Genomic DNA, 57,671 nt, shown 5'->3' with positions numbered 1-57,671 from the left:
GACATCGAGTCGCTGCCGTTCCTGGAGACCGTCCGCCAGGTCCGCCACGAGGTCGGCCGGGACAACGTCTTCGTCGTCCACATCTCGCTGCTCCCGTACATCGGCCCCTCCGGCGAGCTGAAGACCAAGCCGACCCAGCACTCCGTCGCGGCGCTGCGCAACATCGGCATCCAGCCCGACGCGATCGTGCTGCGCGCCGACCGCGAGGTCCCCACCGCCATCAAGCGCAAGATCTCGCTGATGTGCGACGTGGACGACGCCGCCGTGGTCGCCGCGATCGACGCCCCGTCGATCTACGACATCCCCAAGGTGCTGCACACCGAGGGCCTGGACGCCTACGTCGTGCGCAAGCTCGACCTGCCGTTCCGCGACGTGGACTGGACCCAGTGGGAGGACCTGCTGGACCGCGTCCACAACCCCGACCACGAGGTCAAGGTCGCGCTGGTCGGCAAGTACATCGACCTGCCCGACGCCTACCTCTCGGTCTCCGAGGCGATGCGCGCCGGCGGCTTCGCCAACCGCGCCCGCGTGAAGATCAAGTGGGTCACCTCCGACGACTGCCGCACCGCGGCCGGCGCCAAGAAGCAGCTCGGCGACTGCGACGCGATCCTCATCCCGGGCGGCTTCGGCGAGCGCGGCGTGGAGGGCAAGCTCGAGGCGATCACCTACGCCCGCGAGAACAAGATCCCGCTGCTGGGCATCTGCCTGGGCCTGCAGTGCGTCGTCATCGAGGCGGCCCGCAGCCTGGCCGGCGTGGCGGGCGCGAACTCCACCGAGTTCGACCCGGCGGCCGCCGACCCGGTCATCTCCACCATGGCCGAGCAGCTCGACATCGTCGCCGGTGAGGGCGACATGGGCGGCACGATGCGGCTCGGCATGTACCCGGCGAAGCTCGCCGAGGGCTCCATCGTCCGCGAGGTCTACGGCGGCAAGGAGTACGTCGAGGAGCGCCACCGCCACCGCTACGAGGTCAACAACTCCTACCGCGCCGAGCTGGAGAAGAAGGCCGGCCTGCAGTTCTCCGGCACCTCCCCGGACAACAAGCTGGTGGAGTACGTCGAGTACCCGCGCGAGGTGCACCCCTACCTGGTCGCCACCCAGGCGCACCCGGAGCTGCGCTCCCGCCCGACCCGGCCGCACCCGCTCTTCGCGGGCCTGGTGAAGGCCGCTGTCGAGCGCAAGACCGGCAAGGCCGCCGGTAAGTAAGCGACCTGCCGGGGGATACGGTTACCGGGGTGCGGACTTTGCGGTCCGTACCCCGGTTTCTGCTTGTTTGGGAGGACGCGCATGGCCATCAAGGACACCCCCGAGGAGTGGCGGATCACCGCGACGGCGACCCCGTTCACCGGTAACAAGACCAGCGTCCGCACGGACGAGGTCGTCATGCCGGACGGCGCCACCGTGAAGCGGGACTACCAGGTCCACCCGGGCTCGGTGGCCGTACTGGCCCTGGACGACGAGGGCCGGGTGCTGGTGCTGCGCCAGTACCGCCACCCCGTACGCCACAAGCTCTGGGAGATCCCGGCCGGGCTGCTGGACGTGCCCGGCGAGAACCCGCTGCACGCCGCCCAGCGCGAGCTGTACGAGGAGGCGCACGTCAAGGCCGAGGATTGGCGGGTGCTGACCGACGTCTACACCACCCCCGGTGGCTGCGACGAGGCCGTACGGATCTTCCTGGCCCGTGATCTCTCCGAGGCGGAGGGCGAGCGCTTCGAGGTCGAGGAGGAAGAGGCCGACATGGAGCTGGCGCGGGTGCCGGTCGCCGACCTCGCGCGCGGCGTGCTGGCCGGCGAGCTGCACAACAACTGCCTGGTCGTCGGCGTGCTGTCGCTGCTGGCCGCGCAGTCGGGCGACGGCCTGGAGGCGCTGCGTCCGGCCGAGGCCCCGTGGCCGGCCCGGCCGTTCGAGGCATAAGGAGGCGGGGCCGGACGCCTTGCGGGGCGGAGCCGGTCCACTCACGAGGCGGCGCCGGACTTCTTCCGGAACACTCGCTTCCATTTTTGTCTGATTTACACGGTATGTCCGCCGTGATCCATGGCACCCGTGAACTACGCTCGACGCATCCCGGCCGCAGCGGCGGCCGGCTCGTACGCGCAAGTGAACGGGAGCGTGGCCCGTGGCGGAGCAGGCGGTGGACACCGGCCGGACGGTGACGGCGTCGGGGGCCGGACGAAGAGGAGCGGGCCGGGCCGGCGTACCGGCGGCGGCCGCCCCGCCGGCCCCCGCCGCCTTCGCCGGCCGCCGCCGCGAACTGGCCGCCCTGCGCAGCGACATCGAGCGCGCGGGGCTGGACACCCTCTCCGGCCGCAAGGGTGCCCGCAGCCGGGTGCTGCTGATCGCCGGGCGGCCCGGCTCGGGCCGCAGCGCGCTCGCCGAAGAACTGGCCCGGCAGCTGGCCGGCGACTATCCGGACGGCGTACTGCGGTCCTGGCTGAGCACCGCCGACGGCCGGCCCGTGCCCACCGCCGACGTCGCCCGCGACCTGCTCACCCGGCTCGGCGAGCGGGTGCCGGCCGGCGCGGACGAGGACGAGCTGACCGAGGCGCTGCGCGCCGCGCTGGCCGACCGCCGCGCCCTCCTCCTGCTGGACGACGCGACCGGCCCCGAGCAGGTCGAGCCGCTGCTCCCGGACGCCCCGGACTGCCTGGTCCTCGCCGTCTCCGAGGGGCCGCTCACCGGCATCACGGACGTCCGGCCCTGCACGCTCGGCGGCCTGGACACCGCGGCCGGCGTGGAGATCCTGACCCGGTACGCGGGTCCCACCCGCATCACCGTCGACCCGCGCACCGCCGAACAGGTCGTCCAGGACTGCGGCGGCCAGCCCGCCGCGCTCGTGCTGGCCGGCGGCTGGCTGGCCGCGCATCCCAAGTCCTCGGTGTCCGACCTGCTGCGGACGCTGTTCCTGCTGCCGCCCGGCGAGGAGGAGGCCGCGCCCGTCCCGCGCCCGCTGACCCGCGCTTTCCGGCTGGCGTACGAGTCGCTGCCGCCGCCCGCCGCCCGGATCCTGCGGCTCCTCTCGCTCGCCCCGGCCGGCCTCGTCGACGCGCACACCGCGTCCGCGCTGGCCGGCTGCTCGGTGGTGGCCGCCGAAGCCGCCCTGCGCGACTTCGCGGCCAGGGGGCTGCTGCGGCCGGTGGAGCCGACGGGGGAGCCGGTGTCCGGCGGCCCCGACCCGCTGGCCGGGCTGCCGGCGCAGTACCGCGTACCGAACTGCCTGGTGCCGCTCCTGCGCGAGCAGCTCCGCAGCCATGAGCGCCCGGCGGAGATCCAGCTCTCCCGGGCCCGGATGCTGGAGCGGACCGTACGGCAGCTCCAGTCCTGCCGGGCGATGGGGGAGCCCGCCGGGTCCCCGGCCCGCGAGCGGACCTCCGGGCTGCCGCGGTCGCTGCGCTTCGGGTCCGTGCCCGAGGCGGCGGCCTGGCTGCGCAGCCGCCGCCCGGCCCTGCTGGACTGCGCCCGGATCGCCGTCGCGGACGGCGAGCTGGACACCCTGGACCGGCGGCTGATGGCCGCGCTGGTGCGGGCGCTGCTCGCCCATGAGGCGCCCGAGGCGGCGGCGCCCGACCTGTACGGGCTGCACGGGCTGGTCCTGGAGGTCGCGGAGCGGCGCGGCCTGGCCCGCGAGCGGGCCGCCGCGCTGCTGAACCTGGGCGATCTGGACGCCGAGGCGGGCCGGGCCGAGAACGCGCTGGCCCGGTACCGGGGCGCGCTGGAGTCGGCGCGCGCGGTCAAGGACCCGGTCGCGACCGGGCGGGCGCTGGAGTCGCTGGGCGGCACGTACGCCGAGCTGGGCGACTGGCAGCGGGCGGCGGACTGGTACGGGCGGGCGCTGGAGCTGCGGCTCTCCCGCGGTGACGCGGCAGAGGCGGCCCGGCTGCACGGGCGGCTGGGCGCGGTGCACACGTACGCGGGGCGCTGGCCCGAGGCGCTGCGGGAGTGGCGGGCCGCGTACGGGGCGTACCGAAGGGCCGGCGACACAGTCGGGCCGGCGCGGGCGATGGGGGAGATCGCGCGGGTCCAGGAGTACGCGGGACGGCCCGAGCAGGCGCTGCATACCTGCTTCGAAGCCCTGGAGCTGGCCAGGAAGGCGGCCGACGGGCGGCTGGAGGCGGCCCTCCAGCTGCGGATTGCGGACACCTTCGAACGGCTCGGCGACCCTGCGGCAGCAAGGCTGCACCGGGGCCTGGGGGAGCGTCTCCTGGCAGATCACCCGGCCTGACCTACGAAATCGGTGGCGGTTCCCGCGAAAGTAATTGCTTTGCAAGGCTAGACAACAAGAGCTCCTTCAATAGACTGGCAGAGCCGCGGTTCTCGCGGTCACATCCGTCATGCGTCTGTATGTGCGGATATTTCTCTGCAAGCACTCATTCAAGGACCGTGATCGACGTGAAGGTCGGCATCCCCCGCGAGGTCAAGAACAACGAGTTCCGGGTGGCGATCACGCCCGCCGGTGTCCACGAGCTCGTCCGCAACGGCCACCAGGTCTACATCGAGAAGGACGCCGGCCTCGGCTCCTCCATCACGAACGAGGAGTACGTCGGCGCCGGCGCGAACATCCTCGACACCGCCGACGAGGTGTGGGCCACCGCCGACCTGCTGCTGAAGGTCAAGGAGCCCATCGCCGAGGAGTACCACCGCCTCCGCAAGGACCAGACGCTCTTCACGTACCTGCACCTCGCCGCCTCCCGCGAGTGCACGGACGCGCTGATCGAGTCCGGCACCACCGCGATCGCGTACGAGACCGTCGAGACCGCGAACCGCCAGCTTCCGCTGCTCGCCCCGATGTCCGAGGTCGCGGGCCGCATCGCCCCGCAGGTCGGCGCGTACCACCTGATGCGCCAGGCCGGCGGCCGCGGCGTGCTGCCCGGCGGCGTCCCCGGCGTCCACGCGGGCAGGGCCGTCGTCATCGGTGGCGGCGTCTCCGGCTGGAACGCCGTGCAGATCGCCGTGGGCCTGGGCTTCCACGTCACGCTGCTCGACAAGGACATCAACAAGCTGCGCGAGGCCGACAAGATCTTCGGCACCAAGGTGCAGACCGTCGTCTCCAACGCCTACGAGCTGGAGAAGGCCGTCGTCGAGGCCGACCTCGTCGTCGGCGCGGTCCTCATCCCGGGCGCCAAGGCCCCGAAGCTGGTCACCAACGAGCTCGTCGCCAAGATGAAGCCCGGAAGTGTCCTTGTCGACATCGCGATCGACCAGGGCGGCTGCTTCGAGGACTCGAAGCCGACCACCCACGCCGAGCCGACCTTCCAGGTCCACAACTCGGTCTTCTACTGCGTCGCCAACATGCCGGGCGCGGTGCCGAACACCTCCACCTACGCGCTGACCAACGCGACGCTGCCCTACATCGTCTCGCTGGCCAACAATGGCTGGGTCGAGGCGCTGCGCCGCGACGCCGCGCTGGCCAAGGGCCTCAACACCCATGACGGCAAGGTCGTCTACGCCGAGGTCGCCGAGGCGCACGGTCTGGAGTCCGTCGAGCTGAGCACCCTGCTGGGCTGATTCGTCAACACGGCGCGTCAACACCGCGCGCACGGCCGGGCCTTGAGACTTTCAGGCCCGGCCGGTCGCGTTTGCGACAGATTTCCGATGCCGTCCGCGACGGGCCCCCGACGAGCCCTCAGCAACTCGTAACGAACGTCGCTCTTCGACCCTTTCGCACACCCCCGAAACCTCACGGATGTGCGCCGCGCGCCCTTGACATCGGGGTGTTCCATTGCCGACACATCGTGCCGGGTCCGGTGGATTGTGTTGCTGCGGACGCCCGACACGCCATAGAGTCGCCAACCGTCGGCATGGTGTCACGCTGACCTATCGATAAGTTTCCTGGTCACATCCAAGGAGGTAAGACGACTTGTGAATGAGTCGACATTTACTCCCGGAGGTGGTCGACCAGGAGCGGTTGCACGGGGCCAGGGTCCCTCGGGGCACGAGGCTGTCGGCTCCGTCGCTGTCCACACCTTCGCAGCCCAGAAGAGCATGACGACGACAGCCCACCAGAGCATGGACGGCCATCAAGTGAACGCCACGGCCGGCGACCAGGGCGGCACAGACCAGGCCCGTTTCGCCGACTACGACGACCTGCCCGAGGGGCACTTCTACGATCCGGACGCGGAGTACGAGCCGGATCCGGAGTACGCGGCGACGCTCGCGCCGGACGCCGCGCGCCAGCGCCGCGAGCGCATCGGCCCGACCGGCCGCCCCCTTCCCTACTTCCCGATCCCCGGGCCGCTCTCCGAGCACGGCCCGGCGAAGATCATCGCGATGTGCAACCAGAAGGGCGGGGTCGGCAAGACGACCTCGACCATCAACCTGGGTGCCGCGCTCGCCGAGTACGGCCGCCGCGTGCTGCTGGTCGACTTCGACCCGCAGGGCGCCCTCTCGGTCGGCCTCGGAGTCAATCCGATGGAGCTCGACCTGACGGTCTACAACCTGCTCATGGAGCGGGGCATGGCCGCCGACGAGGTCCTGCTGAAGACGGCGGTCCCGAACATGGACCTGCTGCCCAGCAATATCGATTTGTCAGCCGCCGAGGTGCAGCTCGTCAGCGAGGTCGCCCGCGAGTCGACACTGCAGCGCGCCCTGAAGCCGCTGATGTCGGACTACGACTACATCGTGATCGACTGTCAGCCCTCGCTCGGCCTGCTCACGGTCAACGCGCTGACGGCGGCTCACAAGGTCATCGTCCCGCTGGAGTGCGAGTTCTTCGCGCTGCGCGGTGTGGCGCTGCTGACCGAGACGATCGAGAAGGTCCAGGAGCGGCTCAACCCCGACCTGGAGCTGGACGGCATCCTCGCCACGATGTACGACTCGCGCACCGTGCACAGCCGCGAGGTGCTCGCGCGCGTCGTGGAGGCGTTCGACGATCACGTCTACCACACCGTGATCGGCCGTACGGTGCGCTTCCCCGAGACCACGGTCGCGGGCGAGCCGATCACCACCTACGCCTCCAACTCCGTGGGTGCCGCCGCCTACCGACAGCTCGCCAGGGAGGTGCTCGCCCGGTGTCACGCCGAGTGAGTCTGCCCGGCGCCGACGAACTGTTCCGCACCACCGGGGGGACGGCGCTGCAGTCCTCCTCGCCCCGCAGGCCGGCGAACGGCACCCCCGCGAACGGCGAGACGGCACCCCGGGTGCCCGCGCCGGGCGGCGAGGCCGACCCCGCCGCGCCGCAGCAGGGCAACGCCGCGCAGCGCCGGCCGGAGGGCGAGTCCGCCCCGGCGGCGTCCGGGGCGGTGGCGCCCGCGGAGCACAGCGGACGCGACACGGCCGAGGAGGCCGGCAAGGAGCGCCGCCGGCAGGAGGCCGCGGCCGCCGCGGGCCCCGGGGCGCAGGCCACCGGTGGCTCGGCGCGACGGCGCGGCCGGGGCGCGAACCGCCGCCCCAGCGGCCGCGAGCGGCACGACGAGAAGATCACCGTGTACGTCTCCGCCGAGGAGCTGATGGACCTGGAGCACGCGCGCCTGGTCCTGCGCGGCGAGCACGGCCTGGCGGTGGACCGCGGCCGGATCGTCCGTGAGGCCGTCGCCGTCGTCCTGGCGGACCTGGAGTCCCGGGGGGACGCCAGCATCCTCGTGAGGCGCCTGAGGGGGCGCTGAGCGCCTTCTGGGGGCCAGGCTGTGGAACTCCGGCCGGCCAGGGCGGCCGGGTACCCGCCGGGCGGGCCCCGGCGGGTTAGCCTTCCGGCACCGGTGGGCGCCTCCCGCCGGTGACCAGCCCGGCGCCGCGCGCGGCACGGGACCGCAGCGTATGGACCACGATGCCGACGACCCACGACGACCCCGCAGCAGCGCCCGCCCCGCGCCGTTCCCTGGGCCACGGCCCGGGCACGGCCCCGGAGCCCGGTCCGGAGGCCGCCGCGCCGCCTCCGGAGCCGGTCGCGGCCGTACCGGAGTCAGAACCGGAAGCCGTACCGGAGCCCGCTGAACCCGAGGCGGCGGCCCCCGAGGCGGCCGAGCCCGCTGGGCCCGGGCCCGTCGAGCCCGCGGACGCCACCGTTACCGGTGACGGGAAGTTCACCCTCCACCTGGAGAACTTCGAGGGCCCCTTCGACCTCCTCCTGCAGCTCATCTCCAAGCACAAGCTGGACGTCACCGAGATCGCGCTCTCGCAGGTCACCGACGAGTTCATGGCGCACATCCGGGCCATGGGCCCGGACTGGGACCTGGACCAGACGACGGAGTTCCTGGTCGTCGCGGCGACCCTGCTGGACTTGAAGGCCGCGCGGCTGCTGCCCGCCGCCGAGGTCGAGGACGAGGCGGACCTCGCTCTCCTGGAGGCGCGCGACCTGCTCTTCGCGCGGCTGCTCCAGTACCGCGCGTACAAGGAGATCGCCGACATCTTCAGCCGCCGCCTGGCGGACGAGGCGCGCCGGTACCCGCGTACCGTCGGGCTCGAACCGCACCACGCCGAGCTGCTGCCCGAGGTGGTGATCAGCATCGGCGCCGAGGGGTTCGCGAAGCTCGCCGTGAAGGCGATGCAGCCCAAGGCCAAGCCGCAGGTGTACGTCGACCACATCCACGCGCCGCTGGTCAGCGTCCGGGAACAGGCCGAGGTGATGGTGGCGCGGCTGCGCGCGGCGGGCGAGGCGTCCTTCCAGGAGCTGACCGAGGACGCGCCGGACACGCTCACGGTCGTCGCCCGCTTCCTGGCGCTGCTGGAGCTGTACCGGGAGCGCGCGGTCGCCCTCGACCAGCCCGAGGCGCTGGGGGAGCTGACCGTCCGCTGGGCCGGTACGGAGGACGGCGCGGAGCCGGTCGTCACGGACGAGTTCGACCGGCCGCCGGAGCCGCGGGCCGAGGGGAAGACCGAGAAGGAGACAGCATGAGCGACGTCAGCACGGACCGGGCGGAGCCGGCCGCCGGTGCCGAGCCCGGCACCGCCGAAGAGACGTACGACCTCCCCGAGGCGCAGGCCCCCGAGAGCCCCGAAGGGCCGGCCGGTGCCCTCGGGGTCGCGGCGCTCGACCTGAAGCCCGCGCTCGAAGCCGTCCTCATGGTCGTCGACGAGCCCGCCACCGAGGAGCACCTCGCCAAGGTGCTGGAGCGCCGCCGCCGCGACGTGGCGATCGCGCTGCGCGAACTGTCGGACGACTACACCCGCCAGGGCCGCGGCTTCGACCTGCGGCTGGTCGCCGGCGGCTGGCGTTTCTACACCCGCCCGGAGTACGCGGACGCCGTGGAGAGCTTCGTCCTGGACGGCCAGCAGGCCCGGCTGACACAGGCCGCATTGGAGACTCTGGCCGTGGTCGCGTACCGTCAACCGGTCAGCCGGTCCCGGGTCTCGGCCGTGCGCGGTGTCAACTGCGACGGCGTGATGCGCACCCTCCTGCAGCGCGGTCTGGTCGAGGAGGCGGGCACGGAAGGCGAAACAGGTGCGATCCTGTACAGGACGACGAACTACTTTCTGGAGCGGATGGGCCTGCGGGGCCTGGACGAGCTCCCCGAGCTCGCCCCTTTCCTCCCCGAGGCGGACGCGGTCGAGGGCGACTCCCGGGAAGGTGTGCCGTCGTTCGACGTAGACGACAACGGCGACTCCCACACGGGTCAGACGAACTAGACGGATCATTGATGCGAAGCAGCGGCAGGAACAGCAGCGGCGGCGGTAGGGGCAACTACCGGGGCGCGGGCAATCAGCGCGACGACAAGCAGAAGCGCGCGGGGAAGCCGCGTCCCGAGGAGCGCCGCTACGACGTGGGCGGTTCCGGCTCCGGCTCGGGCGGCCCCGGTGACGGGCCCCGCAAGGGACGCGGCGCGGCGGCCCGCGGCGGCGCCAAGGGCGGCCCGAAGGTCAGCCCTCGAAGCCAGGAGGGCAAGGGCGCCAAGGGGGCCCGCGGCCGCGGCTCCGCGCCGTCCCGCCCCCGCGAGTACGACGCGAAGATCGAGGAGCGCAACCGCGCCCGGTACGACAAGCCTCAGATCAAGACCCCCAAGACCTTCGGCGACCAGGAGGGCGAGCGGCTGCAGAAGGTGCTGGCCCGCGCGGGCATGGGCTCGCGGCGCGCCTGCGAGGAGCTGATCGACGACGCCCGCGTCGAGGTGAACGGCAAGATCGTCACCGAGCAGGGCGTCCGCGTCGACCCGGAGAAGGACGAGATCAAGGTGGACGGCCTGACCGTCGCCACCCAGTCCTACCTCTTCTTCGCGCTGAACAAGCCGGCCGGCGTCGTCTCCACCATGGAGGACCCCGACGGCCGCCAGTGCCTGGGCGACTACGTCACCAACCGTGAGACCCGGCTCTTCCACGTGGGCCGTCTCGACACGGAGACCGAGGGCATCATCCTGCTCACCAACCACGGTGAGCTGGCGCACCGCCTGACCCACCCCCGGTACGGCGTGCAGAAGACCTACCTCGCCGCCATCCAGGGCCCGCTGCCGCGCGAGATCGGCAGGATGCTCAAGGACGGCATCCAGCTCGAGGACGGGTACGCGCGCGCCGACCACTTCCGGGTCGTGCAGCAGACCGGCAAGAACTACCTCGTCGAGGTGACCCTCCACGAGGGCCGCAAGCACATCGTGCGCCGGATGCTCGCCGAGGCGGGTTTCCCGGTCGAGAAGCTCGTCCGGACCTCCTTCGGGCCGATCTCGCTCGGCGACCAGAAGTCCGGCTGGCTGCGCCGGCTGACCAACACCGAGGTCGGCATGCTGATGCGCGAGGTCGAGCTCTAGGCCGCACCCGGCCGTGTGCCCGCTGCCGGCAGTTGCGGCAGCGGGGGACCACCCCTTATCGTCACGATGACGACTAAGGGGTGGTTTTCTCATGTCCGTGAAGGGTCCCGCGACCGGCTCGCTCATCGGCCTCGCACTCGGTGACGCGCTCGGGTATCCGACCGAGTTCAAGAGCGTGCCGGCGATCGAGGCCGCGTACGGACCGTGGCGCGGGCTCGACCTGCCCACGCCCGCGTACATCACCGACGACACCCAGATGACGCTCGCCCTCGCCCGCGGCCTCCGTACGGCGATGGAGCGCGGCCCCCTCGACGCGGCCGCACTCGAACCGCCCGTACGCGGCGAGTACGTCGCCTGGTGGCGCTCCCCGGACAACAACCGCGCCCCCGGCAACACCTGCCTGACCGCCTGCAGCCTGCTGAGCGACCCGAGCCGCCCCTGGGCCCAGGCCAGCCAGGTCGGTTCCAAGGGCTGCGGCGCCAACATGCGTGTCGCGCCGGTCGGCCTCGCGCCCGGCCTCACCGCGGACCAGCGCGCGGGCGCCGCCCAGCTCCAGTCCGCCCTCACCCACGGCCACCCCACCGGCCTCGCCGCCAGCGACCTCACGGCGTACGCGATCCACGTCCTGGCCCAGGGCGCCCGCCCCGCCGACCTCCCCGCCCTCCTCCGCGCGTACGCCCACGACCAGCGCACGGTCTACCGCGCCGACTGGCTCGGAGACCTCTGGGAGCACGCTCAGGACCCGTCGCCCGAATCCTTCGTCGCGCGCGGCTGGGACGACTGCCTCGGGGTCCTCGACCGCCTCGACGCGGCCCTGCGCGATCCCGACCCGGAGGCCGACCCGTGCCTCGCCACCGGCGAGGGCTGGATCGCCGAGGAGGCCCTGGCCACCGCCCTCCTCTGCTTCCTCCTCTTCCCGGAGGAGCCCGTCACGGCCCTGCGCCGCGGCGCCGTCACCGGCGGCGACTCCGACTCCATCGCCTGCCTGGCAGGCGCCTTCGCCGGTGCCCACCTCGGCGCCGACGCCTGGCCCGCGGCCTGGGTGGAGCGCATCGAGCACCGCGACGAGCTGCTCTCGTTCGGCCGGCTCTGGGACTGAGACGGCCGTCTCGCAGGGCGGGCGCGCACGGCGACTGTCAGCGGGGCTCGATACGCTGATCAGGTCGGTGGATGTACGAGTACGAGGAGCACAACGTGGCGGTACGTGCGGTCCGAGGGGCCGTTCAGCTCGAGCGGGACGAAGCGGAGCACATGCATGAGCAGGTGTCCGAGCTGCTGACCGCCATCCTGGAGCGCAACAGTCTCGTGCCGGACGACCTGATCAGCGTGTGGTTCACGGCCACGCCCGATCTGCACAGCGACTTCCCCGCCGTCGCGGCCCGCAAGCTGGGCATCACCGACGTCCCGCTGATCTGCGCCCAGGAGCTGGACATCGCCGGGGCCATGCCCCGCGTGGTGCGGATCCTGGCGCACGTGGAGAGCGACCTCCCCAAGGCGGAGATCGCGCATGTCTACCTGGGCGCGGCCGGCGCGCTGCGGAAGGACATCGCGCAGTGAGGACCGCGATCGTCATCGGCACGGGCCTGATCGGCACCTCCGCCGCGCTGGCCCTGAGCGCCCGCGGCGTGCGGGTGCACCTCGCCGACCACGACGCGGCGCAGGCCCGTACGGCGGCGGCGCTCGGCGCGGGGACCGTGGAGGAGCCCGAGGGCCCGGTCGACCTCGCGATCGTCGCGGTGCCGCCCGCGCACGTCGCGGCGGCGCTGGCGGACGCGATGCGGCGCGGCGTGGCCCGCGCGTACCTGGACGTGGCCAGCGTCAAGGCCGGACCCCGGCGCGAGCTGGAGTCGCTCGGCCTGGACCTCACGCCGTACATCGGTACGCACCCCATGGCCGGCAAGGAGCGGTCCGGGCCGCTGGCCGCGACCGCCGACCTCTTCGAGGGCCGGCCGTGGGTGCTCACGCCGACCCGTGACGGCGACACCGAGGTGCTCAACCTCGCGCTGGAGCTGGTCGCGCTGTGCCGGGCCGTCCCGGTCGTCATGGACGCCGACGCGCACGACCGCGCGGTCGCCCTGGTCAGCCACACGCCCCAGCTCGTCTCCAGCATGGTCGCGGCGCGGCTGCGGGGCGCCGACGAGACCGCCGTACGGCTGTGCGGCCAGGGCATCCGCGATGTGACCCGGATCGCCGCCTCGGACCCCGCCATGTGGATCGACATCCTCTCGGCGAATCCGGGACCGGTCGCCGACGTGCTCTCCGAGATCGCGGCCGACCTGGACGAGACCGTGCAGGCGCTGCGCGGGCTGCAGTCCGCCGACGAGGCCAAGCGCGGCGCGGGCGCCGGCGGCATCGAGGACGTGCTGCGGCGCGGCAACGCGGGCCGCGAGCGGGTGCCGGGCAAGCACGGCGCCGCTCCCGCCGCGTACGAGATCGTGGCCGTGCACATCGGCGACCAGCCGGGCGAGCTGGCGCGGATCTTCGCCGACGCCGGGCAGGCGGGCGTCAACATCGAGGACGTCCGCATCGAGCACGCGACCGGCCAGCAGGCGGGCTTCATCCAGCTCACGGTCGAGCCCACGGCGGCGCCCGCGCTCACCGCGGCGCTGCGCGAGCGCGGCTGGTCCATCCGTCAGTAGGGGCCGAGGGAAGAGCCGAGGACGCGCCGCGGCAAGCGTCACAAACCCCCCACGCCCCTGGGGGGAAAACGTGTCTGCGTGTACCCGGTAACCTTGTCCGAGGCCCATTCGGCCGCAGGATCCCCGCCCCGTGCACAAGGAAAGGTGTTCGTCACCGTGGAAACCGCCGCCCGGACCGCCCCGGCAGCAGTGATTGTCGCCATCGACGGCCCCTCCGGCACGGGCAAGTCCAGCACGTCCAAGGCGGTCGCCGCCAAGCTGGCGCTGAGCTACCTGGACACCGGTGCCCAGTACCGCGCGATCACCTGGTGGATGCTGTCCAACGGCGTCGACATCCAGGACCCGACCGCCATCGCCACGGCCGCCGCCAAGCCCGCGATCGTCTCCGGCACCGACCCGTCGGCGCCGACGATCACGGTCGACGGCCAGGACGCCGCCGGTCCGATCCGTACGAAGGAGGTCACCTCCGCGGTCAGCGCCGTCAGCGCCGTCCCCGAGGTGCGCAGCCTGATCACGGACCTGCAGCGGACCATCGCCGGCTCCGCCGAGCGCGGCATCGTCGTCGAGGGCCGGGACATCGGTACGACCGTTCTGCCCGACGCCGACCTGAAGATCTTCCTCACCGCCTCGCCCGAGGCGCGTGCCGCCCGGCGCAGCGGTGAGCTCAAGGGCAAGGAGGCCACCGACCTGGCCGCCACCCGCGAGGCGCTGATCAAGCGCGACGCCGCCGACTCCTCCCGCAAGACCTCGCCGCTGGCCAAGGCCGACGACGCGGTCGAGGTGGACACCACAGACCTGACCCTGGAGCAGGTCATCGAGTGCGTGGTCACCCTCATCGAGGCGAAGATCGCGGAGAAGAGCGCCGCGTGACCGACTCCGACCGGCTGCCGAGCGCCGGCGGTGCCGCGATCGGGCGGCGGATCGGCATCGGCCTGATGTACGGGCTGTGGCGGCCGCGGGTGCTGGGCTCCTGGCGGGTGCCGTCGGCGGGCCCGGTGATCCTCGCGGGCAACCACGCCCACAACGTCGACGGGCCCATGATCATGGGCACCGCGCCCCGGCCGGTGCACTTCCTGGTCAAGAAGGAAGCCTTCGCCGGGCCGCTGGACCCCTTCCTGCGCGGCATCGGGCAGCTCAAGGTCGACCGGACGGGCACCGACCGGACCGCGGTCACCGACGCGCTGGGCGTCCTGGAGCGCGGTGGCGTCCTCGGGATCTTCCCGGAGGGCACCCGCGGCGAGGGCGACTTCGCGTCGCTCCGCGCCGGGCTGGCGTATTTCGCCGTACGCTCGGGGGCGCCGATCGTGCCGGTCGCGGTGCTCGGCAGCGCGGAGCGGGCGAGCCGCGCGATACCGGCGCTGCCGCCGCTGCGCGGCCGCGTCGACGTTGTTTTCGGCGACGCTTTCCAGGCCGGGGACGGCAGCGGGCGGCGGACGCGGAAGGCGCTGGACGAGGCGACCGTACGCATCCAGGAGCGGCTGACCGCCCACCTGACCGAGGCCAGGCGCTTCACCGGCCGCTGAAGCCGCACCCACCGGCCGTACGAAGGCCGGTGACGCGGCCGACACGGCCCATCGACCACGCAGAACGAGGAACGGACTTCATGAACGACCAGATCCCCACCGGCGACGAGCACGTCGAGCACGGCGCGCTGGGCGACGCCGAGTACGCGGAGTTCATGGAGCTCGCCGCGCAGGAGGGCTTCGACCTGGCCGAGGTCGAGGGCGACATCGCGGCGGCCGGGCACGGCCCGCTGCCCGTCCTCGCCGTCGTCGGCCGCCCGAATGTCGGCAAGTCGACTCTCGTGAACCGCTTCATCGGCCGCCGCGAGGCCGTGGTCGAGGACAAGCCGGGCGTCACCCGTGACCGCGTCACCTACGAGGCGGACTGGAACGGCCGCCGCTTCAAGGTCGTCGACACCGGCGGCTGGGAGCAGGACGTGCTCGGCATCGACGCGTCCGTCGCGGCCCAGGCGGAGTTCGCGATCGAGGCCGCCGACGCGGTGGTCTTCGTCGTGGACGCCAAGGTCGGCGCGACCGACACCGACGAGGCCGTCGTGAAGCTGCTGCGCCGGGCCGGCAAGCCGGTCGTGCTGTGCGCCAACAAGGTCGACGGCCCCTCCGGCGAGGCGGACGCGGCCATGCTGTGGTCGCTCGGCCTCGGCGAGCCCTACCCGGTCTCGGCCCTGCACGGCCGTGGCACCGGCGACCTGCTGGACGCCGCGCTGGACGCGCTGCCCGAGGCGCCGCAGCAGACCTTCGGCTCCGCCATGGGCGGGCCACGCCGCATCGCGCTCATCGGCCGCCCGAACGTCGGCAAGTCCTCCCTGCTGAACAAGGTCGCCGGCGAGGAGCGGGTGGTCGTCAACGAGATGGCCGGCACCACCCGCGACCCGGTCGACGAGCTGATCGAGCTGGGCGGCAAGACCTGGAAGTTCGTGGACACCGCGGGCATCCGCAAGCGCGTCCACCTCCAGGAGGGCGCCGACTACTACGCCTCGCTCCGCACGGCCGCCGCCGTGGAGAAGGCCGAGGTCGCGGTCGTCCTGATCGACGCGAGCGAGTCGATCAGCGTGCAGGACCAGCGGATCATCACCATGGCCGTCGAGGCGGGCCGCGCGCTGGTCATCGCGTACAACAAGTGGGACCAGCTCGACGAGGAGCGCCGCTTCTACCTGGAGCGGGAGATCGAGCGCGACCTCGTGCAGATCCCGTGGGCGATGCGCGTGAACGTCTCGGCGCGTACCGGACGGCACATGGAGAAGCTCGTGCCGGCCATCGAGACCGCGATCGCCGGCTGGGAGACCCGGGTGCCGACCGGCCGCCTGAACGCGTTCCTCGGCGAGATCGTGGCCTCCCACCCGCACCCGGTGCGCGGCGGCAAGCAGCCGCGCATCCTCTTCGGCACGCAGGCCGGCACCAAGCCGCCCCGGTTCGTGCTCTTCGCCTCCGGCTTCCTGGAGGCCGGCTACCGCCGCTTCGTCGAGCGCCGGCTGCGTGAGGAGTTCGGCTTCGACGGGACCCCGATCCACATCTCGGTGCGGGTCCGCGAGAAGCGCGGCCGGAAGAAGTAACGCCTGCTTGGGCACAGGCCCTCAGCAGCGGCGGGACGGGCCCGCTCGCACCGGATGCGGTGCGGGCGGGCCCTTTCGCGTACTCAGTGGCGGTACGGGCGGTTGTCGCGCGGCGCCGGAGGCAGCGCGGCCGGGGCGTGGCCCCGGGAGTGCTGCGGGGGCAGCGGCACCTCGCGGCGGCCGGCCGCCGCGGGCGTGGTGCGCCGCCAGATCCGCCGCATGACCTCCGGACTCAGCTCGTCCTCGCCCGTGCGGTCCCCGGGCAGGGCCCGGAAGGAGCGGCGGTACTCGGCGTAGAGCGCGTCGTAGATCGGCGTGGCCGAACCACGCTCGGTGTGGTGCGCGGCGGGCTCGTACGACGGGCGCATGCCGGGGATGGAGTGGAACGGGGCGCGGGGGGACGGGTCGTATGGGTGCACGTCTGTGCCAACGACCCGGAGCCTCGCGGGATGCGGCCTTTGGTGGCGAATCGGTTGATCGCGGGCATACGCCCACTTCCGCGGAGTCCCGAGGCCCGCAGCCGCAGGGCCCGCGCCGCCTGCGCGTGACGCCTCGGACATCCGTACGCGGACGGGCGGCCGCCCCCCTCGTGGGGAACGGCCGCCCGTGGGCCCGCCGGACGACGGCTCAGGTGCCGGCCAGCGGCATGGACATGGCGACCAACTGTCCCTGCGCCGCGGCCTTCTCCAGCGCGTCGCGCATCAGGTCCTCGCGCGGCTGCTGGCCGATCGAGCCGTGCGGCGCCGCGTACACCACCACCGTCCGGGACTTGTTGACCGCGGCGCGCCAGCCGTCGGAGACCGGGAGCGGCTGGTGCGCCTTCCACCAGGCGTTCTGACCGCCGCTCTCGCCGCTGTCCTGGAGCACGGCGTGGAGCTGGCCCATGGCGAGCAGCACGGACCAGCCCGTCCCGCCGGCCGGCAGCACGGCCATGTCCGCGACCGGGTGGAAGCCCTGCTCCCGCAGCAGCGGCAGGAAGTCGTCGTCGAGACCGACCGAGCCGGGGCGGGCGATCGGGCCGCTCGGCTCCACCACGAGCGCGGGCCGCAGATCGCCCTCGACCAGGACCAGGCCGCAGGTCACCCCGAGGGTCGCCTGGCGCGGGGCCGGCGCCGGTCCGTCGGCGGAGCGCGGCGCGGGCGGGCCCGTCGGGGCATCGGCGGGGGCCTCGCCGATGATGGAGCGGACGGCACCCTTGAGCTGCTCCTCGGCCACCGTGACGACCTGGGAGGGGATGCACGTGGCGTGGGCGAACGCCAGGACGGCGGTCTCCTCGCCGATGAACAGGACGGTGCTGGTGGGCTCCTGTTCGCTGTCGCCCGGGGTGCGGCAGGAGGTGCAGTCGTAAGCGCCGGGGGCGTTGTCGCCGGCCAGCAGGCGGTCGGCCTCCTCGTCGCCGATCTCGGCGCGGACGTCGGCACTGACGTCGAGCATGCGGGGCACGGCTGACTCCTCGATCTGTGTGCGGCTGCCGGGCGGATCCCGGCGTGTAAAAAGACAACGGGCGATCTGTGGCAGGAGTCACGCGCGGGCGCGAACGGAATCGAACCGATCGGCGCACACCGTGAGCGCCGCGCCGGAAGCCGTCACTCCCCGCCACCGCGTGTGCGAGCCACGTTTCGGATTCGGGTGAGGTGGCTCACAGGCCGGGAGATCGTCGGGCCGACAAATCCCGATATCCCGGAATGTAGGGGGTGACCGGAACTCGTCGGTACCTTTAGTAACGCACGACTGGCCTGCCTCGACAGTGGATTGGTTGTGGCCGGGCCCCCGGGGTTCCTACATTCAGCGGCCGTGTGCACCGAGCACCGCCCGGGGACGCCCGCCGTCCATGACCGGCAGCACGGCAGTACCGCAGCACGTACCAGCGCAGCGCCGCGCCCCACGAGACGCGCGGAGCGGCGCGGCGCAGGACCCGCGGCGGGCGGGGCGGAGCGGCGAACGGGCGGGACACCCGCCCGGCGGCGCGCCGCCCGGGGGAGGACCCGGGTTCTCCGAGAGGGAAATCCATGCCTTTTCCGAAGGGCTTCATGCGTCGTGAAACCGCTGCCCTGGCCGGGGCGGCGCTGGTCGCACCGCTCGCACTGCTGGCCGCCACCGCCTCCGAGGCGCGCGCCGCGGACGGCGGGGTCTGGGACCGCATCGCCGCCTGCGAAAGCGGCGGGAACTGGCACATCAGCACCGGCAACGGCTACTACGGCGGACTGCAGTTCTCCGCCTCCACCTGGCGGGCGTTCGGCGGCCACAAGTACGCGCCGAGCGCGCACCAGGCGGGACGCGACGCGCAGATCGCGGTCGCGACCAAGGTGCAGCAGTCCCAGGGGTGGGGCGCCTGGCCGGTCTGCTCGGTCAAGGCGAACGCCTCCGGCGGCGCGCCGGCGGCCGGCGGCGGCGAGGTCTCGGCGTCCCGGCAGAGCGAGAACCGCGCGGTGCGCAGCAGCCACGCCGACCGCGGCCGCTCCCGGGGCGGCCAGGACGGCACGTACACCGTGCGCAGCGGCGACACGCTCGGCTCCATCGCCGCGGCCCGGGGCGTGTCCTGGCGGGCGCTGTACGCCGCCAACAAGTCCGCCATCGGCGGCGACCCGCACATGATCAAGCCCGGCCAGCACCTCACGGTCTGACCCCCCGGCCGCCACGGTCCGCGCGTCCCCCGTCCCCGCGGTGCCGCAGTGGCGGCGTGCCCCGCCCGGTCACCCGACCGGGTGGGGCACGGGCCTTCGGGCGCGTGCCGCGCGGCCGGTCCGGCGGACCGCCGCTAGCCTGCGGCGGTGCTCGAACTGTCGGAGTTCTTCCCGCGTCTTGGCGCGGCCCGTACGCGGCCGCCCCGTACGGAGCGCCGCGCGCGCACCGTTGTCCGTACCGCCCGCAGGCCCGCGCTCACGCTCGCGGTGCTGGCGGCCCTGCTGGCGGGGAGCGCGGGGGTGGGCGCGGCCGCCGACGCTCCGGGGGAGACCCGGTCCGCCGGCGGGCTGACGGGAGCGCTGGGCACGGTGACGCAGAGCGTCCTCGGCGCGGCGAACTGCTCCCGCGACGACTGGCCGTGGGGGTGCCTGGCCCAGTGCGAGAGCGGCGGCGACTGGCACGCCCGTACCGGCAACGGCATGTACGGCGGGCTGCAGTTCACGCAGTCGACGTGGGAGTCGGCGGGCGGCCTGTCCTTCGCGCCGCGGCCGGACCTGGCCACCCGCGAGGAGCAGATCCAGGTCGGCGAGCGGGTGCAGGACCAGCAGGGCTGGGGTGCCTGGCCGGCTTGCGCACAGCGTTACGGGCTGCGGGCCGGGGTACTCGCGGCGGGTGGTCCGGGCTCCGTGTCGGGCCCCCTTCTCACCCCCTGATGCGGTTCGGTGGCTCGGAGTTCCGGCTTCCGGCTACCGATTTGCTCACGTTTCCGGAACAAAATAGCGAAAGGACCCAACCCGAAACCTCCCACTGCGGTCTCACCGTTTGGTAGGCGGACGGCAGACCACGTTCGCGCGAAAACCATGGGATACGGGGACGGATGCATATCTCATTCCTGATTCACAACGCATACGGCATCGGCGGCACGATCCGGACGACGTACAACCTCGCCCGCACGCTGTCGGAGCAGCACGACGTCGAGATCGTGTCTGTTTTCCGCCATCGTGATGTGCCGGTCTTCGAGCCCGGAGCGCGGGTCAGGCTGCGGCATCTGGTGGACCTCCGCAAGGACAGCCCCGACTACGACGGGGAGGACCCCGCCTTCCTTCGTGAGGCCCGGGTCTTCCCGTCGGCCGAGGGCCGCTTCCGGCAGTACAGCGAGCTCACCGACCGGCGGATCGCGGCCCATCTGCGGTCCCTGGAGGCCGACGTCGTGGTGGGGACCCGCCCCGGGCTGAACGTCCACCTCGCCCGGCAGGCCCGGCGAGGCGTGGTCCGCGTCGGGCAGGAGCACCTCACCCTCGATGCGCACGGCAGGGCGCTCGTCCGGCAGTTGCGCGGGGTCTACCCGCGGCTGGACGCGCTGACCACGGTGACCGAGGCGGACGCCCGGTCCTACCGCAAGCGGCTGCGGCTGCCCGGCGTACGCATCGAAGCGGTGCCCAACAGCGTGCCCGAGCCCGGAATCCGGCCCGCCGACGGCACCGGCAAATGGGTCGTCGCCGCCGGTCGGCTGGCCAAGGGGAAACGGTACGACCTGCTGATCCGGGCCTTCGCCACGGTCGTCGAACAGCGCCCGGACTGGCGGCTGCGGATCTACGGCGGCGGTGTCGAGAAAGCGTCCCTGCGGGAGCTGATCGACGAGCTGGGGCTGTACAACCACGTCTATCTGATGGGCCCGGCACACCCGCTGGACCCGGAGTGGGCCAAGGGCTCCATCGCGGCCGTCACTTCCAGCCTGGAGTCGTTCGGGATGACGATTGTGGAGGCGATGCGATGCGGGCTGCCGGTGGTCTCCACCGACTGCCCGCACGGTCCCGGCGAGATCATCGACGACGGCGTGGACGGCCGGCTGGTACCGGTCGGCAAGAAGGACGCCGTTGCCGCAGCGCTGCTGGAGCTGATCAACGACGACGAGCGCCGGCGGCGCATGGGTCGGGCCGCCCTGGCGTCCTCCGCCCGCTTCGATCCCGGACGGATCGCGGGACGGTACGAGGCCCTCTTCGGCGACCTGACCACCGGCGGCGGGCGCGGCGCGCTGCGCGCCACGGTCCACCGCACCAGAGGAGCTCTGTTGAGCGGCGCCTACGCCACCAAGGACGCGGCGCACGCCGCACTGAGAGGAGTGCGGACGGCATGAGCGCGTCGATGCAACTGCCCGCCACCGGCGCCGGCACCCGGCAGCCGGCACGTACGGCCCTGCACGCCGACTGCATCGCGGACTCCGCGGGCGGCCTGACCTTCGACATCGCCGTTCCCGACCCGGCCGGCGAGGAGACCGGCACGGTCTGGAGCGCGGCACTGGTGCTCCGGCTGCGGGGCGGCGAGGCCCCGGCCGACGAGATCCGGCTGCCGCTCGGACCGAACGGCGCGGGCCGGCTGCGGGCCGTGCTGCCCAGTACGGTCGCGCTGCCCGAAGGCCGCTGGAATGTCTACGCGGACCTCGGCAACGCCGGTGACCCGCAGCGCCTGCTGCCCGGCGTCAACGACCTGCGGTCGCTGGTCGACCGGCGCCCGCTGGCCGCCATCGGCCGGCTCGGCGTCCGGATCCCGTACGCCACCAAGTACGGCAATCTCGCACTGCGGAGCTGGCTGCGCGGACCGCACGCGGAGTCCGGCGAGATCACCGTGGCGCCCGACGGCATCACCGTCCAGGGGCGGCTCTACGGCGCCGCGCTGGAGCCCGGTGCCGCCGCCGAGGCGCGTGCCCGGCAGGACGGGCACACGGTCACGATCCCGCTGCACGGCGACGGGCCGGACTTCGCCTTCGTCCTGCCGCACGGCCCGCTGGCCGAGCAGTGGCGGGCCGGCACCGAGCGGTGGGACCTGTGGGTGCGGACCGGCGAGGTCGCCGAGCCGGTGCGCATCTCCCGCATCCTGGACGACGTACCGGACAAGAAGCAGATCTTCACCTATCCGGCGATGCCGATCGCGGCACCGGGCGCACAGGTCCGCGTGGGCCCGTACTTCACGGTCGACAACGACCTGTCGGTCAAGGTCGTGGGGCCGCAGGAGCCGTCCTGAACCACCGGGGGACGCCCCCGCGTCCCCCGGCCTCACGCACCCCGGATTGACCCGCGACAAAAGGGGCACCCGGATGGCGGAGGTGCACATCATGGTTCCTGTCCTGTTGGTCCTGCTGCTCGCGTTGATCCTCTTCGGCGCCGGTTTCGCACTCAAGGCACTGTGGTGGATCGCGGTGGCAGTGCTCGTCGTATGGCTGCTGGGCTTCCTGTTCCGTTCGACCGGCACAGGAGGCGGCCGGGCGCGCTGGTACCGCTGGTAGCGGCGCGCGTGAATCGTTGACGGCGGCGCGGGCGGAGCCGCCGTTGCGGACCATGGCTGTCCGCAAGTGCTGCCAGACTCTGACGCATGTTGGAGACCTCGGCACGCCTGCTCCGCCTGCTCTCACTGCTGCAGGCCCACCGTGAATGGTCCGGCGCCGACCTGGCCGACCGGCTGGGCGTGACGCCGCGCACCGTACGGCGTGATATCGAACGGCTGCGGGAGCTCGGCTATCCCGTGCACTCGGCCCCCGGCACCGCCGGGGGCTATCAACTGGGTGCGGGCGCCGAGCTCCCGCCGCTGCTGCTGGACGACGAGGAGGCCGTGGCGGTCGCGATCGGGCTGCGCACCGCGGCGGCCGGCGGCGTCGCGGGCATCGAGGAGACCTCCGTCCGCGCGCTGGCCAAGCTGGAACAGGTACTTCCGGCCCGGCTGCGGCGCCGCGTCAGTACCTTGAACACCTTTACCGTCCCCCTGGTGAACGGCGCGGGGCCCCGCGTGGACGCCGCCGTGCTCACCGAACTGGCCGCCGCCTGCCGGGACAGTCAGCAGCTCCGCTTCGAGTACGCCGCGCACGACGGCACGGTCAGCCGCCGCACCGTCGAGCCGCACCGCCTGGTCAGCGCCCAGCGCCGCTGGTACCTCGTCGCCTGGGACACCGGACGCGGGGACTGGCGCACCTTCCGCGCCGACCGGATCACCCCCACCCCGCCGCACGGGCCGCGCGTGGCGCCCCGTACCCCACCCGCCGAGGACCTGGCCGCCTATGTCTCCGAAGGCGTCTCCAGAGCCGTGTACGCGGTGTCCGCGACCGTCCTGCTGCACGTGCCGCTGGCGGAGGCAGCGCAGCGCGTCTCGCCCACGGCCGGGATGCTGGAGGCGGTGGACGACCGCACCTGCCTGCTGCGGGCCGGCGCGGCGAACCCGGACGCGCTGGTCGTGTTCCTGATGATGACCGGCTTCGACTTCGAGGTCCGCGAGCCGCCCGAACTCCTGGAGCAGATACGGGAGATCAGGGATCGGTTGTCCCGGGCGTCGGCCTGAGCCGCGCGTCCTCCTCGGTCAGTTCGCTGCGCGCCGTCACCGGGTGGTGCAGGTCGAAGGCCGGGGACTCGGAGCGGATCTTCGGAATGGTGAGGAAGTTGTGCCGCGGCGGGGGCGAGGAGGTGGCCCACTCCAGGGAACGGCCATAGCCCCAGGGATCGTCCACATCGGCCTTCGGCGCGTACTTGGCCGTCTTCCAGATGTTGTAGAGGAACGGCAGGGTGGAGGCGCCCAGCAGGAAGGCGCCGATCGAGGAGAGGGTGTTGAGCGCGGTGAAGCCGTCGGCCGCGAGGTAGTCGGCGTACCGGCGCGGCATCCCCGCCACGCCCAGCCAGTGCTGGACGAGGAAGGTGGTGTGGAAGCCGACGAAGAGCGTCCAGAAGTGGATCTTCCCCAGCCGCTCGTCGAGCAGCTTGCCGGTGAACTTGGGCCACCAGAAGTAGAAGCCCGCGAACGTCGCGAAGACCACCGTGCCGAAGACGACGTAGTGGAAGTGGGCCACCACGAAGTAGCTGTCGGTGACGTGGAAGTCCAGTGGCGGCGACGCCAGGATCACCCCGGTCAGGCCGCCGAACAGGAAGCTCACCAGGAAGCCGACCGACCACAGCATCGGCGTCTCGAAGGACAGCGAGCCGTGCCACATCGTGCCGATCCAGTTGAAGAACTTCACGCCCGTCGGCACCGCGATCAGGAAGGACATGAACGAGAAGAACGGCAGCAGCACGGCCCCGGTGGCGAACATGTGGTGCGCCCAGACCATCAGCGACAGGGCGGTGATCACCATCGTCGCCGCGACCAGCATGGTGTACCCGAAGATCGGCTTGCGGGAGAAGACCGGGATGATCTCGGTGACGATGCCGAAGAACGGCAGCGCGATGATGTAGACCTCGGGGTGGCCGAAGAACCAGAAGAGGTGCTGCCACAGCAGCGGTCCGCCCCACTCCGCCTCGAAGACCACCGAGCCGAACCGCCGGTCCGCCTCCAGCACCAGCAGTGACGCGGCGAGCACGGGGAAGGCGACCAGGACGAGGATCGAGGTGAAGAGCACGTTCCAGGTGAAGATCGGCATCCGGAACATCGTCATGCCCGGCGCCCGCATCCCGATGATCGTCGTCAGGAAGTTCACCGCGCCCAGGATCGTGCCGAAGCCGGACAGCGCCAGGCCCATGATCCACATGTCGTGCCCGATGCCGGGGGAGCGGACCATGGAGTCCAGCGGCGCGTACGCGGTCCAGCCGAAGGACGCGCCGCCGGACGAGGTGAACAGCGAGCCCACCACGATCAGCCCGCCGAAGAGGAAGAACCAGTACGAGAGCATGTTCAGCCGGGGGAACGCCACGTCGGGCGCGCCGATCTGCAGCGGCATGATCTCGTTGGCGAAGCCCGCGAAGGCCGGGGTGGCGAAGAGCAGCAGCATGATCGTGCCGTGCAGCGTGAACGCCTGGTTGTACTCCTCGTTCGTGATCAACTGCAGCCCGGGCCGGGCCAGCTCGGCGCGTATCACCAGCGCCAGCACCCCGCCGAAGAGGAAGAAGCCGAACGACGTGACCAGGTAGAGATGGCCGATCTTCTTGTGGTCCGTCGTCGTCAGCCAGTCCACCACGACCTTGCCGGGGCGGCGGGCCGCGACGGGTCCCGTCCTCGCCCCCTGTGCCACTGTTCCCATCCGCGCCACCTCGTTCGTCGACAGGACGTACCAGGGCGTGACCGAGGGCGCGCCCCGACGGCAGGACGTACTGGAGCTCGCTTCATGATGCGCGCCCCAACGGCCTTCGCGCGAGGGGGCGTCGGCCGCTCCCGGCCGCCGCGGGATGTGCGGGAAATGTGAGCGGAGTGTGCGTCGTCGGCGGATTAGGGGACGCCCGATATTGCGTATCGGGTAAGGGGAATGCGAGGCCGTCGGGTGAATGATTTCCGGGCTGCGACGGGAGTTGTACGGGTGGGTTCGCGGAAACCGATCAGCGGGAAATCGGGCCGGTTTTCTCCGTTGCCGAAGTGATACCGGGGCTGCTCGTTCGGGTGACGGAAGTGGCGCTAAACCGGCCCCGGTGGGCTGTGACAGAAGTGTGACCAATGCCGGACCCCGGGAACACTCCGGTGTGTCAGGAAGGCCCTTCCGCGTGCCTGTGGAGGAGGCATACGGTGGCGTCATGGCGCCAGTACCGAACCTTCCGAAAGACCCGGACGACGACCTCGAGACCTATGTCGGTCTGGAGCAGCAGCAGGCCGAGGAACAGGCCCGCGCGCGCGGCTGGAGCACCGTCAGGTCGCTGCCGCCCGGCGCGATCATCACCATGGAGTACCTGGCGGGCCGGCTGAACTTCGAGGTGCAGGACGGCACCGTGAACAAGTCCTGGAAGGGCTGAGCGGCCCGCGCGCTTCCCCCTCCCGCGTACCCCCGTCCTCCCCGTACGACGACGGCCCCGGCGGCTCCTGAGTGGAGCCGCCGGGGCCGTGGTGTGCGGGGGGGGTGTGCGTACCGTCCCCGCACGTCCGCCGTGTCAGCTTCCCTGCGAGCGGCCGCGGACGGTCGTGGTGACCGGTGCGGTGCGCGGGGCACGGTCCGCGTGCGGCGGTCTTCGGCTGCCCGAGGGGGTGACCGGAGTGCGCTCCGACCGCGTGGTGTGCGGGCGGGCGGGGTGGTGCGGCCAGGTGTCCGGGGACCGGCCCTGCCGTCCGCCGCCGGCCACCGCCGGCTCGCGGACCAGGACGCCGTCCTCGGCGACCGCCCGCTGGCGGGAGACGCCGGCGGTGACGCCCGCCGGGCTCGCCGGTACCGGGAGGGGCTGTGCCGCGCCGCCGAGCTGGACCCGCAGCCGCCACAGGGCCGCCCTCAGCCGGGCCTCGGCCCAGGCCATGCCCGGCTCGCACCAGGGGAGCGCGAGCATGACCAGGAGGCCGGCGGCCCAGCCCAGCAGCACGTCGCTGACCCAGTGGGTACCGAGGTAGACGGTGGTCATGCCGACGCCGAGCGCGCCGAGCGCGGCGATCACCGAAAGGATCCTGCGGCGCAGCGGGGTGGTCGCCAGATAGGCCAGCACGCCCCAGGTGACCACGGCGTTCGCGGTGTGCCCGGACGGGAATATATCGCCGCCGAGCCACATCTCGTTGGTCCCGATGGCGGTCGCGTAGTGCGGCCCGAGCCGGCCCATGCCGATCTTCGCGGCACCCACGGTGACGTTGAGCATCAGCAGGGCGACGCCCAGCACCAGCAGCGGGTGGAGGTTCTTCTGCCGCCAGCAGCGCCAGACCAGCCACGCGGCCACCGCGACCGCGGTGGGGCCGCGCTGGCCCAGCACCACGAAGTAGTCGAGGAAAGCGTGGATGTCAGGCCATTGCTTGTACGGCCTGAACAGCATGACCTGCCAGTCGAGGGTGACCAGCCAGGAAGTCGTCAGCACGCCGAGCACGATCGCCGCATAGACCGCCACGGTGCCGCCGAACAGCCAGTGGCGTGTTCGCGTCATATACGGCCGGGCGCGCTCGCTCGGGTGCCCTTCCCTCTGGTCGGGCTTCTCATCGGTACGCACTCAATCGACGTTACCGCGTGTGATGTAGGCGCTTGGTCAAACCGTCCGCTTTGTAATGACGATGTGATGTGGAATGCGTCTCAAACAAGCCATTCGCCAGGGCCCTGCCAAGAGAATTCACTAAATCGCTCTTTCGCCCGCAGGGCATCCGTGTGGCCGCACGTCCAAGAGGCTGAATGCATTTCCCCGGCCGCGTTTATCGCGTATTTCCCGGCGCTTCACGGCGCGTTCGCCGGTCCGGCCGCGGTCACGCCGGAGTCGTTCGGCCCGCGGTCACGGCGGGCCCGAGCCGTTGAGCCAGATCGCGCCGTACACCGCCGAGCCCGCCGCGAGGACGCCGAGGACGGCCGCGGCGTACCGGGGGCGCCACCGGGCCAGCGCGGCGGCCGGCGGCAGCAGCAGCGGGTACGCCGGCAGCATCAGCCGCGGCTTGGACCCGAAGTAGCCCTTGGCGGTCAGCGCCAGTGCCAGCACCAGGCCGCCGTAGACCAGCAGCGGCACCGGCCGCCCCTGCCGTACGCCGAGCACGTACAGCCACAGCACCGCCGCGACCCCCGCCACCAGCGCGAGCCCGGCGGGCAGCGCAGGGCCCGTCAGCAGCCGCCAGGTGAAGGCGGCGAAGGCGAGGCCGCCGTCGAAGCCGTTGTTCCAGCCCGCCTGGATGTCGAGGTAGCCGGTGAGGCTGCCCTCGCGGGCGGCCACCCACAGGAAGAAGCCGCACCAGCCGAGCGGGGCGAGCACCGCCCCGGCGAGCAGCCGGCCGTGCTGCCGCCAGGCCACCCGGCCCTCGCGGGACCGCTCGCGCCACAGGTGGAGCGCCGCGGCGGCCCACACGGCCGCGACGACCGCGGCGCCCACCGGCCGGGTCAGCCCGGCCAGCGACGTCAGCACGCCCGCCCACAGCCACCGGCCGGTCAGCACCGCGTACAGCGCCCAGGCCGCGAGCGCGGTGAAGAGCGCCTCCGAGTACGCCATCGACTGCACGATGCCTATCGGGACCGCCGCCCACAGCGCGGCCAGCGTCACCCCGGCCCGCGGGCCGTTCAGCCGCTCGCCCGTGGCGTAGAGCGCCCACGCGGCGGCCACCGAGGCGGCCGCGCTCACCAGCAGCCCGGCGCCGGCCGCGGACAGCGGCAGCAGCGCCGAGAGGCCGCGCTCCAGCCACGGCAGCAGCGGGAAGAAGGCGAGGTTGGAGTGCACCTCGCCGCCGGGAAGCAGGACGGCGTAGCCGTAGCCCTGCTCGGCGACCCGGGTGTACCAGAGCGAGTCCCAGCGGGCGGAGAGGAGTGTCTGCCAGTCCTTGCCGGCCGCCGCCGACCAGACGGCGAGCACCACGAGGCCCAGCAGGCGGATGGCCGCGTACGCCGCCAGGGCGGGCACGGCACGGCGCAGCGCGGCCCCGGCGCCTCTGCCTGCCGCGGCCGGACCCGCGGTGGCGGAGAAAGCGAGATCGGTCATCAATCCGATTATCCAGGTGGGCGGGGGCCGCGGCGGCACGATGGCCGGATCGGGGCGGGCGCCGGGGGTGCGCCGGGTCCGTGACAGGGGGTGCGGAAGTCCTCACGAAGGGTCCGCGACAGGGGGTGCGAAGGTCCCCCGAAGGAGTCGGCGGCGAATGGTAGCCAGTGCCCTGTCCAGTGGGTATGAGAACCCCCGGCCCTTGCGATGAGCATCTCATCGTGAGGTGAGCCATGTGTCCCGCCCGGCGACTCGCGTAGGCTTTCGTCACAACTCGCCCGTGCCGCCGGTCCCCCCGGGGTGTTCGTCGTGCCGTCGTGCGCGGCTGCGAGTGCTCGACAGGAGGTGCGTACATGTCCGGGACGACCGCGTCCGGCAAGAAGCGGACGACTGGTGTCACCCGGCATCGCGGCGGCGGCGCGAACCGCTGGACCGTGCTGATCGTGCTCTGCGTCAGCCTGCTGTTCGTCGCCCTCGACACGACGATCCTCTACGTCGCGGTGCCGGCCGTCACCGAAGATCTTCGACCGGGTCCGGTCGAACTGCTCTGGATAGTCGACGTCTACCCGCTCATCGCGGCGTCCCTGCTGATCCTGTTCGGGACGCTCGGCGACAGAGTCGGCAGACGCCGGATACTGCTCTTCGGTTACGGACTCTTCGCGATCGCCTCGGCCGGCGCCGCCCTGGCGCCCAATCCGCAGATCCTCATCGTGGCCAGGGCCCTGCTGGGCGTCGGCGGCGCGATGATCATGCCGGCGACGCTGTCGATCCTGCGCCAGGTCTTCCCCGACCGGCGCGAGCGGGCCGTGGCCATCGGCGTGTGGAGCGCGGTCGCCGCGGTCGGCGCGGCCGTCGGCCCGGTGCTCGGCGGCTTCCTCGTCGAGAACTTCTGGTGGGGCTCGGTCTTCCTCATCAACATCCCGATGATGGCCGTCATGCTGCTGGTCGGCCGCTGGCTGCTGCCGGAGTCCCGGGGCGAGCGGAACGGCCCCTGGGACGTCCTCGGCGCGGTCATCGCGGCGCTCGGCGTGCTCGGCCTGGTATTCGGCGTGAAGCAGATCGGCAGCGGGGCGCACGTCGTCGGCTGGACGACGCTCTGTCCGATGCTGGTCGGGGCGCTGCTGCTGGCCCTCTTCGTGCACCGGCAGCGACGCCGTGAGCACCCCCTGATCGACATGCGGCTCTTCGCCCGCCCGGCCTTCGGCACGTCCGTCGGCTGCATCGTGCTGGCGATGCTGGCCCTGGTCGGACTGCAGCTCATAGCCGTGCAGTACCTCCAGCTCGTGCTCGGCATGACCCCCCTGGAGACCGGGCTGCGGATGCTGCCGCTGGTCTTCGCCGCGATGGCGGCCGGGCTCACCGGCTCGCGGATGCTGCAGGCGCTCGGCCCGCGCGTGATGGTCTCGGCGGGCTTCGTGCTCACCGCCGTCGCGGTGCTGTGCCTGACCGCGCTGGGCACGCAGGACCACCCCTGGCAGCTCTCCGCCGGCTTCGTCCTGCTCGGCTTCGGCTTCCAGTCCACGCTCTTCGGGGCGTACGAGTCGATGCTCAGCGAGGCGCCCGCCGAGGCGTCCGGGGGAGCGGCGGCCATCGGCGAGACCTCCTACCAGCTCGGCGCGGGCATCGGCGTGGCCGTGCTCGGCAGTGTCATGAACGCGGTCTACGCGCCCGGCCTGCACCGCATCGCCGGTGTGCCGCACCGTGCGAGCCGCGCGGCCGGGCACTCGCTCGGCGAGGCGTACCAGGTGGCCGGCGGCCTCGGCCGGCATGCGCGGCACGCGCTGCGCGAGGCGGCCCGCGCCTCCTTCGTGCACGGCCTGCACGTCACGCTCGTGGCCAGCGCGGTGCTGCTGCTGGTCGGCGCGGCGATCGCGCTGCGGCTGCCGCGGCGGGTGGCGGACGCGGCGGAGCGCACCGACGGGGAAGCGTCGGACCCGGGCCACGATGCCGAGCCGGAGCCCGCGGCCTCCGGGCGCTGAGCGCCTCTTCCCTTCTTGTGCCGGCCCGGTCGCGGGCCCTCTTGTGGCGCGCCCGCGCGCGTCGTAACGTCTGCCATGAGCAATAACTACCACTGCTAGTTTTTCGCGCAGCCGCAGGAGGCCCTCGTCATGTCCGCATCCACCCTGCCGCCCTTCGACCCGGCCGACCCGCTGGGCATCGACGACCTGCTCACCGACGAGGACCTCGCCGTACGCGACACGGTCCGCCAGTGGGCCGCCGACCGCGTGCTGCCGCACATCGCCCAGTGGTACGAGGACGGCGAGCTGCCCGGCATCCGTGAGCTGGCCCGCGAGCTCGGCTCGATCGGCGCGCTCGGCATGTCGCTGACCGGCTACGGCTGCGCCGGTGCCTCGGCCGTCCAGTACGGCCTGGCCTGCCTGGAGCTGGAGGCCGCCGACTCCGGCATCCGCTCGCTGGTCTCCGTGCAGGGCTCGCTCGCCATGTACGCCATCTGGCGCTTCGGCTCCGAGGAGCAGAAGCAGCAGTGGCTGCCGGGGATGGCCGCCGGCGAGATCATCGGCTGCTTCGGCCTGACCGAGCCCGACCACGGCTCCGACCCCGCGAACATGCGGACCCACGCCAAGCGCGACGGCTCCGACTGGGTCCTCAACGGCCGCAAGATGTGGATCACCAACGGCTCGGTGGCCGGCGTCGCGGTCGTCTGGGCCCGTACGGACGACGGCGTACGCGGCTTCGTGGTCCCCACGGACACCCCCGGCTTCTCGGCCCCCGAGATCAAGCACAAGTGGTCGCTGCGCGCCTCGGTCACCAGCGAGCTGGTCCTGGACGACGTACGGCTGCCCGCCGACGCGGTGCTCCCCGAGGTCACCGGGCTGCGCGGCCCGCTGAGCTGCCTCAGCCACGCCCGGTACGGCATCGTCTGGGGCGCGATGGGTGCGGCGCGCGCCAGCTTCGACGCGGCGCTGGAGTACGCGAAGACCCGCGAGCAGTTCGGCAAGCCGATCGGCGGCTTCCAACTCACCCAGGGCAAGCTCGCCGACATGGCCGTCGAGCTGCACAAGGGCGTCCTGCTCGCGCACCACCTGGGGCGCCGGCTGGACGCGGGGAAGCTCCGCCCGGAGCAGGTCAGTTTCGGCAAGCTCAACAACGTGCGGGAGGCGATCGAGATCTGCCGTACGTCGCGCACGATCCTCGGCGCGAACGGGATCTCGCTGGAGTACCCCGTCATGCGGCACGCGACGAACCTGGAATCGGTGCTCACCTACGAGGGCACCGTGGAAATGCATCAGCTCGTACTGGGCAAGGCGCTCACGGGGCTCGACGCCTTCCGGGGCTGAGCGGCCGGTGTCCTCTTGCGGACCGGCCTCGGCCGATCCGCAAGAGAACACTCAGCTCTGGTTGAAGAACCCGCCCTGGCGGCCGCGGCCCGTGGCCTCGCCGCCGCTCACGATCCGGTAGTCGGGCGGGGTGAGAAGGAAGACCCGGGTCGCCACGCGCTCGATGGAGCCGCGCAGCCCGAAGGTCAGCCCCGCGGCGAAGTCGACGACGCGCTTGGCGTCGGTGGACTCCATGGCCGTGAGGTTCACGATGACCGGCACACCGGACCGGAAGAGCTCGCCGATCCCGCGGGCGTCCCGGAAGCCGTCCGGCGTGATCGTGGCGATCCGGGTGCCCTGCTGCTGTGCGGTCTGGTCGGCCACCCGCACGCGGGGGTCGGTCACCCAGGAGTTGCCGCCCGTCTGTTCGGACTCGGCTCCCTCGGCGTAGTCGTCGTCGTAGTAACGCTCGTCATCGTTGTCGTCGACGAGGCCAAGCCACGCACTCGCCTTGCGCACCGATCCCATGGACGCCTCCTCTCTCCCGCGGTGTGCTGTCCGCCCCTCTATGGTCGGCCATGACGCGGATGATGTGCCAAGTGGATAGCCGCCGCATGGGGGGTTCGTGACACATCTGGTGCAATGAGGATGGCACAGCGTCAGCTTCAAGGCGACGACCGCGAACTGACTGTGCGAAGGGTGTCACACGGGGTGCGCGCCCCCTTGGCCCCCTCCGGCAGGACAGAGTGAAACATACCGGAAAGAATAGGTCCGTACGGAAGGGACCAGGGCATATGCGCGTTGACCGGTCAGCCGGTGGCCGTCATCCCTTCGCCGGCGGGTTGATCCGGGAGGCGCCGATCGCCGAACTGCTCGTGCCCCACTTCTTCAGGATGCGGTCGTACGTGCCGTCCTTCTGCAGCCGGTTCACCGCGGCCCGGAACGCGGGCGTGAGGTCGCTGCCTTTTTTGAAGGCGAAACCCACGTCGAGACGCTGATACTCGTTGAGGAAGCGCAGTCCCTCCTGCTGCCGCACCGCGTAGCGCAGCCCGTTGATGGTGCTCATGACGACATCGCTGCGGCCCTGCTGCAGGGAGATCCACAGCGCGCCCTGGTCGGCGTAGGTCTTGACCTCGTACGGCTTCTTGCCCGCCCCCGCGCACTTCGGGCGGTTCGCCTCCAGTGTCGCTTCGAAGGTCGTGCCCGCTCCGGTCGCCACCGTCCGGCCGCACAACTGCGTCAGGTCGGTGACCTTCTTCAGCGGGCTGTCGTCGCGGACCGCGAAGCCCTGCCCGTCGTTGATGTACGTGACGAAGTCGACCGTCTTCCGGCGCTCCTTGGTGACGCCGAAATTGCCGGTCCCCAGGTCGTACTTGCCGCTCCCGAGCGCGGGCAGGATCGCTTCAAAGCTCGCCTCCTCGCGCTTGAGTCGCAGCCCGAGGACCTTCGCCGCCGCGTCGGCGAAGTCGATGTCCTGGCCGGCCACGGTCTTCCCGTCCGGCAGATAGGCCGCGCCGGGCGGCGTGCCGACGCTGGTGGCGATGGTGAGCGTGCCGCGCTTGCGTACCTCCGCCGGCAGGAGCTTCGCGGCGGCCGGGTCCTTCTCGACGTCCTTGACCACATCGGTGGTGGGGATCTTCTCCTCGGCCGCGCCGGCCGTCTTCGTCGCCTCCTTCGGCGTGGCGCAGGAGGTCAGGGCGAGGGCTGCGGCGGCGAGCAGGAGGGCGGCTCTGGTGGCGTTCGGGCTCATGGGTTCGGGGTCTCCAGGTGGTGGGCGGCCGGCAGGTCCTTCTCGAACGGCAGCGGGCCGATCGTCTCCGGGTCGGCGGTCACATCGAAGAGCGGGCGGTAACCGGCCGCGAGGTAAAGGCCCTTGGCCTCGGGCTGGCGCGGGCCGGTGGTGAGGTAGAGGCGGGTGTAGCCGCGCGCGGCGGCGTCCCGCTCCAGGACGTGCAGGACGCGCCGGGCCAGTCCCCGGCGGCGGTGCGCCGAGTGCGTCCAGATCCGTTTCAGCTCGGCGGTGTGCGCGTCGTACTGCCGGTACGCGCCGCCGGCCACCGGCCGGCCGTCCTCCAGGAGCAGCAGGAACGCGCCGCCGGGCGGGGCGAATTCCTCCGGTGGGTACTCCCGGTCCAGGTCCACGGGTTTCTGGTAGCGGGTGCTGTATTCATGCGTCAGCTCGGCGAGGAGCGGGCGGGCCAGCGGGTCGGCCACGTCGGTGTGATGCACCGTCAGCGCTGCGGGAAGCGGTGCCGGGCCGGTCACGGGCGGTCCCACGGGAGCGGATCGGGCGCTTCCTTGCGGAGTGCCGGCAGCACCTGCTCGGCGGCCAGCCGCAGCACCTCGGCCTTGCGCGCGAACGGCAGCCCGGCGCTCTCCACGCCGAAGAACTGCACCGCGTGCCCGTACGCCGCGTGCTGCTGGAGGACCTTCTCGATCACCCGGTCCGGCGAGCCGACGAGGGCCGGCCCGTGGTCGGCGGCGTCCGCGAGGCTGCGGAACGGGGTGTTGTTTCCGGGCACGTCCCGGGCCGCGACCGCCGCTTCGTAGTACGGCGCGAACTCGCGGCGCGCGATGCGGTCGTCGGGCGCGACGTAGAGCGTGCCGCCCGCGCCGACCAGCGCGGCCGAGGGGTCGTGTCCGTACTCCGCCCAGCGTTCCCGGTAGTGGTCGATCAGCCGGGCGTAGTTCGCGACCGGCTGGATGACGTTGGCGGTGAACAGCGGGTCGCCCCACAGGGCCGCGAGGTCCGCCGAGCGTTCGCTGGTGGCGCTGCCGTGCCAGATGGTGGGCGGCTGCTGATAGGGGCGGGGGAGTGTCGTGGCGTTCTCAAGGGGTGGACGGAACCGGCCCGACCAGGTCACCTTCTCCTCGCTCCAGAGTCGGCGCAGCAGTTCGTAGTTCTCCTCCTGGAGGGCGTACTGGTCGGCCGGGTCGCGGCCGAACAGGTGCCATGGCTCGGGCGCGTTGCCCTTGCCGGTCATCAGCTCCAGGCGGCCGCCGGAGAGCTGGTCGACGGTGGCGTACTCCTCGGCGACCCGGACCGGGTCGAGGGTGGACAGGACGGTGACGGTGGTGAAGAGCCGGATGCGGTGGGTGCGGGCGGCGATCGCCCCCAGGACCGTGGCCGGGGAGCTGGCGAGGAACGGCGGTCCGTGCCGTTCCCCGACGCCGACCGCGTCGTAGCCCAACTCCTCGGCCAGTACGGCCAGTTCGACGACCTCGCGGAGGCGTTGATGAGGCGGGAGAAGCCGCCCGGACACCGCGTCCGGGACGTTGTCGATCAATGTCATGACGCCGAAGCGCATTGTGGTGCGCCCTTCTTCGAGCAGGCCGAAGGAACAAGGGGAGAGCAGAGGGAGAGCAGGGGGAACGGGGAAGGGTGCGCCGAGGGGAGGCGCGGAAAAGTGTGTGAAGGCGCGGCGGGATCAGGGAAGACGGATCAGAACCGCGAAACGGCCCGGCCGGAGAAGGCGGCGGGCGAGAGGCAGGGGGTCAGCTCAACAGGACGACGACCACACTCGACCGAAGTCGATGTGGTCGCGTGTGACCAGCCGCTGCCATGAGTACATGCGGCCAAGTGGAGCAGGCATCCGTTTCCGCGTCAACTGCCTCTGAGATTTGATTCTCAGAGTATGGACAGGGTTGACAGGGCGCGGTACCCACGCCATAGCCTCAAGGACCGGCCGTGCTGAGGGGCTCGACCGGTTCTTGAGCCTGTGTGAAGGCGTTTCCACTCCCGTGTTCGATCTCTGCATCCACGGAGCCTTCGCATGCCTTCCGTACAGCCGGCCTCCGGCACCCTCGACACCCCTGCCCCGGCACCGCCGCCCCTGAGAACCGGCGCCGCCGATGCGCCCCGCATCGTCCCGCGTCGCCGCACCGGCCAATGGGCCGCAGCCGCCCTCGTCCTGGCCCTCCTCGCGCTGGCCGCCACCTCCGTCGTCCGCAACGACGCGTTCCAGTGGGACGTGGTCGCCCGCTACTTCCTCACCACCGCCGTGCTGCGCGGCCTCGGCCTCACGCTCTGGCTCACCGCGCTGGTCATGGTGCTCGGCTTCGCGCTCGGCACGCTGCTCGCCGCGATGCGGCTGGCCGCCAATCCCGTGCTCAGAAGCGTCGCCTGGGGCTACGTCTGGCTGTTCCGGTCCATGCCGATCCTGGTGCAGCTCCTGTTCTGGTTCAACATCGGTGCGCTGTACCCGCACATCCTCGGCATCAAGACTGTGAACCTCTTCGGACCGCTCACCGTCGCCCTCATCGGCCTCACCCTGCACGAGGCCGCATACGCCGCCGAGGTCGTCCGCGGCGGCATCCTCTCCGTCGACCGCGGCCAGCTCGAGGCCGCGCAGTCCCTCGGCCTGAGCCGGTGGCGCCGCGGCCTGCGGATCGTGCTGCCGCAGGCGATGCGCTCGATCGTGCCGCCCGCCGGGAACATGCTGATCGGCACCCTCAAGGGCACCTCGATCGTCAGCGTCATCGCCGTCCAGGACCTGCTGTACTCCGTCCAGTTGGTCTACCACCGCACCTACCAGGTCATCCCGCTGCTGCTGGTCGCCACCCTCTGGTACGTACTGATCACCTCGCTGCTCAGCGTCGGCCAGTACTACGTCGAGCGGCACTACGCGCGTGGTGCGGAGCGCACCCGATGAGGCCGTCCCTGGTGATCGTGGGAGCCGGGCCGCGGGGGACCGGACTGCTGGAGCGGATCGCCGCGAATGCCGCGGAGCTGTACGGCGACCGGGAGCTGGACATCCATCTCGTCGACCCGCACCCGCCCGGCGGCGGTCGCATCTGGCGGCACGACCAGTCCCCGCTGCTGTGGATGAACTCCACCGCCGAGGACGTCACGATGTTCACCGACGACTCGGTGGAGATGGCCGGACCGGTCCGCCCGGGACCCACGCTCGCCGCCTGGGCGCAGCAGGTCAGAGACGGTGCCGTCGACGTGCCGCCGGGCCTCGCCGCTGAGGCCGGCGCGCTCGGGCCGCGGGACTTCGCCGGCCGCCGGCTGCAGAGCGGCTACCTGGAGTGGGTGTACGCGCGCACGGTCGCGGAGCTGCCGCCCGGCGTCGCCGTGCACGAGCACCGGCAGAGCGCCGTCCGCGTCGCGGGCCCGCGCGACGGCCGCCAGCAGGTCTGGCTGGCGGGCCGTCCCACCCCGCTCGTCGCCGACCTCGTCGTGCTCACCCTCGGCCACCTCGCCGCCGAACCGCCGCCCGAACAGCGGGCGTTGACATCATTCGCCGCCGAGCACGGACTGACGTATCTGCCACCGGACTTCACCGCCGACAGCGACCTGTCCGGTCTGCGGGCGGGCGAACCGGTACTGGTACGGGGCATGGGCCTGGCCTTCGTCGACCTGATGATCCTGCTCACCGAGGGCCGCGGCGGCCGCTACCTGACCCGGCCCGACGGGGAGCTGGCGTATCTCCCCTCGGGCGAGGAGCCGGTGCTGCACGTCGGGTCGCGGCGCGGCGTGCCGTACCACTCCAAGATCGGATACGGCTGGACGGGCGAACGGCCGCCGCTGCCGCGGTTCTTCGGACCCGCCGAGGTGGACGCCTTGCTTGCCCGCCCCGGCGGCGCCGACTTCACCCGGGACGTGTGGCCGCTGATCGCCAAGGAGCTGGGATTTGCCCACTACCACCGGCTGTTCACCGCCCACCCGGAGCGCACGGCCGTCCACTGGACCGACTTCGAGGAGAAGTACGCGGCCACCGACCCCGGCAGCGCCGCCCTCCAGGCCCTGGTCGCCGCCTCCGTGCCCGATCCCGCCGACCGCCTCGACCTCGAAGCGCTCGACCACCCGCTGGACGGCGTGCGCTTCCCGGACGAGGCGGCGCTCCAGGCCGGCCTGCGCGGGTACATCCAGGCCGACCTGGACCGCCGCCACGACCCCGCGTACAGCCCCGACCAGGCCGTCTTCCTCGCGCTGCTGTCCGTCTACGGGCAGCTCACCCGGATCGGCGACCGCGGCCCGTGGTGGCACGGCTTCTTCAGCTACCTCGCCTCGGGGCCGCCCGGGCCCCGGCTGCGGCAGTTGCTCGCGCTCTCCCGGGCCGGCGTCGTGAAGTTCCTCGGCGCCGACGTCTCGGTCACCGCCGACGCGGAGAGCGGCCGCTTCCGGGCGAGCAGCGCGAGCCTGCCAGGCGCCGAGGTCACCGCCCGCGCCCTCGTCGAGGCCCGGCTCCCCGAACCCTCCGTCGCGCACAGCCGGGACGCGCTGCTGCGCGGCCTCTACACCGACGGTGCCGCCGCCACGCCCGACGGACTGCTGCGCGTCGACGCCGCGGACGGCCGGGTCCTGGACCGCAGTGGCCGGGCCCACCCGCGCCGCTTCGCGCTCGGCCCGCACACCGACGCGCGCGCCTCCGGGGCCTTCACCCGCCCCGGTACCAACGCCCCCTCCTTCCGCCAGAACGACGCCACGGCGCGCACCCTGCTCGCCTTCCTCGCCGCCCGAGCCACCAAGGACTCCCATGCCGCTGACCAGTGACCCACCGCTGAGCAAGGCCCCCGAACGCGCCCGTACGGACGCGCCGGAGGCCGCCCTCGAGATCGTCCCTGTCCGCCACCCGGGACGCTGGATCGCGAGCGCGCTCACCGCCGTCCTCCTCGCCCAGTTCGCCCACGGGCTGGTCACCAACCCCGGCTGGGAGTGGCCGGTCTTCGCGCAGTACTTCACCGCGGAGACCATCCTGCGCGCCGTGGGCACCACCCTCCAGCTCACCGTCTATGGCACGGCACTCGGCTTCCTGCTCGGCCTGGTCCTCGCCTTCATGCGGCTGTCGGACAGCCCCTTCCTGCGCGCGGTGGCCGTCGGCTACATCTGGATCTTCCGCGCCGTCCCGCTCATCGTCCAGCTCCTGTTCTGGTTCAACCTGGCCTACCTCTACAAGCGGCTCGACATCGGCATCCCGTTCGGCCCCGGCTTCGTCTCCTTCGACACGGCGGGGCTGGTCGGCGCGATGAGCGCGGCCGTCCTCGGGCTCGCGCTGCACCAGGCCGCGTACGCCGCGGAGATCGTGCGCGGCGGCGTGCTGGCCGTGGACAGCGGCCAGACCCAGGCCGCGGCGGCGCTCGGCATCCCCCGGCTGCGGCAGCTCCGCCGGATCGTCCTGCCGCAGGCCATGCGCTCCATCCTGCCCAACGCGGCCAACGAGGTCATCTCCCTCTTCAAGGGCACCTCGATCGTCTCCGTCATGGCGATCGGCGAACTCTTCTACCAGGCCCAGGTCATCTACGGGCGCAACGGCCGGGTCGTCCCGCTCCTGATGGTCGCCACCGTCTGGTACGTGCTCCTCACCGGTGCGCTCTCCGTACTCCAGCACTACATCGAACGACACTTCGCGAAGGGGGCCACGCGATGAGCGCGGGGACCGTCACCACTCCCATGGTCGAGATCAAGTCCGTGACCAAGAGCTTCGGGCCGGTGGAGGTGCTCCGGGGCATCGACCTGACGGTCCGCACCGGCGAGGTCACCGTCGTCCTCGGCCCCTCCGGCTCCGGCAAGTCCACGCTGCTGCGCACCATCAACCACCTGGAGAAGGTGGACGGCGGCCAGGTCAGCGTCGACGGCTCGCTGGTCGGGTACCGGAGGTCCGGGGACAAGCTGTATGAGCTGCGCGAACGCGAAATCCTCAAGCAGCGCACCGGCATCGGCTTTGTCTTCCAGAACTTCCATCTCTTCCCGCACCTGACCGTGCTGGAGAACATCACCGAGGCACCGGTCTCGGCCCTCAAGCGGTCCAAGGCCGAGGCGGCGGAGACCGCCCGCCGGCTGCTGACCCGGGTCGGCCTCGCGGAGAAGGCCGGCGCCTACCCGCGGCAGCTCTCCGGCGGCCAGCAGCAGCGCGTGGCCATCGCCCGCGCGCTCGCCCTGGAGCCCAAGCTGCTGCTCTTCGACGAGCCGACCTCCGCGCTCGACCCGGAGCTGGTCGGCGAGGTCCTCGACGTCATCAAGGACCTCGCCCACCAGGGCACCACGATGATCGTCGTCACCCACGAGATCGGCTTCGCCCGCGAGGTCGCCGACACCGTCGTCTTCATGGACGAGGGCCGCATCGTCGAGCAGGGCCCGCCCTCCCAGGTGCTCGACGCGCCCCGCCACGAGCGCACCAAGTCCTTCCTGTCCAAGGTCATCTGATGCACCAGCACCGTAGAAGAGGTATCCACGTGAACCGTCACGCCCTGACCGCCGCCCTCGCCCTGACCGCCGGTTCCCTCCTGCTCACCGCCTGCGGAAACGGCAAGGCGGAGATCCCGGACGCCGGGGGCGCCGCGGGCAGCAAGGCCCTCAAGGTCAACACCAGCCCCGAGCAGCACCGCATCCGCGGAAAGAAGGCCCCGAAGATCGCGGCGCTGGTGCCAGCGCGCATACGGGAGCGCGGCACCCTCAACCTCGGCCAGAGCACCGGCAGCGCGCCCCCGCTGGCCTTCTACGCCACCGACGACCGCACCCTCATCGGCGTCGAGCGGGACCTCTCCACGCTGGTCGCCGACACCCTCGGCCTGAAGCCGCACATCGAGCCGCTGTCCTGGGAGAACCTCTTCGTCGGCCTCGACAGCGGCAAGCTCGACGGCGTCTTCTCCAACGTCACCGTCACCGAGGAGCGCAAGGCCAAGTACGACTTCGCCACGTACCGGAAGGACGAGCTGGCCCTCGAAGCCGCCAAGGGCAGCGGCTGGAAGGTACGCGGCGCGAAGGACGTGGCGGGCAAGCGCATCGCCGTCGACTCCGGCACCAACCAGGAGAAGATCCTGGTCGACTGGAGCAAGGAGAACAGGAAGGCGGGCCGCGCGCCCGTCGACATCAAGTACTACAAGAACCCCTCCGACTACTACCTCGCCCTCCAGTCGGGCCGTATCGACGCCTACTTCGGGCCCAACCCGACCTCCGCCTACCACGCGGCGACCACCGGGAGGACCGAGGTCATCGGCACCTTCTCCGGCGCGGGCCAGGGCGTCCAGGGCAAGATCGCGGCCACCACGAAGAAGGGCAGCGGCCTGGTGGACGCGTACGCCGCGGCCCTCCAGCACGTCATCGACAACGGCTCGTACCAAAAGGTCCTCAAGCGCTGGGGCCTGGAGAGCGAGGCCGTGCGGAAATCGGAGATCAACCCGCGCGGACTGCCGAGGACCGCGGAATGACCGGCGCGGAGAGCACGCAGACCACGGAGAGCACGCAGAGAAGGAGCACCCCCATGTCCGCACCCCGGCGGCCGCCGCATCTCGCCGTCGCGCTCGACAGCCCCGCAGCGCAGGGCCCGTTCGACGCTCAGCACTACGTACGCCTCGCCCGACTCGCCGAGCGCGCCACCCTCGACTTCGTCACGCTCGGCGACACCTTCGCCCGGCCGGGCCCGGACGCCCTCGCCGTACTGGCCCGGGTCGCGCCGCACACGGAACACATCGGGCTGATCCCGACGGTGACCACCACCCACACCGAGCCGTTCCACGTCGCCACCGCCGTGCAGACGCTGGACTGGGTCAGCGGCGGCCGGGCCGGCTGGCGGGCCGAGGTGTCCCGGACCCCGGCCGAGGCGGCCCTCTTCGGCCGCCGCCCCGCGGCACCCGCCGACGCGCTGTGGCGGGAGGCCGCCGATGTGGCCGACGTGGCAGGGCGGCTCTGGGACAGCTGGGAGGACGACGCGGAGATCCGGGACGCCGCCACCGGCCGGTTCGTCGACCGAGACAAGCTCCACTACGTCGACTTCCGCGGCACCTCCTCCACCGGCGAGCCGTTCTCCGTACGCGGTCCCTCCATCGTCCCCAGGCCCCCGCAGGGCCGGCCCGTCATCGTCGTCGACGCCACCGAGGACGCGGCCCGGGAGGCCGCGGCGGCCCGCGCCGACGTCGCGCTGGTCGGCGCCGAGGACCCCGACACCGCGGCGACAGTACGCGCCGAACTACGTGCGCGGGCTGGGGAGTTGGGTCGGGACCCCGACCGGCTGCGGGTGCTGGCCTCGCTGCCGGTCGAGCTGCCGGCGCCGGGGGACGCGGCCGGGCTCGCCGAGCTGCTCACCGACTGGCACACCACCGAAGCGGCCGACGGCTTCCACCTCCGGCCCGCCGACCCCGAGCGCGACCTCGCGCGCCTCGTCGAGGGCACGGTCCCCGTACTCCGCCGGCGCGGCCTGCTGCGCCGCTCCTACCCGGGCGCCAGCCTGCGCGAGCATCTCGGTCTGGAGCGCCCGGTCAGCCGTTACGCCGTCCGCACCGGAGAGGCATCCTGATGACGACCTCACGCAAGCAGCTTCACCTGGCGGCCCACTTCCCGGGTGTGAACAACACGACAGTCTGGCAGGACCCCAGGTCCCAGTCCCAGATCGACTTCTCCTCCTTCGTGCACCTGGCCCGCACCGCCGAACGCGGCCTGTTCGACTTCTTCTTCCTCGCCGAGGGGCTGCGGCTGCGCGAGCACAAGGGCCGCATCCACGACCTGGACGTGGTGGGCAGGCCCGAGTCGCTCACCGTACTGAACGCGCTGGCCGCGGTCACCGAACGGCTGGGCCTGGCCGCCACCGTCAACGCCACCTTCAACGAGCCCTACGAACTCGCCCGCAGGCTCGCCACGCTGGACCACCTCAGCGACGGCCGGGCCGCCTGGAACGTCGTCACCTCCTCCGACGCGTTCACGGGTGAGAATTTCCGGCGGGGCGGCTATCTGGACCACGCGGACCGGTACACCCGGGCCGCCGAGTTCGTCGCCACCGCACGCGAGCTGTGGGACTCCTGGTCCGAGGACGGGACGCCGCGGCCGTTCGCGCACAGCGGGCAGCACTTCGACATCCGGGGCGAGTTCACCGTTCCGCGCAGCCCGCAGGGCCACCCCGTCGTCATCCAGGCCGGGGACTCCCCGGCGGGCCGCGACTTCGCCGCCTCCGCCGCCGACGTGATCTTCACCCGGCACGGCACCCTGGAGGCGGGCCGCGCCTTCTACGCCGACGTGAAGGGCCGGCTGGCCGCACACGGCCGGACGCACGACTCGCTGAAGATCATGCCGGGCGTCACCTTCGTGCTCGGCGACACCGCGGCCGAGGCCCAGGAGAAGGCCCACCACATCCGCCGCCAGCAGGTCTCCCCGCAGAACGCGCTGCTCACCGCGGAACAGATCTGGGGCGTCGACCTCTCCCACCTCGACCCCGACGGCCCGCTCCCCGGCTTCGACCCCGAGCCCGACCCGAAGCTCACCCAGGGGCGGACCCGGCTCGGCGACCCCCAGGAGATCGCCGACCGCTGGCGCGCGCTCTCCGAGGCCAAGGGGCTGTCCCTCCGCGAGACCGTCATCGAGGCGACCGGCCGGCAGTCCTTCATCGGCACCCCGGAGACGGTCGCCGCCGAGATGGACGCCTTCGTGACCCAGGACGCGGCCGACGGCTTCATCCTCGTACCGCATCTCACCCCCGGCGGCCTGGACGACTTCGTGGACCGGGTCGTACCGCTGCTGCAGGAGCGCGGCGCGTTCCGTACGGAATACGAGGGCGGCACGCTCCGCTCCCACCTGGGGCTGCCGCGGCCCGTGGCGCGCCCGGTATGGAAGGGTTGATCACCATGAGCACGGAAGCAGAGAAGGACTGGCGGGCCTGGCACGCCGAGCGCGAGCGGACCGTCTCCGGGCCGACCGGGCCCCTGGCGCTGACCGGCACGTACTGGCTCGCCGACCGGCCCGGCGGCCGCATCGAGGGCGTACCGGGACGGTGGACCGAGGACGGTGACGCGGTACTCCTGACCGCCGGAGCCGAGGACGGGCTGTCGCTGGACGGCGTACCGCTCGACGGCGAGGCGCGGCTCGGCGTGGACGGCGGGCCGGAAACCGCCCGCGTCACGCACGGCGACCGGCGGCTGGTGGTCCTGCGGCGCGAGGGCCTGTGGGCCGTCCGCGTCTTCGACCCGCACTCCGAGGCGCTGCGCGCCTTCGCCGGGATCGACGCCTTCCCGTACGACGCGCGGTGGCGGCTGACCGGCCGGTTCCGCCCGTACGAGCAGGGGCGCACCGTGCAGGTGCCGAACGCCGACGGCCGGGAGCGGGGCCTCGGCCTCGGCGGCGAACTCGCCTTCACCGTCGACGGCGAGGAGCACACCCTGCAGGCCGCGGTGGAGGCCGACGGCTCGCTGTGGGCCGTGCTCGCGGACGCCACCAGCGGCACCGAGAGTTACCACTTCCGGTTCCTGCGGCCGCCCGCGCCCGCCGCCGACGGCACCGTGACCGTCGACCTCAACCGCACCCTGCTGCCGCCCTGCGCCTTCGCCGACCACTTCATCTGCCCCTTCCCGCCGCCGGGCAACACCCTCCCGTTCGCGCTGCGCGCCGGAGAACGGCAGCTCAGCGGCGGATGAGGCGCGCGGACCCGCCGCGCAGGAACCGGATCGGCGGGCCGCACGTCGAAGATCCGACCGAGGGGGTCGGAACGACGGCCCCGGCAGCAGGTCTCCACGCTGCCGGGGTCATCCGTCATGCCCCGGACCGGAAACAGCCTCTTGCGCACCGCGCCCGGACACTCCAGACTCCCGTCTCAGCGCTTGTCAGGGGCACGCGGAAAACGGAACCCGTGCTGCCTGACTGCGCCTCACGGGCCGCCCACAGGCGACCCCCGATTCCCCTCGGAGGAAGAAGTGAGGAACAAGCGCATCACCCCCCGCAGCGGCGTCACCAGACGCACCCGGCTGATCGCCGTGGCGTCCGGCCTGCTCGTCGCAGGAGCCGTTGCCGTACCGACCGCCAGCGCCGACGGATCGGTCACCACGTTCAGCGCCTCGCAGTTGTCCGCGGCGAGCGACTCGGTCCGTGCCGCGGATGTCGCGGGTACGGCCTGGGCAGTCGACAAGAAGACCAATGCCCTTGTCGTCACGGTCGACAAGACCGTCTCCCAGGCGGAGATAGCGAAGATAAAGAAGGAAGCCGGGGTGAACGCCGGTGCGATACGCATCGAGCGCACCGCCGGCAAGTTCCAGAAGTACATCTCCGGCGGCGACGCCATCTACGCCACCAGTTGGCGCTGCTCGCTGGGCTTCAACGTCCGCAACAGCTCGGGGACCTACTACTTCCTGACCGCCGGGCACTGCACCGACGGCAACCCGCCCTGGTACACCAACTCCTCGCGCACGACGAGCATCGGCCCGACCGCCGGCTCCAGCTTCCCCAACAATGACTACGGCATCGTGAAGTACACGAACACCTCCGTGTCGCACGCGGGAACCGTCGGCAGCCAGGACATCACCAGCGCCGGCAACCCGACCGTCGGCCAGTCCGTCACCCGCCGCGGCTCCACCACCGGCATTCACAGCGGCACCGTCACCGCGCTGAACGCCACGGTCAACTACGGCGGCGGCGACATCGTCTACGGCATGATCCAGACCACGGTCTGCGCCGAGCCCGGCGACAGCGGCGGCCCGCTGTACTCCGGCACCAAGGCGCTCGGCCTGACCTCCGGCGGCAGCGGCGACTGCACCTCCGGCGGCACCACGTTCTTCCAGCCGGTCACCGAGGCGCTGAGCGCCTACGGCGTCAGCGTGTACTGAGCAACGCGCCCGGCTCTTCCCCATGGCCGGATGAGTGTTCTCGGCACCCCGCACGTACTGAGGAATACTGCGCCCCTGGACTGCAGCCAGCAGCAGTAGGCCCCCGCTCGCCGCGGCGAGCGGGGGCCCTTTGGCGTGCGGCTGACGTGCGGCGCCCGCCCGGGACTCGACCGCCCCGGCAACCGGGCATACCGTGTAACTACGTGCGACTCGGACGGCTGGCAGCTCTGTCTAGGGGGCCGTGATGGTCGAGGAACTGGTCACGACCGGCGTGGCGCTCGCCGCGGCGGGCGCGGTGTACGCCATGGCGGCGGCCCGCGTGGTCAAGCAGTACGAACGCGGTGTGGTGCTGCGGCTCGGGCGACTGGCCTCATCCGTACGCGAACCGGGATTCACCATGATCATCCCGGGCGTCGACCGGATGCGTAAGGTCAACATGCAGATCGTCACGATGCCGGTGCCGGCCCAGGAGGGCATCACCCGCGACAACGTCACGGTCCGGGTGGACGCGGTGGTCTACTTCAAGGTCGTGGACGCCGCCGACGCGATCATCCGCGTCGAGGACTACCGCTTCGCCGTCTCCCAGGTCGCCCAGACCTCACTGCGCTCGATCATCGGCAAGAGCGACCTGGACGATCTGCTCTCCAACCGGGAGAAGCTCAACCAGGGCCTGGAAGTCATGATCGACAGCCCCGCGCTGGGCTGGGGCGTGCAGATCGACCGGGTGGAGATCAAGGACGTCTCGCTGCCGGAGACCATGAAGCGCTCGATGGCCCGGCAGGCGGAGGCGGCCCGCGACCGGCGCGCCCGGGTGATCAACGCCGACGCCGAGCTGCAGGCGTCCAAGAAGCTGGCCGAGGCGGCCCAGCAGATGTCCGACCAGCCCGCCGCGCTCCAACTGCGGCTGCTGCAGACCGTCGTCGCGGTGGCGGCGGAGAAGAACTCCACGCTCGTCCTGCCCTTCCCCGTCGAACTGCTCCGCTTCCTGGAGCGCTCCGGCCTCCAGGCCCAGGCGCAGACGGAGGCGTACGAGCGGGCGCGGGACGGGAACGGCGGCGGGAGCGGCGGCCGGGCGCCCGAGGACGCGCGCCCGGAAGAGCCGCGCAGGGAGAGCATGACCCGGGAGGACGTGAGCCGGGAGGCCGTGAGCCGCGAGGAGATCCCGCTGGACGCGGCGGAGGAGCTGCCCGGCCTCGAACTGCCGGGAGTGGAGGTCCCCGGCGTCGAGATCCCGGGGGTGGAGGTGCCCGGGGTCGAGGGGGCACCGCGGGACGACGCGCCCCGGGACGACACCGCGAAGTGACGCGCGAGAAGGGGCGGAGCAAGGGGGACAGGGGGCAGGGGGCAGGGGAGCGGCCGAGCGGAAGCGGACCGTCGATTTCCGGACTGGTGTAGTCCTTACCGAGCGCTGACCACCGGCTGCCCTTCGTGTGCGCAGAACACCGGAAAGGGGAGGGACATGCGCGGATATCGGTGTGCAGGACCCGTGGACGATCGGTGAATCGTCGTACGCAAGACCGGAACCCGGTCTTGTGCGCGCCCCTGTGCGGTGGGAATACTCGGCGGCGCGCATTGGCATGGACGCGACTGTCGGTCCGGACGCGGCTCCCGGCGGTGGACACATGTGACCCGCGTACCCGTACGGCACCCGGCCGTACGACGGACGCGGTGACCGTCCGCTGTGGGCGGTCCGTGTACGCCCGTGTCTCGATCCTCACCCCTCAGGGCCCGCTCTTCCCCCACGTCGGCGGGCCCTTCCCCCCACGGGAGGTCTTGAGTTGAAGCACCGCCGCATACCCAAGCGACGCGCCGCCCTGGCCGGAGCGGGCGCCCTCGCCCTCGCCGCCAGCGCAGGCTTCGCGCTCAGCGCCAACGCCAGCCCCGCACCCACCTCGAAGCTGCTCTCGCTGACGCCCACCGCGGCCGGCAAGCTCGCCGCGCAGCTCACCGACGGCACGGCCGGTTCGTACTACGACACCAAGGCCAAGAAGCTGGTCGTCAACGTCGTGGACGAGGCCGCGGCCGACACCGTACGGGCCAAGGGCGCCGAGCCCAGAATCGTCCAGCACACCCTCGCCCAGCTCAACGGCGCCCGGCAGACCCTGAAGTCCAAGGCCACCATCCCCGGCACCTCCTGGGGCATCGACCCCAAGAGCAACAAGGTCGTCGTCACCGCCGACCGCACGGTCAAGGGCGCCCAGCTCGCGAAGCTCACCAAGGTCGTCGACAGCCTCGGCAGCAAGGTGCAGCTCAACCGCAGCAAGGGGGAGTTCAAGCCCTTCATCGCCGGCGGCGACGCGATCTGGGGGAGCGGCTCCCGCTGCTCGCTCGGCTTCAACGTCGTCAAGGACGGCCAGCCGTACTTCCTCACCGCCGGCCACTGCGGCAACGCGGTCAAGAGCTGGTCGGACTCCCAGGGCGGCGGCGAGATCGGCGCCACCGAGGACTCCAGCTTCCCCGGCAACGACTACGCGCTGGTGAAGTACACCGCCGACACCGACCACCCCAGCGCCGTCGACCTCTACAACGGCAGCAGCCAGGAGATCACCGGTGCGGCCGAGGCCACCGTCGGCGAGAACGTCCAGCGCAGCGGCTCCACCACCCAGGTCCACGACGGCACCGTCAAGGCCCTGAACGCCAGCGTCAACTACCAGGAAGGCACGGTCGACGGTCTGATCCAGACCGACGTCTGCGCCGAGCCGGGCGACAGCGGCGGCGCGCTGTTCGACGGCGACAAGGCCATCGGCCTGACCTCGGGCGGCAGCGGCGACTGCTCCGCGGGCGGCGAGACCTTCTTCCAGCCGGTCACCGAGGCCCTGCAGGCTTACGGGGCGCAGATCGGCTGACGCGCGCACTCCGGCCCTGGAGGCCCGGCTCCCGTACTACGGGGGCCGGGCCTCCTGCCGTCACCGTCCGTCCAGCGGCCCGAAGGCGGCCAGCGCTTCCTCGGCGGTGTGGACGTGCCGGACGTACATCTCCGCCCACCGGGCGGCGCCCGGAAAGCCGGACTCCCGCGCGATGCGTGCGCACGCCGCGTCCCGGTCGTAGTCCGTCCTGCGCAGCGCGACCGCGCCACCGCCGGGGCCGAGCAGCGCCCAGTGCGCGCCCGGCCGCCCGTACGGCATTCCGACGCTTCCCGGGTTGACCACCAGCCGCCCGTGCGCGATCCGGACGAACGGCATATGGGTGTGGCCGCAGACCACCGTCCGTACGCCGTCCGCCACCCCGGCCAGCACCTCGGCGAAGCGCTCGGGCCGGGAGTCGGCGAGTACCACCTCCGCGTCGTCGCGCGGGGTGGCGTGGCAGAAGAGCACCGGGCCGAGGCCCGGCACGTCCAGGGTCACGGTCGCCGGGAGCGCGCCGAGGTGTGCGATGTCGGCGGGGGAGAGCTGCCCGGCCGCCCAGGGGGTGATCGCGTCGGGGGCCGGGGCGCGGTGGTCGCGGTGGCAGGCGATCAGCTCGCGTTCGCCGTTGCCGGCCAGCCACACGGCGCGGTCGCCGAGGCCGTGCAGCAGCGCGAGGGTCTCGCGGGGGAGCGGCCCTGACAGCAGGTCGCCGGTGAGGACGACGGTGCGCGCCGCGCGCACGTCGGGCTCGGCCAGTACGGCTTCCAGCGCGGGCGCGACTCCGTGGATGTCGGACAGAACGGCTACCGCGGCGGTGTCGGTCATGGGGAGAGGGTGGCAGGGGACGGGGCCCGCGGGAGGCGGTTCGGCTGTGAGCTGAGAGGCGGGGTGCGGGGGCGCGGCGGCGGGGCGCGGCGCCGGCTTCCGGGCCGCGGGCGGCGCGGGGCCCCGGACGGCTCAGAGGCGCTCCACCAGGCGGGCCGCGGCCGACTTCGCCGTGGCCAGGGCCGTGGCCCGGTCCGCGCCGTGCTGGCCCAGCACCACCCGCGTACTGAGCCCGTCCAGCAGCGCGAGCAGTTCGGAGGCGCGGCCCGTGCAGTCCCCGGCGGCGAAGCGGCCCTGCGCGACGCCCTTCGCCAGCAGCGCGGCCAGATCGTCGCGCCAGCCCCGGTCGAGCTCCTCCTGCGTCTCGCGCAGCGGTTCGTTGGCGACCGTACGGGCCCACAGCTCGATCCACAGCATCCAGCGCGGGTCGCGCGGCCCGCGCGGCAGGTAGAGGCCGACGAAGGCGTCCAGCATCCGCACGGCGCCGAGCCGGCGGGCGAGCAGTGCCCGGCGCTCCTCGGCGAGCTTCGCCTCGCTGAACCGCAGCGCCTCCAGCAGCAGCCGGTCCTTGCTGCCGAAGTAGTACAGGATGTGGCCGCCGCTCGTGCCGAGCCGCCGGGCCAGCGCCGACATGGTGAGCGCCGCGAGGCCGCCCTCGGCGATGGCCTCCATCGCCTCTTCCAGGATCCGGTCGGCCGCGACCTGCCCGTCCCGCCGTCGTGCCACCGCCCGGCCTGCCTTTCCTCCGCAAACGTCGGGGTTGGTGATCGTCCGCGCCCCTGTCGTCCCGACCTTATCCCGGGGATTCGCCACAAGGTCTTGACCTGCGCGGGGTGCCGGGCGCATTTTGAATGCTGTTCAAGGAATTAGAACACCGTTCAAAGTCCACAGGAGCCGCAGTATGCCTCGTCCGCCCGCCGACCTCGTCCTCCGCAACGCCCGCATCCACACCGTGGACCCCGCGCTCCCCGAGGCCGAGGCGCTGGCGGTGCGCGACGGCCGGATCGTCTGGCTCGGCCCGGACACCGAGGCCGGTGAGTGGATCTCCGGACGTACCGAAGTGCTCGATGCCCAGGGCAAGTTGGCGCTTCCCGGCTTCATCGACGCGCACAACCACGTACGGCTCGGCTCCGACGACGCCTGCGTCCAGCTCGCCGGGGCCCGCACCCTCGACGAGGTGCACGACCGCATCCGTAGCTGGCGCGACGCCCACCCGGACGCCGAGTGGATCGAGGCCGAGGCGCTGGACTACTCGGCCCTGCCCGGCGGCCGGATGCCGCGCGCCGCCGACCTCGACCCGGTCACGGGTGACACCCCCGCCTTCGTCCTGAGCTACGACGTGCACACCGCCTGGCTCAACACCGCGGCCCTGCGTCGCCTCGGCATCACCAAGGACCGCACCGACCTGCCGTACGGACGTGCCGAGACCGACCCGGAGACCGGCGAACCCACCGGATTCCTCAAGGACTTCGCGGTCCGCGGGCTCTCCCGGGACGGCCACCGCGCGCTGCGCGAGCTCGGCGTGCCGTGGGCGTCGCCCGAGCGCCAGTACCGGCGGCTGGCCGGCAGCCTGGACGACGCGATCCGCTTTGGCATCACGACGGTCGTCGAGCCGCAGAATTCGCTGGATGACCTGGTGTTGTTCGAGCGCGCCAGGGAGGAGGGCCGGCTGCGGTCCCGTATCGTCGCCGCGCTCTTCCACCCAAGGGGTACGACGGGCACGGACCTCACCGAATTCGCCGCGGCCGCCGAGAAGTACGACGACGACCGGCTGAGCGTCGGCCCGCTCAAGCTCTACATCGACGACGTGGTCGAGCCGCGCACCGCCGCGCTGCTCGCGCCGTACGCGGGCTGCCGCCACCACCGCGGCGAGACCTTCTACCCGCCCGAGGAGTTCGCCGAGCTGCTGACCGAGCTGGACTCGCTCGGCTTCCAGTGCTTCGTGCACGCGACGGGTGACCGTGGCATCCGTACGGTCCTGGACGCGGTCGAGCGGGCCCGGGAGTTCAACGGGCCGCGCGACGCCCGCCACCAGATCGTGCACGTCGAATGCCTCGACCCCGCCGACACCCCGCGCTTCGCCGAACTGGGCGTGGTCGCCTGCATGCAGCCCCGGCACGCGGCCCCCGAGATCGCCGGGCCGGGCCAGGACTGGGCGGAGAACGTCGGCGCCGACCGCTGGCACAAGGCGTGGCCGCTGCGCAGCCTGAAGGAGGCCGGGGCCGTGCTCGCCTTCTCCAGCGACTGGAACGTCGCCGAGATGGACCCGATGATCGGCATCCACACCGCCGTCACCCGGCAGCCGCTGGGCGGCGGCGAGCCGTGGGGCCCCCAGGAGACCATCGACGTCGAAACCGCCGTGCACGGCTACACGATGGGCTCCGCGTACGCCAACTTCCTCGAGAACGAACGCGGTTCACTCACCGTCGGCAAACTCGCCGACTTCGTCATCCTCTCCCGCGACATCCTCCGCGCCGCTCCGGAGGACATACCGGGGACGGTGGCGGAGACCGTAGTGGTCGGGGGAGAGGTGGTGCACACGGCGTAGCCGACCGCCGCGGACGGCCGCGCTACGCCCGCCGCTCCGTCAGCCACGGCAGTCCCGCAGCCAGCGTCCGCAGTGCGCGTGCCGCCAGCTCCGCCGGCGTTTCCGTGCTCTCGCCCGCCGCCCAGACCTCGACCGCCGCCCGCAGCGCGCCGTCCGCCGCGGCCGCGGTCAGCCGTACCTCCAGCGGCCCGGCCGTCGTCGTCCGGGCCAGTACGTCGATCAGTGCCAGCTCGGACTCGTGGTGCGCACGGTGCCAGACCGCGCGCAGCGCCGGATTGTCCTGCATCGCGTGCAGCAGACCCCGGGTCCACTCCAGCGCCTCCTCGGCCCGCGCGTCGGCGGGCGTCAGCGCCTCGCGGGCCGCCCGCTCCAGTACCTCGCCCAGCGGCAGCTCCGGCTCCCGCGCGGCCAGCTCGGCCAGCCCCCCGGCCCAGTCCCGTACGCCGCCCGTCAGCAGCGGCGCGACCGCGTCCTCCTTGGTGCGGAAGTAGCGGTAGAAGGTGCGCGGCGCGACTCCCGCCGCGCGGGCGATGTCCTCAGCGGTGACCGCGGCCCCGCGCTCGGCGAACAGCGCCGCCGCGGTACGGGCGATCTCCAGCTCGGTCGCGGCCTTGCGCCGCTCGGTGAGGGAGGACGGACGGGAGGGAGGTGCGGTGGGCATGACCGGAGTCTACGCCGCGGTGCGCCGAGGTGGCAGGAGATGTATAGGTGGCACAGTGTGCCATTGAGGCGTACCGTGACGGAGTCGCGCGTGCTCGATGGAGAGCCGCGCACCCACGAGAACGGAGAACGCCATGAACCGCTATGAGGGCCGCCGCGTACTGATCACCGGCGGCGGATCCGGCATCGGCCGGGCCACCGTGCACCGGGTCCTCGCCGAGGGCGGCCGGGTCGTGGCGGCGGACGTCAGCGAGGAGGGCCTGAAGGCCACCGCCGAACGCGCCGCCGCCGACGGCACGGCCGGCCGGCTCGCCACCGCGGTCCTGGACATATCCGACGAGGCCGCGGTCCGCGCGGGCGTCGCCACCGCCGTGGAGGCGCTCGGCGGCCTGGACGTGCTGGTCAACGCGGCCGGCATCCTGCGGTCCGAGCACACCCACAAGACCACCCTGGACTTCTGGAACCAGGTCGTCTCGACCAACCTGACCGGCACGTTCCTGATGATCCGCGAGGCGCTGCCCGCCCTGCTGGCGGGTGAGAAGCCGGTGATCGTCAACTTCAGCTCGACCTCGGCCTCGTTCGCGCACCCGTACATGGCGGCGTACGCGGCGAGCAAGGGCGGCATCCAGTCGATGACCCACGCGATCGCGAGTGAGTACAGCAAGCAGGGACTGCGTGCGGTGTGCGTCGCACCGGGCTCGATCGCCAGCGGCATGACGACGGGCCGCGGCCCGGGGCTGCCCGAGGACGCCGACATGAGCCTGTTCATGAAGCTCGCGCCCGCCATCGGCGAGGGCTTCGCCGGCCCGGAGACGGTCGCGGGCGTCATCGCGATGCTGGCCTCCGAGGACGGCGCCTTCGTCACGGGCACGGAGATCCGGATCGACGGCGGCACGCACATGTGAGCCGTGCGGGGCACGTGTATGGAGGCGCGTCGTACGGGGTGTGCGCGTGGGGCGTACTCGGGCGGGTACGGGCCGGGGTGTGCTCCTACTGCCGCGGCTCGCTCCGCTCGGTCGCGCCCCGCCCCACGGAGAGGGCCGCGAAGACCAGCGTCAGTACCGCCGCGATCACCGCCCACGCGGCGAGCACCAGCAGCGGCCCCGTCACCGCCCGCCCGTCGAAGTACGCGATCGAACGGGCCGCCCAGGTGCCCGCGCCCGGTGGCAGCGCGGGCCCGATGGCGTGCCAGAAGGGCGGCAGCAGCGGATACGGATAGGCGCCGCCCGCACTGGGATTGCCGCCGATCACGACCACGAGGATGGTCAGCCCGATGCCGACGATCCCGGCGATGCCCTGGAAGGCGAAGGTGGTCGCGCCCACCGCGAACACGATGAGCGCGCCCAGCCCCCACAGCGCCACGACGCTGCCCGGCAGCGCGCCGAGCGCCGGGCCGATGACGAGCGCACCGGCCAGCCCGGCCAGTACCGAGTACACCAGCAGCGTCCCGAGCCGGATGACGGCCCGCCTGCCGTTGGTGGGGCGGGCCCCGTAACTGATCGCGAGGATCGCGGCACACAGGTAACCGCCCACGCACCACCCCACGACCAGGTAGAACGACGACAGTCCGCGGGCGTCCTGCGGGTCCGCCGGGACCACGTCGGTCGTCCTGATGGTCCGCTGCTGCGCCTGCTCCGCCTTGGCGAGGACCTTCTGCAGCGCGTCGGAGAGCGCGCTGCCGCTGCCGCCGGCGACCAGCAGCTCGTCCTGCTTGCCGCGCGGATCGACCACCAGCGCGCCGTCGATCTCCCGGTCCTTGAGCTGCTGTACGGCCCCGGCCCGCGATCCGGCAGGGCGCGCGTCGAGCGGTGAGCCCCGCATCCCGTCCAGCTTCGCGACGAGCCGCCCGAGCTCCTGCGGGGGCGCGACGACCGCGAACGCCACGTCCCGGGGCTTGGGGGAGTGGAAGGCGCCCGCGTACGAGGCGATGAACGCGACCGTCAGGGCCAGCACCCCGATGATCAGCAGCGCGGCCCGCGCCGACACCGCGTCCTTCAGCTCTCCGGCGAAGGTGGTGCGGGTGCCGCCGTCCCCTGTGGCCATGTGCCGCTCCTCGTGTCCGTACCGGCTTGTCCGTACTGGCTCATCCGTTGCGATTCGCCGTTGCGATTTGCCCCCATATCTTGCGTTTTCAGATGGAAGATATGCAGCCGGACGGGCATGCCCCGGCGCGTCGTACGAACGTGTTCGCACGGACGTTCGAAGAAAGCGTTATGGTGTGAGTGAGACGGGGGATGCAAGGTCAGTCAGGGGGTGCTCACGCGGTAGGAGGTGCGAATGTCCCGGTTCACGCACCTGCACACCGCATCGGGATTCTCCGTGCGGTACGGCGCCTCCCACCCGGAACACCTCGCCGAGCGGGCGGCCGAACGCGGCATGGACGCCCTCGCCCTCACCGACCGCGACTCCCTCTCCGGCGCCGTACGCTTCGCCAAGGCCGCCGCCGAAGCCGGCATCCGCCCACTGTTCGGCACCGAGCTGGCGATCGCCGAACGACAGCCGGACCCCACCCCCACGACCCGCCGCCGCACCCCCGTACGCGGCGGCGCCTTCATCGACGAATCGGCCCCCCGCACCGTCTTCCTCGCCCGCGACGGCGCCCGCGGCTGGGCCACCCTGTGCCGGCTGGTCTCCGCCGCCCACGCCACCGACCGCGAACGCCCCCTCCTCCCCTGGGAGGACCTGGCCACCGCGACGGACGGCATCACCGTCCTCCTCGGCCCCGACTCCGAAGTCGGCCGCGCACTCGCCGCCGGCCGCCCCGACCGCGCCGCCCGCCTCCTCGCCCCCTGGCGAGAGCTGTACGGCGACGCGCTGCGCCTCGAAGCCGTCCACCACGGCCGCACCGGCACCGGACCCGGCTCCCTCCGGCTCGCCGCCCGCACCCTCGGCTTCGCCGTCGACCAGGGCATCCGCGCCGTCCTCAGTAACGCCGTCCGCTACGCCGACCCCGGCCAGGGCCCGGTCGCCGACGTCCTGGACTCCGCCCGCCGCCTCGTCCCCATCGACCCCCACCGCCCCGAAGCCCGCGACAGCGGCGAACGCTGGCTCAAGGACGCCGACACCATGGCCCGCACCGCTGAACGCATCGCCGAGGCCGCAGGCCACCGCCGCGACACCGCCCACCGGCTCCTCACCATGACCGAGGAGACGGCGGAGGAGTGCCTCGTCGACCCCCAGGACGACATCGGCCTCGGCACCGTCCACTTCCCCGAACCCCGGCTCGTCGGCGCGGAACACCGCACGGCCTCCCGCGTACTCCGCTCCCGCAGCGCCGCCGGAATGGTCCGCCGCGGCTACGACCGCGGCCCGGCCGCCCGCACGTACTGGGAACGCCTCCACCGCGAGCTGGACATCATCGACCACCACGGCTTCGCGTCGTACTTCCTCACCGTCGCCCAGGTCGTCGAGGACACCCGGCGCCTCGGCATCCGCGTCACCGCGCGCGGCTCCGGCGCCGGCTCCCTCGTCAACCACCTGCTCGGCATCGCACACGCCGACCCCGTCGAGCACGGCCTGCTGATGGAACGCTTCCTCTCCAAGCGCCGCGCCGTCCTCCCGGACATCGACATCGACGTGGAGTCCGCTCGCCGCCTGGAGGTCTACCACGCGATCTTCGACCGCTTCGGCGCCGAACGCGTCGCCGCCGTCGCCATGCCCGAGACCTACCGCGTACGGCACGCCGTGCGCGACGTCGGCGCCGCACTCGGCATGGACCCCGACGAGGTGGACCGGATCGCCAAGTCCTTCCCGCACATCCGCGCCCGCGACGCCCGCGCGGCACTGGAAGAACTGCCCGAACTGAGCGCCCTGCGCGACAACCCGCCGCCCCCGCCGTTCTGGGACCTGGTGGAGGGCCTGGACGCGCTGCCCCGCGGCACCGCCATGCACCCCTGCGGCGTACTGCTCTCCGACGCCACGCTCACCGCACGCACCCCCGTGGTGCCCACCGGCGGCGAGGGCTTCCCCATGTCGCAGTTCGACAAGGACGACGTGGAGGACCTCGGCCTGCTCAAACTCGACGTGCTCGGCGTACGGATGCAGTCCGCGATGGCGCACGCCACCGCCGAGATCGGCCGCGCCACCGGGCGGTCCGCGCCGGACCTCGACGACCCGGCACAGGTACCGCCGGGCGACCCCGCGACGTACGGCCTGATCCGCTCCACCGAGACCCTCGGCTGCTTCCAGATCGAGTCGCCGGGCCAGCGCGACCTGATCGGCCGGCTCCAGCCCGCCACCTTCCACGACCTGGTCGTGGACATCTCACTCTTCCGCCCCGGGCCCGTCGCGGCCGACATGGTGCGGCCCTTCATCGAATCCCGGCACGGCCGCAGACCCGTCCACTACCCCCACCCCGACCTGGCGGAATCCCTGCGCGAGACATACGGCGTCGTGGTCTTCCACGAACAGGTCATGCACATCGTGGACCGGATGACCGGCTGCGGCCTGGACGAGGCGGACCGGGTGCGGCGCGGCCTGTCCGACCCCGAGTCGCAGGGCCGTATCCGCGTCTGGTTCGCGGAACGGGCCGCGCGGCACGGCTACTCCGCCGAAGACATCGCCCGCACCTGGGAGATCATCGAATCGTTCGGTTCGTACGGCTTCTGCAAGGCGCACGCGGTGGCCTTCGCCGTACCGACCTACCAGTCCGCCTGGCTCAAGGCCCACCACCCGGCCGCCTTCTACGCCGGCCTGCTCACCCACGACCCCGGCATGTACCCCAAACGCCTCCTCCTCGCCGACGCCCGCCGCCGCGGCGTCCCGATCCTCCCCCTGGACGTGAACCGGTCCGATGTCGCTTATCGAATCGAACTGGTGTCTGGTAGGAGTGGGGAGAATACGGGGCGTAGTGCTGGTGGGGCGGGGTGCGGCCCCTCTGGGGCTCGAGCTTCTGGAGATCAGACGTCCGGAACGTGGGGGCTGCGGCTCGCGCTCTCCGAAGTACACGGCATCAGCGAGGCCGAGGCCGAACGGATCGCCGCCGGCCGCCCCTACTCCTCGCTCCAGGACCTGTGGCGCCGGGCCCACCCGGGCCGCCCCGTACTCGAACGCCTCGCCAGGGTCGGCGCGTTGGACGCCTTCGGCGCCAACCGCCGCGACCTGCTGCTGCACATCGCCGAACTCCACCGCCAGCAGCGCGGCGCCCCGGCCGACACCCAACTCCCGCTGACCACCGCGGCATCGGCACCGGCCGGCCTGCCGGACCTGAGCGACGCCGAACGGCTCAGCGCCGAGCTGGGCGTACTGGGCATGGACGCCTCCCGGCACCTGATGGGGGACCACGCCCAGTTCCTGAACGAACTGGGCGTACTCCCGGCCAAGCGGCTGCGCGAGGCCCGGCACGGTGACACGGTCCTGGTCGCCGGCGCCAAGGCGGCCACCCAGACGCCGCCGATCCGCTCCGGCCGCCGGGTCATCTTCACCACCCTCGACGACAGCACGGGCCTGGTCGACTGCGCCTTCTTCGACGACAGCCACGAGACCTGCGCCCACACCGTCTTCCATTCCTGGCTGCTCCTGGTACGCGGCACGGTCCAACGCCGCGGCCCCCGCAGCCTCAGCGTGGTCGGCACCGCGGTCTGGAACCTGGCGGAACTGGCGGAGCTACGACGGAGGGGCGGCCTTCCCGCGGTCACCTCCCACCTGGCCTCCCACCCTCCCCTCCCCCCACC

General features: G+C 72.3%; 51 protein-coding genes (1 of these 51 running past the window's edge). 38 read left to right on the top strand and 13 right to left on the bottom strand.

Annotated elements, in window-relative coordinates; translation table 11 throughout:
- The 15 genes from IG84_RS0130890 to der all read left to right on the top strand — a co-directional run.
- On the top strand, positions 1 to 1,206 hold the 3' portion of the coding sequence (locus IG84_RS0130890) for a CTP synthase (RefSeq protein WP_030266921.1). It extends 456 nt beyond the left edge of the window; 1,206 of the gene's 1,662 nt are visible here — the last part of the coding sequence; the start codon falls outside the window, past its left edge; the stop codon is at positions 1,204 to 1,206.
- A gap of 81 nt (positions 1,207 to 1,287) precedes the next feature.
- Entirely contained in the window at positions 1,288 to 1,914 is a 627-nt protein-coding gene (locus IG84_RS0130885; protein WP_030266918.1) for an NUDIX domain-containing protein, read from the top strand.
- Positions 1,915 to 2,116: 202 nt separating this feature from the next.
- Complete coding sequence (locus IG84_RS0130880; protein WP_031064354.1) at positions 2,117 to 4,219, top strand: tetratricopeptide repeat protein; 2,103 nt, start codon at positions 2,117 to 2,119, stop codon at positions 4,217 to 4,219.
- Positions 4,220 to 4,386: 167 nt separating this feature from the next.
- Positions 4,387 to 5,502, top strand: a complete 1,116-nt coding sequence (ald, locus tag IG84_RS0130875; RefSeq protein ID WP_031064351.1) for an alanine dehydrogenase — start codon at positions 4,387 to 4,389, stop codon at positions 5,500 to 5,502.
- Positions 5,503 to 5,856: 354 nt separating this feature from the next.
- Positions 5,857 to 7,020, top strand: coding sequence for a ParA family protein (locus IG84_RS0130870; RefSeq protein ID WP_078649591.1), 1,164 nt, complete (start codon positions 5,857 to 5,859; stop codon positions 7,018 to 7,020).
- Positions 7,017 to 7,598, top strand: coding sequence for a hypothetical protein (locus tag IG84_RS0130865; RefSeq protein WP_031064345.1), 582 nt, complete (start codon positions 7,017 to 7,019; stop codon positions 7,596 to 7,598). Before IG84_RS0130870 ends, IG84_RS0130865 begins: the two co-directional genes overlap by 4 nt.
- A gap of 161 nt (positions 7,599 to 7,759) precedes the next feature.
- The gene (locus IG84_RS0130860) at positions 7,760 to 8,827 is read left to right on the top strand and encodes a segregation and condensation protein A (protein ID WP_031064342.1); all 1,068 of its coding nucleotides are present in this window, start codon (positions 7,760 to 7,762) and stop codon (positions 8,825 to 8,827) included.
- Complete coding sequence (scpB, locus tag IG84_RS0130855) at positions 8,824 to 9,558, top strand: SMC-Scp complex subunit ScpB (protein ID WP_037801037.1); 735 nt, start codon at positions 8,824 to 8,826, stop codon at positions 9,556 to 9,558. The genes IG84_RS0130860 and scpB overlap by 4 nt, the downstream gene beginning before the upstream one ends.
- 11 nt (positions 9,559 to 9,569) lie before the next feature.
- Positions 9,570 to 10,667, top strand: coding sequence for a pseudouridine synthase (locus IG84_RS0130850; RefSeq protein ID WP_031064335.1), 1,098 nt, complete (start codon positions 9,570 to 9,572; stop codon positions 10,665 to 10,667).
- 97 nt (positions 10,668 to 10,764) lie between these two features.
- Positions 10,765 to 11,766, top strand: a complete 1,002-nt coding sequence (locus IG84_RS0130845; protein WP_107054003.1) for an ADP-ribosylglycohydrolase family protein — start codon at positions 10,765 to 10,767, stop codon at positions 11,764 to 11,766.
- A 95-nt stretch (positions 11,767 to 11,861) separates the two neighbouring features.
- Positions 11,862 to 12,224 (top strand): chorismate mutase, encoded by a 363-nt coding sequence (gene aroH, locus IG84_RS0130840; protein WP_031064329.1) that lies wholly within the window; start codon positions 11,862 to 11,864, stop codon positions 12,222 to 12,224.
- The gene (locus IG84_RS0130835) at positions 12,221 to 13,306 is read left to right on the top strand and encodes a prephenate dehydrogenase (RefSeq protein WP_031064326.1); all 1,086 of its coding nucleotides are present in this window, start codon (positions 12,221 to 12,223) and stop codon (positions 13,304 to 13,306) included. Before aroH ends, IG84_RS0130835 begins: the two co-directional genes overlap by 4 nt.
- A gap of 144 nt (positions 13,307 to 13,450) precedes the next feature.
- Positions 13,451 to 14,176: a (d)CMP kinase gene (gene cmk / locus IG84_RS0130830; RefSeq protein WP_030266884.1), complete on the top strand. Its 726-nt coding sequence runs from the start codon at positions 13,451 to 13,453 to the stop codon at positions 14,174 to 14,176.
- Positions 14,173 to 14,829, top strand: coding sequence for a lysophospholipid acyltransferase family protein (locus IG84_RS0130825; RefSeq protein ID WP_031064321.1), 657 nt, complete (start codon positions 14,173 to 14,175; stop codon positions 14,827 to 14,829). Before cmk ends, IG84_RS0130825 begins: the two co-directional genes overlap by 4 nt.
- 80 nt (positions 14,830 to 14,909) lie before the next feature.
- Positions 14,910 to 16,379 (top strand): ribosome biogenesis GTPase Der, encoded by a 1,470-nt coding sequence (gene der / locus IG84_RS0130820; protein WP_031064318.1) that lies wholly within the window; start codon positions 14,910 to 14,912, stop codon positions 16,377 to 16,379.
- Positions 16,380 to 16,462: 83 nt separating this feature from the next.
- Here the strand turns inward: der and IG84_RS0130815 are convergent, their stop codons facing one another.
- On the bottom strand, positions 16,463 to 16,747 hold the full coding sequence (locus IG84_RS0130815; protein ID WP_245659665.1) for a hypothetical protein: 285 nt from the start codon (positions 16,745 to 16,747) through the stop codon (positions 16,463 to 16,465).
- 259 nt (positions 16,748 to 17,006) lie between these two features.
- Entirely contained in the window at positions 17,007 to 17,822 is an 816-nt protein-coding gene (locus IG84_RS0130810; RefSeq protein WP_031064310.1) for a hypothetical protein, read from the bottom strand.
- Positions 17,823 to 18,388: 566 nt separating this feature from the next.
- On the opposite strand from IG84_RS0130810, the gene IG84_RS0130800 reads away from it, so the two are divergent.
- The 6 genes from IG84_RS0130800 to IG84_RS0130775 all read left to right on the top strand — a co-directional run bounded on the left by IG84_RS0130800 (position 18,389) and on the right by IG84_RS0130775 (position 23,330).
- Complete coding sequence (locus IG84_RS0130800; RefSeq protein ID WP_031064305.1) at positions 18,389 to 19,003, top strand: LysM peptidoglycan-binding domain-containing protein; 615 nt, start codon at positions 18,389 to 18,391, stop codon at positions 19,001 to 19,003.
- 147 nt (positions 19,004 to 19,150) lie between these two features.
- Complete coding sequence (locus IG84_RS38365; protein WP_051862658.1) at positions 19,151 to 19,717, top strand: transglycosylase family protein; 567 nt, start codon at positions 19,151 to 19,153, stop codon at positions 19,715 to 19,717.
- Positions 19,718 to 19,881: 164 nt separating this feature from the next.
- Positions 19,882 to 21,141: a glycosyltransferase family 4 protein gene (locus tag IG84_RS0130790; protein WP_031064299.1), complete on the top strand. Its 1,260-nt coding sequence runs from the start codon at positions 19,882 to 19,884 to the stop codon at positions 21,139 to 21,141.
- Positions 21,138 to 22,025 (top strand): hypothetical protein, encoded by an 888-nt coding sequence (locus IG84_RS0130785; protein ID WP_245659664.1) that lies wholly within the window; start codon positions 21,138 to 21,140, stop codon positions 22,023 to 22,025. Before IG84_RS0130790 ends, IG84_RS0130785 begins: the two co-directional genes overlap by 4 nt.
- A 91-nt stretch (positions 22,026 to 22,116) precedes the next feature.
- Positions 22,117 to 22,287, top strand: a complete 171-nt coding sequence (locus IG84_RS0130780; protein ID WP_030624574.1) for a hypothetical protein — start codon at positions 22,117 to 22,119, stop codon at positions 22,285 to 22,287.
- Positions 22,288 to 22,373: 86 nt separating this feature from the next.
- Entirely contained in the window at positions 22,374 to 23,330 is a 957-nt protein-coding gene (locus IG84_RS0130775; RefSeq protein WP_031064291.1) for a helix-turn-helix transcriptional regulator, read from the top strand.
- On the opposite strand, the gene ctaD is transcribed toward IG84_RS0130775, so the two are convergent.
- A complete protein-coding gene (gene ctaD / locus IG84_RS0130770; protein ID WP_031064288.1) occupies positions 23,299 to 24,996 on the bottom strand; it encodes an aa3-type cytochrome oxidase subunit I in 1,698 nt (565 codons plus the stop codon). The two genes, IG84_RS0130775 and ctaD, sit on opposite strands and share 32 nt — an antisense overlap.
- 484 nt (positions 24,997 to 25,480) lie before the next feature.
- Here ctaD and IG84_RS0130765 point away from each other — a divergent pair, with 484 nt between their 5' ends.
- Complete coding sequence (locus IG84_RS0130765; protein ID WP_031064285.1) at positions 25,481 to 25,696, top strand: I78 family peptidase inhibitor; 216 nt, start codon at positions 25,481 to 25,483, stop codon at positions 25,694 to 25,696.
- A 135-nt stretch (positions 25,697 to 25,831) separates the two neighbouring features.
- On the opposite strand, the gene IG84_RS0130760 is transcribed toward IG84_RS0130765, so the two are convergent.
- Entirely contained in the window at positions 25,832 to 26,797 is a 966-nt protein-coding gene (locus IG84_RS0130760) for a phosphatase PAP2 family protein (RefSeq protein ID WP_051862656.1), read from the bottom strand.
- A gap of 336 nt (positions 26,798 to 27,133) precedes the next feature.
- Positions 27,134 to 28,318 (bottom strand): glycosyltransferase family 39 protein, encoded by a 1,185-nt coding sequence (locus tag IG84_RS0130755; protein ID WP_031064276.1) that lies wholly within the window; start codon positions 28,316 to 28,318, stop codon positions 27,134 to 27,136.
- A gap of 353 nt (positions 28,319 to 28,671) precedes the next feature.
- Between IG84_RS0130755 and IG84_RS0130750 the strand changes: the two genes are divergently transcribed.
- Together IG84_RS0130750 and IG84_RS0130745 are read left to right on the top strand one after the other, a co-directional pair.
- Positions 28,672 to 30,297, top strand: coding sequence for an MFS transporter (locus tag IG84_RS0130750; RefSeq protein ID WP_031064272.1), 1,626 nt, complete (start codon positions 28,672 to 28,674; stop codon positions 30,295 to 30,297).
- Positions 30,298 to 30,426: 129 nt separating this feature from the next.
- Positions 30,427 to 31,617, top strand: a complete 1,191-nt coding sequence (locus IG84_RS0130745; protein WP_031064268.1) for an acyl-CoA dehydrogenase family protein — start codon at positions 30,427 to 30,429, stop codon at positions 31,615 to 31,617.
- A 51-nt stretch (positions 31,618 to 31,668) separates the two neighbouring features.
- Here the strand turns inward: IG84_RS0130745 and IG84_RS0130740 are convergent, their stop codons facing one another.
- The 4 genes from IG84_RS0130740 to IG84_RS0130725 form a co-directional block, all read right to left on the bottom strand.
- Entirely contained in the window at positions 31,669 to 32,124 is a 456-nt protein-coding gene (locus IG84_RS0130740; RefSeq protein WP_031064266.1) for a cell division protein SepF, read from the bottom strand.
- Between the two features lie 295 nt (positions 32,125 to 32,419).
- Positions 32,420 to 33,346: an ABC transporter substrate-binding protein gene (locus tag IG84_RS0130735; RefSeq protein WP_031064264.1), complete on the bottom strand. Its 927-nt coding sequence runs from the start codon at positions 33,344 to 33,346 to the stop codon at positions 32,420 to 32,422.
- Positions 33,343 to 33,861 (bottom strand): GNAT family N-acetyltransferase, encoded by a 519-nt coding sequence (locus tag IG84_RS0130730; RefSeq protein WP_037801041.1) that lies wholly within the window; start codon positions 33,859 to 33,861, stop codon positions 33,343 to 33,345. Before IG84_RS0130730 ends, IG84_RS0130735 begins: the two co-directional genes overlap by 4 nt.
- Positions 33,858 to 34,904: an LLM class flavin-dependent oxidoreductase gene (locus IG84_RS0130725; RefSeq protein ID WP_031064260.1), complete on the bottom strand. Its 1,047-nt coding sequence runs from the start codon at positions 34,902 to 34,904 to the stop codon at positions 33,858 to 33,860. The genes IG84_RS0130730 and IG84_RS0130725 overlap by 4 nt, the downstream gene beginning before the upstream one ends.
- A gap of 465 nt (positions 34,905 to 35,369) precedes the next feature.
- Between IG84_RS0130725 and IG84_RS0130720 the strand changes: the two genes are divergently transcribed.
- From IG84_RS0130720 to IG84_RS0130670, 11 genes are all read left to right on the top strand, one after another.
- Positions 35,370 to 36,248: an amino acid ABC transporter permease gene (locus IG84_RS0130720; protein ID WP_031064255.1), complete on the top strand. Its 879-nt coding sequence runs from the start codon at positions 35,370 to 35,372 to the stop codon at positions 36,246 to 36,248.
- On the top strand, positions 36,245 to 38,095 hold the full coding sequence (locus IG84_RS0130715) for an FAD/NAD(P)-binding protein (protein WP_031064253.1): 1,851 nt from the start codon (positions 36,245 to 36,247) through the stop codon (positions 38,093 to 38,095). Before IG84_RS0130720 ends, IG84_RS0130715 begins: the two co-directional genes overlap by 4 nt.
- Complete coding sequence (locus tag IG84_RS0130710) at positions 38,079 to 38,969, top strand: amino acid ABC transporter permease (RefSeq protein ID WP_031064249.1); 891 nt, start codon at positions 38,079 to 38,081, stop codon at positions 38,967 to 38,969. Before IG84_RS0130715 ends, IG84_RS0130710 begins: the two co-directional genes overlap by 17 nt.
- Positions 38,966 to 39,745 carry an amino acid ABC transporter ATP-binding protein gene (locus tag IG84_RS0130705; protein WP_031064245.1) on the top strand — a complete coding sequence of 260 codons (780 nt, stop codon included), beginning with the start codon at positions 38,966 to 38,968 and terminating at the stop codon, positions 39,743 to 39,745. The genes IG84_RS0130710 and IG84_RS0130705 overlap by 4 nt, the downstream gene beginning before the upstream one ends.
- 29 nt (positions 39,746 to 39,774) lie before the next feature.
- Positions 39,775 to 40,749, top strand: coding sequence for an ABC transporter substrate-binding protein (locus IG84_RS0130700; protein WP_031064242.1), 975 nt, complete (start codon positions 39,775 to 39,777; stop codon positions 40,747 to 40,749).
- Between the two features lie 53 nt (positions 40,750 to 40,802).
- Entirely contained in the window at positions 40,803 to 41,834 is a 1,032-nt protein-coding gene (locus IG84_RS0130695; RefSeq protein WP_031064238.1) for an LLM class flavin-dependent oxidoreductase, read from the top strand.
- Positions 41,834 to 43,147, top strand: coding sequence for an NtaA/DmoA family FMN-dependent monooxygenase (locus IG84_RS0130690; protein ID WP_031064235.1), 1,314 nt, complete (start codon positions 41,834 to 41,836; stop codon positions 43,145 to 43,147). The genes IG84_RS0130695 and IG84_RS0130690 overlap by 1 nt, the downstream gene beginning before the upstream one ends.
- A gap of 5 nt (positions 43,148 to 43,152) precedes the next feature.
- Entirely contained in the window at positions 43,153 to 43,938 is a 786-nt protein-coding gene (locus IG84_RS0130685; protein WP_031064231.1) for a DUF1684 domain-containing protein, read from the top strand.
- 276 nt (positions 43,939 to 44,214) lie between these two features.
- Positions 44,215 to 45,120, top strand: a complete 906-nt coding sequence (locus tag IG84_RS0130680; protein ID WP_031064229.1) for a S1 family peptidase — start codon at positions 44,215 to 44,217, stop codon at positions 45,118 to 45,120.
- Positions 45,121 to 45,364: 244 nt separating this feature from the next.
- Complete coding sequence (locus IG84_RS0130675) at positions 45,365 to 46,423, top strand: slipin family protein (protein WP_245659663.1); 1,059 nt, start codon at positions 45,365 to 45,367, stop codon at positions 46,421 to 46,423.
- A gap of 475 nt (positions 46,424 to 46,898) precedes the next feature.
- A complete protein-coding gene (locus IG84_RS0130670) occupies positions 46,899 to 47,966 on the top strand; it encodes a S1 family peptidase (RefSeq protein WP_031064222.1) in 1,068 nt (355 codons plus the stop codon).
- A gap of 60 nt (positions 47,967 to 48,026) precedes the next feature.
- Here IG84_RS0130670 and IG84_RS0130665 read toward each other — a convergent pair whose 3' ends face one another.
- Together IG84_RS0130665 and IG84_RS0130660 are read right to left on the bottom strand one after the other, a co-directional pair.
- On the bottom strand, positions 48,027 to 48,791 hold the full coding sequence (locus IG84_RS0130665) for a metallophosphoesterase family protein (protein ID WP_031064219.1): 765 nt from the start codon (positions 48,789 to 48,791) through the stop codon (positions 48,027 to 48,029).
- Between the two features lie 132 nt (positions 48,792 to 48,923).
- Entirely contained in the window at positions 48,924 to 49,517 is a 594-nt protein-coding gene (locus IG84_RS0130660) for a TetR/AcrR family transcriptional regulator (RefSeq protein WP_031064215.1), read from the bottom strand.
- 175 nt (positions 49,518 to 49,692) lie between these two features.
- Between IG84_RS0130660 and IG84_RS0130655 the strand changes: the two genes are divergently transcribed.
- The gene (locus IG84_RS0130655; protein ID WP_031064213.1) at positions 49,693 to 51,339 is read left to right on the top strand and encodes an amidohydrolase; all 1,647 of its coding nucleotides are present in this window, start codon (positions 49,693 to 49,695) and stop codon (positions 51,337 to 51,339) included.
- Positions 51,340 to 51,361: 22 nt separating this feature from the next.
- Here the strand turns inward: IG84_RS0130655 and IG84_RS0130650 are convergent, their stop codons facing one another.
- Positions 51,362 to 52,000, bottom strand: coding sequence for a TetR family transcriptional regulator (locus tag IG84_RS0130650; protein ID WP_031064211.1), 639 nt, complete (start codon positions 51,998 to 52,000; stop codon positions 51,362 to 51,364).
- 133 nt (positions 52,001 to 52,133) lie between these two features.
- On the opposite strand from IG84_RS0130650, the gene IG84_RS0130645 reads away from it, so the two are divergent.
- Positions 52,134 to 52,904, top strand: coding sequence for an SDR family NAD(P)-dependent oxidoreductase (locus IG84_RS0130645; RefSeq protein WP_031064209.1), 771 nt, complete (start codon positions 52,134 to 52,136; stop codon positions 52,902 to 52,904).
- Between the two features lie 85 nt (positions 52,905 to 52,989).
- Here IG84_RS0130645 and IG84_RS0130640 read toward each other — a convergent pair whose 3' ends face one another.
- A complete protein-coding gene (locus IG84_RS0130640; protein ID WP_031064207.1) occupies positions 52,990 to 54,042 on the bottom strand; it encodes an ABC transporter permease in 1,053 nt (350 codons plus the stop codon).
- A gap of 234 nt (positions 54,043 to 54,276) precedes the next feature.
- On the opposite strand from IG84_RS0130640, the gene IG84_RS0130635 reads away from it, so the two are divergent.
- On the top strand, positions 54,277 to 57,671 hold a 3,395-nt coding region (locus IG84_RS0130635; protein WP_031064205.1), incomplete at its 3' end, for a DNA polymerase III subunit alpha.

Origin of the sequence: Streptomyces ochraceiscleroticus (genome assembly GCF_000720485.1) — a bacterium.
Taxonomy (GTDB): domain Bacteria; phylum Actinomycetota; class Actinomycetes; order Streptomycetales; family Streptomycetaceae; genus Streptomyces; species Streptomyces ochraceiscleroticus.
The sequence above is the reverse complement of the archived record's forward strand: the minus strand, read 5'-3'. Positions and strand labels throughout refer to the sequence as shown.

Coding starts and splice junctions, on each gene's coding strand:
- IG84_RS0130885 (WP_030266918.1), top strand. CDS start 1,288: ATGGCCATCAAGGACACCCCCGAGGAGTGGCGGATCACCGCGACGGCG.
- IG84_RS0130860 (WP_031064342.1), top strand. CDS start 7,760: ATGCCGACGACCCACGACGACCCCGCAGCAGCGCCCGCCCCGCGCCGT.
- scpB (WP_037801037.1), top strand. CDS start 8,824: ATGAGCGACGTCAGCACGGACCGGGCGGAGCCGGCCGCCGGTGCCGAG.
- IG84_RS0130850 (WP_031064335.1), top strand. CDS start 9,570: ATGCGAAGCAGCGGCAGGAACAGCAGCGGCGGCGGTAGGGGCAACTAC.
- der (WP_031064318.1), top strand. CDS start 14,910: ATGAACGACCAGATCCCCACCGGCGACGAGCACGTCGAGCACGGCGCG.
- IG84_RS0130815 (WP_245659665.1), bottom strand. CDS start 16,747: ATGCGCCCGTCGTACGAGCCCGCCGCGCACCACACCGAGCGTGGTTCG.
- IG84_RS0130800 (WP_031064305.1), top strand. CDS start 18,389: ATGCCTTTTCCGAAGGGCTTCATGCGTCGTGAAACCGCTGCCCTGGCC.
- IG84_RS0130790 (WP_031064299.1), top strand. CDS start 19,882: ATGCATATCTCATTCCTGATTCACAACGCATACGGCATCGGCGGCACG.
- IG84_RS0130785 (WP_245659664.1), top strand. CDS start 21,138: ATGAGCGCGTCGATGCAACTGCCCGCCACCGGCGCCGGCACCCGGCAG.
- IG84_RS0130780 (WP_030624574.1), top strand. CDS start 22,117: ATGGTTCCTGTCCTGTTGGTCCTGCTGCTCGCGTTGATCCTCTTCGGC.
- IG84_RS0130775 (WP_031064291.1), top strand. CDS start 22,374: ATGTTGGAGACCTCGGCACGCCTGCTCCGCCTGCTCTCACTGCTGCAG.
- ctaD (WP_031064288.1), bottom strand. CDS start 24,996: ATGGGAACAGTGGCACAGGGGGCGAGGACGGGACCCGTCGCGGCCCGC.
- IG84_RS0130765 (WP_031064285.1), top strand. CDS start 25,481: ATGGCGCCAGTACCGAACCTTCCGAAAGACCCGGACGACGACCTCGAG.
- IG84_RS0130760 (WP_051862656.1), bottom strand. CDS start 26,797: ATGACGCGAACACGCCACTGGCTGTTCGGCGGCACCGTGGCGGTCTAT.
- IG84_RS0130755 (WP_031064276.1), bottom strand. CDS start 28,318: ATGACCGATCTCGCTTTCTCCGCCACCGCGGGTCCGGCCGCGGCAGGC.
- IG84_RS0130750 (WP_031064272.1), top strand. CDS start 28,672: ATGTCCGGGACGACCGCGTCCGGCAAGAAGCGGACGACTGGTGTCACC.
- IG84_RS0130745 (WP_031064268.1), top strand. CDS start 30,427: ATGTCCGCATCCACCCTGCCGCCCTTCGACCCGGCCGACCCGCTGGGC.
- IG84_RS0130740 (WP_031064266.1), bottom strand. CDS start 32,124: ATGGGATCGGTGCGCAAGGCGAGTGCGTGGCTTGGCCTCGTCGACGAC.
- IG84_RS0130735 (WP_031064264.1), bottom strand. CDS start 33,346: ATGAGCCCGAACGCCACCAGAGCCGCCCTCCTGCTCGCCGCCGCAGCC.
- IG84_RS0130725 (WP_031064260.1), bottom strand. CDS start 34,904: ATGCGCTTCGGCGTCATGACATTGATCGACAACGTCCCGGACGCGGTG.
- IG84_RS0130720 (WP_031064255.1), top strand. CDS start 35,370: ATGCCTTCCGTACAGCCGGCCTCCGGCACCCTCGACACCCCTGCCCCG.
- IG84_RS0130715 (WP_031064253.1), top strand. CDS start 36,245: ATGAGGCCGTCCCTGGTGATCGTGGGAGCCGGGCCGCGGGGGACCGGA.
- IG84_RS0130710 (WP_031064249.1), top strand. CDS start 38,079: ATGCCGCTGACCAGTGACCCACCGCTGAGCAAGGCCCCCGAACGCGCC.
- IG84_RS0130705 (WP_031064245.1), top strand. CDS start 38,966: ATGAGCGCGGGGACCGTCACCACTCCCATGGTCGAGATCAAGTCCGTG.
- IG84_RS0130695 (WP_031064238.1), top strand. CDS start 40,803: ATGTCCGCACCCCGGCGGCCGCCGCATCTCGCCGTCGCGCTCGACAGC.
- IG84_RS0130690 (WP_031064235.1), top strand. CDS start 41,834: ATGACGACCTCACGCAAGCAGCTTCACCTGGCGGCCCACTTCCCGGGT.
- IG84_RS0130685 (WP_031064231.1), top strand. CDS start 43,153: ATGAGCACGGAAGCAGAGAAGGACTGGCGGGCCTGGCACGCCGAGCGC.
- IG84_RS0130675 (WP_245659663.1), top strand. CDS start 45,365: ATGGTCGAGGAACTGGTCACGACCGGCGTGGCGCTCGCCGCGGCGGGC.
- IG84_RS0130665 (WP_031064219.1), bottom strand. CDS start 48,791: ATGACCGACACCGCCGCGGTAGCCGTTCTGTCCGACATCCACGGAGTC.
- IG84_RS0130655 (WP_031064213.1), top strand. CDS start 49,693: ATGCCTCGTCCGCCCGCCGACCTCGTCCTCCGCAACGCCCGCATCCAC.
- IG84_RS0130650 (WP_031064211.1), bottom strand. CDS start 52,000: ATGCCCACCGCACCTCCCTCCCGTCCGTCCTCCCTCACCGAGCGGCGC.
- IG84_RS0130645 (WP_031064209.1), top strand. CDS start 52,134: ATGAACCGCTATGAGGGCCGCCGCGTACTGATCACCGGCGGCGGATCC.
- IG84_RS0130640 (WP_031064207.1), bottom strand. CDS start 54,042: ATGGCCACAGGGGACGGCGGCACCCGCACCACCTTCGCCGGAGAGCTG.